Origin of the sequence: Citrobacter sp. RHBSTW-00029, from assembly GCF_014104295.1 — a bacterium.
GTDB lineage: Bacteria > Pseudomonadota > Gammaproteobacteria > Enterobacterales > Enterobacteriaceae > Citrobacter > Citrobacter youngae.
This window is the reverse complement of sequence record NZ_JABXRT010000001.1, coordinates 228,121-285,613: the sequence shown is the minus strand read 5'-3', so window position 1 is coordinate 285,613 and position 57,493 is coordinate 228,121. Positions and strand designations below refer to the sequence as shown.

Sequence of the window (57,493 nt, the reverse complement as noted above, 5' to 3'; positions counted from 1 at the left end):
GGCGTTGCTTCTCCCGCGCAGGTGCAACGAAAGCACTGGCGCAAATCCGCTGATATTCAGGCGCTCCACCTGAAATACCTCAATCTGAATAGAATCCGGATCGGTCATTTTATCCCAACCTTTTCCCACGCAGGTTGTTGCGCCACGCAAGGTTTCCAGCACCTTATCTTGAACACGAAATCCAACGGCATCGGCCTCCTTTGCCGGAATATCGTCCCAGACACCGTTGCTGTTGGCATCCCAGCGTGCAATGACACAGTCTCCCGCGGCTGATATCATCAGCCCTTCTCCGATACAGTTTCCCCGACAATAGCCAGCCCGCTGGAGATGCTTCGCCACGGTATAGATCCGCTGCCAGAGCTCATCTTCAAGCACTAGCTGACGAGTGTTCTGCAAAATTTCTCGCTGCAGCGCAGGTAAAAATCGCGCAGCGCTGAGGAGTAAAATGCTGCTTATCACCATAGCGATAAGCACCTCAAGCAGTGAAAAGCCACGTTCACTTACCGACATTGATCCGCCTCACCGCGTTCGCAAAGCCTGATTCGTCCCCAACCAGACACCACCACACGCCATTCACCTGAAGAATTCCTCAGGTAGATATGCCCGGCCCATGCGGTATTACGTAGGCCAAAAAAAGCCAGTGACGGTGTTATCTCTGCCATCTCGACATCAGCCCAGAGTGGCGTAAAAATCAACGGTGAAACCGGCTGACACGAAGTTTGTGACGTCGCTGAGCTTACCAGACACCATGTTCCTCCTTCGCGGAGCACGTTGATGACGTGATCACGATTACGCCAGTTAGCATCTTCGCGCAATTGCAGCAGGTAATCCCGCACCTGGCTGGCTGTTTGCCATAACCGCTGCTGTTGTTGCCAGCGCTGCCAACCGTACAACCCCGATGCGCCAAGCGCCGCGACAATCAGCATTGCAATCAGGGTTTCGAGAAGCGTGTAGCCTTGTTGTTTTTTCATGTCGCCAGTATGGCGTGAGAGAAATTAATAACGAGGAGGAAATTCAGCTTCTTCGGCAAGCTACGGAGAATATTTATCGCATTACATCACGTTGCAAAATTTCAGGAATCAACGCCGCAGAATAGAATGTAAGGCAAAAAAAAACCGACGCATAAGGCGCCGGTTGTGACAGGATTAGCCTCGATCAGATAGCGACCGGCGCTTTAATGCCTGGGTGCGGATCGTAACCCTCAATTTCGAAGTCGTCGAAACGATAGTCGAAAATTGAATCAGGTTTACGCTTGATAACCAGCTTCGGCAGCGCACGTGGCTCACGGCTAAGCTGCAGATGTGTTTGATCCATATGGTTGCTGTACAGGTGCGTGTCACCGCCTGTCCAGACAAAATCACCGACTTCAAGATCGCACTGCTGCGCCATCATGTGAACCAGCAAGGCGTAGCTGGCGATGTTGAACGGCAGACCGAGGAACACATCGCATGAACGCTGATACAGTTGGCAAGAGAGTTTGCCATCCGCCACGTAGAACTGGAAGAACGCATGACACGGTGCCAACGCCATCTTATCCAGTTCGCCTACGTTCCACGCGGAAACGATAATACGACGGGAATCCGGGTCGTTTTTCAACTGGTTCAGCACCGTCGTGATCTGGTCGATATGGCGGCCATCCGGTGTTGGCCATGCACGCCACTGTTTACCGTACACCGGACCTAAATTACCGTTCTCATCAGCCCATTCATCCCAGATTGAGACGTTGTTTTCATGCAGGTAGGCAACGTTGGTGTCGCCCTGCAAAAACCACAACAGCTCATGGATGATCGAGCGTAAATGGCAGCGTTTAGTCGTAACCAGCGGGAACCCTTCCTGCAGATTAAAACGCATCTGATGACCAAAAATGGAAAGCGTTCCGGTTCCGGTGCGGTCGTTTTTCTGTGTGCCTTCATCCAGCACTTTTTGCATCAGTTCTAAATACTGTTTCATGGTTCCTCAGGAAACGTGTTGCTGCGGGCTGCGACGGTACGCCCAAACCATCATAATAATACCTGCGACAATCATCGGGATAGACAGGATCTGCCCCATGCTGATGTACTGGACCCATGTGCCGGTAAACTGCGCATCCGGCTGGCGGAAGAATTCGACGATAATACGAAACGCGCCATAGCCAATCAGGAACAGACCGGAAACCGAGCCCATCGGACGAGGTTTGCGAATAAACAGGTTAAGAATGATAAACAGCACAACCCCTTCCAGCGCCATCTCATAAAGCTGTGAGGCATGGCGAGGCAAAGAGCCGTATGTGTCAAAAATAGACTGCCACTGCGGATTGGTTTGCAGCAATAAAATATCTTCAGTGCGGGAGCCAGGGAACAGCATGGCGTACTTAAAGTTAGGGTCAACGCGTCCCCACAGTTCACCGTTGATAAAGTTACCCAGGCGGCCTGCGCCCAAACCAAACGGAATCAGTGGAGCAATAAAATCAGAGACCTGGAAGAATGTACGCTTGGTGCGTTTGGCGAAGATAATCATCACCAGAATCACCCCGATAAGCCCGCCATGGAAGGACATGCCCCCATCCCAGACGCGGAACAGATACAGCGGGTTATCAAGGAACAGCGGGAAGTTATAGAACAGCACGTAGCCAATACGCCCGCCGAGGAAGACCCCGAGGAAGCCTGCATAAAGTAAGTTTTCTACTTCGTTTTTGGTCCAGCCACTGCCCGGGCGATTAGCCCGGCGCGTCGCCAGCCACATCGCGAAAATAAACCCCACCAGATACATCATGCCGTACCAGTGAAGCGCGACGGGTCCAATTGAGAAAATGACCGGATCGAAATCCGGAAAATGCAGATAGCTACTGGTCATCTGTCACCACAAGTTCTTGTTATTTCGCTGAAGTCAGACAGCAATTGATAAGCGCGCCTGCATAATGCAGGCGCTCCAAAGGTGCGAATGATAGCACAAGGGGATCGCAGCGGATGCCGGGAAGATGTAAAAGATCTGTATAGGTAATCTTTACCCCCCGTATTGCCTGATGGCGCTACGCTTATCAGGCCTATAATCCTCCGCGAATCAATCCTCCCATGCCACGGCGCTCCATAAAGGCCGCCACCTGATGGCGTACTTCCGTCGCCAGTTGCGCTTCCAGGCTGCGCTGCGCCAGCGTTTGCGCTTCGTCAAAATCGATATGGCGCAGCAGGTATTTCACACGTGCTACAGAACGCCCGTTCATTGACAAATGGCGAAAACCCAGGCCTATCAGAATGGCTACACACATCGGGTCGCCCGCCATTTCACCGCATAAGCGCAAATCGATACCGCTTCTTTCGGCTTCCTGCGCAATCATCGCCAGCGCGCGTAACATCCCCGGATGCAGACTGTCATAAATGCTGGCTACCCGTGTGTTGTTACGATCGACGGCCAGTATGTACTGGGTAAGATCGTTGGTTCCGACCGAGATAAAGTCAATCCGGTTTGTCAGATGCGGCAGCATGAACACCATCGACGGAACTTCCAGCATGATGCCAATGCGCGGTTTCGGGATCTCGTAGCCGATCATCTCTTCCACTTCGCGTCCGGCACGTTCAATCAAACGTCGCGCTTCGTCCACTTCATCAATGCTGGTTACCATCGGTAGCAAAATGCTGAGGTTGCCGGTTGCCGCGTTGGCACGCAGCATGGCGCGAACCTGGATCAAAAAGATCTCTGGCTGATCGAGCGTTATGCGGATCCCTCGCCAGCCAAGGCACGGGTTCTCTTCACTGATGGGCATGTAGGGCAGTTGTTTATCGGCACCGACATCCAGCGTACGTAGGGTCACCGGCTTGTCGTTAAACATTTGCAGCATGCCCTGATACTGCGCAACCTGTTCTTCTTCCGAAGGAAAACCGCTTTGCAGCATGAACGGGATTTCGGTGCGATACAGGCCAATACCGTCGATCCTGCTACCCAGCTTTTCTTCATGTTCCGGGCTGAGACCCGCATTGAGCATCACCTTCACGCGCTCGCCGCTTTTCAACTGTGCTGGCTGGTTGACGTCGTCTTCCGCCAGGCGGCTCAGCTCAATTTCTTCACTGATAAGACGCTGGTATTCCTGAATCAATACCGGTTCCGGATCAACCAGCAGTTCACCGCGATAACCGTCCACCACCAACGTGCGGCGGTGCAACACAGACGGCTGGATATCGGCCCCCATAACGGTAGGGATACCCAGCGCACGAACCATAATCGCCGCGTGAGAGTTGGCGGCACCATCCCTGACGACAACCCCTACCAACCGGTCCTGGGGAAGTTCCGCCAGCGTAGTGGCAGACAGCTCATCCGCCACCAGCACGAAACGTTCCGGCCAGGCATTCGGCCCCTGAACAGAGTCGTCAAGATGGAACAGCAGACGCTGCCCCAACGCGCGCAAATCCCCGGCGCGTTCTTTGAGATAGTTATCGCTTAGCGCGGCAAACTGTTCGGCAAACTTCTCGATGATCGTTTTAACCGCCCACTCGGCCACCGAGCCGTTATCCACTTCCGCGAACAACTCGCGGCGCAGACGGGTATCGGAGAGCAGGTGCGAATAGAGATCAAAAATTGCCGCCGTCTCTTTCTGTGCCCCGGCAGCAAAACGCTTACTGTAGCGGCGAAATTCATTTGCGGCTTCTTCCAGTGCGCCAGTCAGACGTTCACGCTCAAGCACTGGATCCAACGTTGAAGCCTGATACACCTGTTCCATCAGCGGTAACGTGGCATCCTGCCAGCCTTCAGCGATCGCCACGCCGGGGGCGGCAGGCAATGCGCGGATACGCGTTTGCCGGTATTGCCCAAATAGCGCGGTTAACTGCGACTGAGACAGAATAGCGGCCATTTGTGTGGCAAGCGTGACCAGAAAAGATTCTTCGCTTTCGTCGTACTGGCGCAACTCACGTTGCTGTACCACCAGGACGCCTAATAACTGGCGTCGCTGGATGATCGGTACGCCTAAGAACGCACGAAAGCGTTCTTCTTTCACCGAAGGAATATATTTAAAGCTGGGGTGTTTTTGCGCATCGGCAAGGTTGATAGGTTCCGCCAGCCTGCCAACCAGGCCAACGATCCCTTCATCAAACGCCAGTGCAACAGTGCGACCGCGTGGTTTTTTAAGTCCTCGGGTCGCCATCAGGTAATAACAGCGTCGGTCGTGATCGGCCAGGTAGACCGAGCAGACCTCTGTATCCATCGCAAGACAGATGTCAGTAACCAGAATATTCAACGCCTCATTGAGACGTGGGGCACTGGCCACCTTTTCGACTATTTCGCGCAGGCGGGTGAGCATAATTTGCGTAGCTTAACCTCTTTTACGTCTGTACGCAGGTGCGCTTTGCGGCTTAGGAGTGCTCTCCTGAAGCGCCATCACAACACTTGCGAATTCTTTCATCACCCTGCGATAGACATCGCGTTTAAATGACACCACCTGTCGAACCGGATACCAGTAACTCACCCAGCGCCAGCCGTCGAACTCAGGTGTACTGCTGGTTTGCATATTGATTTCAGCATCGCTACTGACCAACTGCAAAAGAAACCATTTTTGTTTCTGGCCGATACAAACCGGCTTTGTGTCCCAACGCACCAAACGTTTCGGTAACTTGTAACGCAACCAGTTACGAGTAGAAGCAAGGATCCGCACATCTTTACGACTCAGACCTACTTCTTCAAAGAGTTCCCGGTACATCGCCTGCTCTGCTGTCTCTCCTGCATTTATCCCGCCTTGCGGGAATTGCCAGGAGTGCTGACCAAATCGCCGGGCCCACATGACCTGCCCCTGGCGGTTACAAATTACTATCCCTACATTCGGGCGGTAGCCATCGTCATCAATCACCGGACTACCTCAACATAAACCTTATATACAAACGATTGTTTCACACTCCAGAGGGGCGGTAAACCACTCTGTTAAGGGCGCGATATTCTAATAACAATTGAATAACTCACAGCAAAGAGCCGAGTTATAAACAGAAGATATGCTACATAGGCGATTTTATTCACCTTTTCTGTGGATATAGTTGTGAAGAAGTACGGAATTACTATGGGAAAACCCGGAGCAGTCTGAATAAGACATCCGTCACACTCAAAAAATAGTCTTATATATTCATTAAGTTAAAAGCAACAACTGTAGCTAAACATGCAGAAATGTGATGCACGTCACGCATACGATCTTCGAGCTGATGAAAGATCGACCAGCGTTGGTTTTATCCACAGATTATGCCAATAAGTTAGGCACAATTTGTGTGAAAATTCGATTTTCGTCGCACGTCAAGGCTGTAAATTGAAACAGTAGTGGGGGTTTTTCACAGTTATCCCATCTTTCTGTGGATAACATGGTGTAAGATCCTGTTCATTGTCAGTGACCAGAATTGGAAAACCCGGTTTTCTGTTGCGCAACCCTTTACATCAAAATATAAAAACCACTATAAATCATGCAATTGGATAAAGCATGTGGAAAAAGATAAACTCTGTCCACACGGTATAAAATCATTGCTCATTTTTTAACCCAAGGGTAACCCTGATGCCAGAACTCCATCCATTGATTTCTCCGCCTGAATCCGAAGCCCAGTTGCTGCACCAGGCACGGCAACTTTCGGGCTACACGCTGGGAGAACTGTCGGCGATGGCAGGACTCGTCGCGCCAAAGGATCTGAAGCGGGACAAAGGCTGGATTGGCGTGCTGCTGGAAATTTGGCTTGGGGCCAGTGCGGGCAGTAAACCGGAGCAGGATTTTGCCGCGCTGGGTGTGGAGTTAAAAACGATCCCTGTAGATAGCCTTGGCAGACCGCTGGAAACGACCTTTGTCTGCGTGGCACCGTTAACCGGTAATACCGGCGTGACCTGGGAAACCAGCCATGTTCGACACAAGCTTAAACGCGTGTTGTGGATACCCGTAGAAGGTGAACGCAGCATCCCTGTGGCTGAACGGCGCGTTGGCTCTCCGTTGCTGTGGAGTCCGAATGAAGAGGAAGATCGACAACTGCGTCTGGACTGGGAAGAGTTGATGGACATGATAGTGCTAGGCCACGTCGAACGCATCACCGCTCGCCATGGGGAAGTGCTGCAACTGCGTCCTAAAGCCGCTAACGCCCGGGCGCTGACCGAGGCCATTGGCGCCCATGGCGAACCGATCCTGACTCTGCCCCGCGGGTTTTACCTGAAAAAGAACTTCACTCGCGCATTGCTGGAACGGCATTTTCTATTCCAGGCTCAATAACACACCCTGACCTTTCGCCCGTCGCGTTACGCGCCTATAATTACCGCTTCTTTTTTTTGGCAGGACTTTGTTTGATGTTATTTGCATGGATAACCGATCCTAACGCCTGGCTGGCGCTCGGTACGCTGACGCTGCTGGAGATCGTTCTCGGGATCGACAATATTATTTTCCTTTCTCTGGTTGTAGCAAAACTCCCAACAGCACAACGCAATCATGCCCGACGAATCGGGCTGGCGGCAGCGATGGTGATGCGTCTGGCGCTGCTGGCATCCATCGCCTGGGTAACGCGGCTCACTAACCCGTTATTCGAACTGTTTGGCGAGGCGATTTCAGCGCGCGATCTGATCCTTCTGCTCGGCGGATTGTTCCTGATCTGGAAAGCGAGTAAAGAGATCCACGAATCCATTGAGGGCGAAGAGGAAGGGCTGAAAACCCGCGTCTCTTCTTTCCTGGGCGCGATTGTGCAGATCATGCTGTTGGATATTATCTTCAGTCTGGACTCAGTAATCACCGCAGTAGGCTTGTCCGATCATCTGTTTATTATGATGGCAGCCGTCGTGATTGCCGTGGGCGTAATGATGTTTGCAGCCCGCCCAATCGGTGAGTTTGTTGATCGTCACCCTTCGGTAAAAATGCTGGCACTCTCTTTCCTGATACTGGTTGGCTTCACGCTAATCCTGGAAAGCTTCGATGTCCATGTTCCGAAAGGATACATTTACTTCGCTATGTTCTTCTCTATCGCTGTAGAGACCCTGAACCTGTGGCGCAATAAAAAAAATCCACTCTGACTGACACTATCGCTCCCCCCATGGGGAGCGAATACTCCCCGCGCACCTTCCTTCTCTCACAGATTAAGATTTTACTGCTTTCGCCCTGCACAACTTCGCGTTATTACTAAACTAGTGTCAGACGCAGGCCATGTGAGGATAAGCAGATGAAAAAATGGGCAGTTTTAATTTCCGCCGTCGGGCTGGCTTTTGCCGTTTCCGGATGCAGCAGTGATTATGTGATGGCAACAAAAGATGGTCGAATGATCCTGACCGATGGTAAACCAGAAATTGACGATGATACCGGTCTGGTGAGTTACCACGATCAGCAAGGCAATGCGATGCAAATTAACCGCGACGAAGTCTCTCAAATCATTGAGCGTTGATGGTTAAGGTCAGCAACGCGCTGGCCTTAACAATTTTGCTTCCCTTTTTCCCTTCCCTCAGCCATTTTTATAATCCTTATGTCGTGATTATAAAAAGGAAACGGCTATGCAATATCACCGTATACCCCACAGCTCGCTGGAAGTCAGTACACTGGGGCTGGGCACAATGACGTTTGGTGAACAAAACAGCGAAGCCGACGCACATGCACAGCTCGACTATGCCGTTGCACAAGGCATAAATTTAATCGACGTTGCCGAGATGTATCCGGTACCGCCTCGTCCAGAAACCCAGGGACTCACCGAAACTTACGTGGGCAACTGGCTCGCCAAACACGGCAGCCGCGAAAAGCTAATCGTGGCGTCGAAGGTCAGTGGACCATCACGTAACAACGACAGCGGCATTCGACCGAATCAGGCGCTGGATCGTAAAAACATCCGTGAGGCACTGCACGACAGTCTGAAAAGACTGCAGACCGATTATCTCGATCTCTATCAGGTCCACTGGCCGCAGCGTCCGACCAACTGCTTTGGTAAGCTGGGATATAGCTGGACGGACTCCGCGCCGGTCGTTTCCCTACTGGATACGCTGGACGCGCTGGCAGAGTTTCAGCGTGCAGGTAAGATTCGTTACATCGGTGTTTCCAACGAAACCGCGTTTGGCGTAATGCGTTATCTGCACCTGGCAGACAAACATGACCTGCCACGTATCGCCACTATCCAGAACCCGTACAGCCTGCTAAACCGCAGCTTTGAAGTTGGACTGGCCGAAGTGAGCCAGTATGAAGGCGTTGAGCTACTGGCCTACTCGTGCCTTGGTTTTGGCACCTTAACCGGTAAATACCTGAACGGTGCGAAACCTGCCGGCGCACGCAATACGCTGTTTAGCCGTTTTACGCGCTACAGCAGCGAACAAACGCAAAAAGCGGTAGCTGCCTATGTGGATATCGCCAAACGCCATAACCTCGATCCTGCGCAAATGGCGCTGGCATTCGTGCGTCGTCAGCCGTTTGTCGCCAGCACACTGCTGGGCGCCACGACGATGGAGCAGCTAAAAACCAACGTTGAAAGCCTGTATCTGGAATTGAGCGAGGAAGTGCTGGCAGAGATTGAAGCGGTGCATCAGGTGTATACCTATCCTGCACCTTAACAGTTAGCGCCTGATGGCGCTGCGCTTATCAGGCCTACAGACAGCGTTCCCTGTAGGCCTGGTTGCAACAGCATATAACAGACTAATGGCGGCGCTGCCAAATCCACAGCGCCGTAATCGCCAGGGCAAACAACGCACCAAATCCAACGCCAATGGCTACCGCAGGAATACCCACCAACACCGCCAGTGAGTAGATACCGAGCATCAGCAACATCGCGCTGTTTTCACCCAGGTTTTGCACCGCAATAGCGTTGCCCGCACCCACGCTTTTTTTGCCCCGCTCCTGCAGTAACGCATTCAGCGGCACCACAAAGAACCCACCACACACGCCGATAAGCAGCAGCAACGCGTAGGCCGGAAGCAGCGAATGTTGAAGAGAGAAAATCAGCACCACGACGCCGATCAGTATCCCTGCAGGCATACAGCGCGACACGGTTTCCAGCGTCACCAGTTTCGCAGCCGCCCCCGCGCCGACAACAATCCCGATAGCCACCATAGCGTTGAGATAGGTCGGTGTGGCGTTATCGGTAATGCCGAGCGCAACCGGCACCCACAGCACCAGAAGAAAACGCAGCGTGACGCCCGCGCCCCAAAACAGGCTGGTTCCTACCAACGAGAAACGTGTTTCACCGTTGCGCCACAGCGAGGAGGCGGCACAGAAAAAACTACGCGTCATTTTGCCCAGATGCCAGGACTGACCAGGGCGAGCCGCGGCCAGTTTCGGGATATACAGGTTAGCCACCACTGCGCCAGCATAGGCCAGCGCACAGGCGGAAAGCGCAGCAATCACATGCCAGTCGGCCAGCACACCGCCGGCAACAGAACCCAGCAAGATAGCGGCAATGGTTGACGCCTCCATCAGGCCATTCGCTTTCACCAGTTTGTCGCCGGTCGTCAACTCACCCAGGATGCCATACTTGGCCGGAGAATACGCCGCAGCGCCAATACCCACCAGCGTATACCCGAGAAATGGGTTAACGCCGAAACAGATACTCGCCGCGCCCAGCAGCTTGAGACCGTTGGCGAACATCATCACTCTGCCTTTGGCAAAGCTATCCGCCACCTGTCCAACAAACGGCGCAAACAAAATGTAAGCGCCCACAAACACCATTTGCAGGATTGGCTGGCTCCAGTCCGGGTAGAACTGCGCCTTGAGCAAAGCCAGGGTAGCAAACAACAACGCGTTATCGCCAAACGCTGACAAAAACTGCGCGGCGATAACGGACATCATCCCTTTTGACCAGATTGACGTGCTAGTGTGTACTGACTCACGCATGTTGTTTTTCCGGTTCATCGACCCAGTTTTTCAGTGTCACAAAATCTGGCTTACCGCTGCCGAGCAGAGGGAGTTGTTTCAGGTGGCGGATATCACGCGGTACGGCAAGCTCTGGAATGCCGTGGATGCGCGCATACTGGAGTAATCTGTCACGGGTCAGCTCGCTGTCGGTAGTAAACAGCACCAGCGCTTCCCCTTTATTGGCATCGCTCTTGATAGCCGTGGCATGCATTTTGTCAGCAGATACTGCCAGCGCCAGCTGTTCAACCATCTCCAGTGACACCATCTCACCGGCAATTTTGGCAAAGCGCTTGGCACGCCCTTGAATCTGTACAAAGCCATTTTCATCAAAGCGTACAACATCACCGGTGTCGTACCAGCCGTGTTCTATCTGACCCTGCGCATTTTCTGCGGTTGGGACTTCCAGTACACCTGGCTTTTCGACGCGCAGATAGCCGCTCATAATATTAGGGCCTTTCAGCTGTAAACGCCCACCATCTTCAATACCAGGAACCGCCAACAGTCGGGCATCCATACCAGGCAGAATGCGCCCTACCGTTCCCGATTTCGCCGCCATCGGTACGTTAATCGACACCACCGGCGCACACTCCGTCACGCCATAGCCTTCAAGAACGCGCAGGCCAAATTTCTCCTGCCACAACTGTTTCGTGCTGTCTTGCAGCTTTTCGGCTCCGGCAACAACATAGCGCAGACGGTGGAAATCGTACGGATGAGCAAACCGCGCATAATTGCCGAGGAACGTTGAGGTACCAAACAGTACGGTGCAGTTACGGTCATATACCAGCTCAGGAACGATGCGGTAATGCAGCGGACTAGGGTACAAAAACACTTCAGCACCGGTCAGCAACGGCGTGAATAACCCTACCGTCAGGCCAAAAGAGTGAAATAGCGGCAATGCTGACATAAAGCGATCGTCGGCAGTGAAATCGGCAATCGTCTTAATCTGCTCGACGTTCGCCAGAATGCTCTTATGGCTGTGTACGACACCTTTCGGGTGGCCTTCTGATCCTGAGGTAAAGAGGATCACCGCAGCTTCTTCCGGCTGCTGCTTCACCTGTGCCAGATGCGGCGCCAACAGATGAGAAAAAATCCACAGCTTATCGCCAAAGGTCACATCGGCCTTCAGATCTTCCAGATACACCCAGCGCACCTGGGTGAGCTGTTCCGGTAGGTGCCAGAGTTTGCCTTTATCGAGAAATTGTCGGGAAGTGAAGATCGTTTTGATTTCAGAGGCTGTAATGGCGCTGGTTAATCCCTTCACGCCCGCCGTATAGTTCATCATCGCCGGGATGCGTCGACGCGCAATGGCGCCAAAAATGACCGCCGCGCTGATCCCCGCATTTGGCAGCATCAGGCCGATTTTTTCACCTTCCGCGCTATATTTCTCCAGAATACGAGCCACAAAGAGTGTCTTCGTCAGCAGTTTGCGGTAGCTGTCCGGCGTAAAGTTAACATCTTCAATGCAGTTTTTGCCTGCGCCAAACCGGTATTTTGCCGCCAGCAGAGACTCGTATAACGTTTCACGCGGGCGGACGGCCATACGCGCTTCCATCATAATCTGGTGCAGCATTTCACCGGCGATTTTGCGGCGATCGCGAGCACGCGGCGCTTCCGGCATCGGCATTTGGGTCGGCGGCAGGATATGCAATTGAATACGCGGAAAAAATCGCTGTTTAACCAGACCTTTCAGGCGGCTAAAATGGGTCAGTTCCGCGCCTTCAATACGCACAGGCACCACCGTCGCCTTTGATTTTGCGGCAACGAACCCGGCACCGTCGTAGATTTTCATCAGTGAACCGGTGGTCGAAATACGTCCTTCCGGGAAAATAACCACCGGGCGCCCCTGCTCGACCAGGCGTACCAGATGTTTAATCGACATCGGTTTGGTTGGGTCTAGCGGTACGAAATCAATCAGTGGAGTGAGCCAGCGCATATACCATTGCTGGCTGATCGAGGTGTAAACGGCAAAAACGGGGCGAATCGGTAAAAAGAGCGCCAGCAGGATACCATCGATAAATGAGACATGGTTGGGCGTGATTAAGACGCGTTCTCCCCGTAGCGCGCTGACATCGCCCGTGACGCGAACACGAAACAGCACGCGAAACAGATTACGAAAAAAGCCAAATAGCATCTCAACTCCCTGTGCCATTAATTATATAAACATCAATGGTGGGAGAGTATACAAGTTGGGGAGTGGACGCGACAGGAAAGGGGTAAATTGAATCCGAAAAAAAACCTGCGCATCCGCGCAGGTTGGTGCAAGAGACAGGTACGAAGTGCGTACCGAATAATCTCACCAATCAATACCTCTGGGATCTTGATTGTGGTCGTCAGCAGCCAGATACGCCAGTGCGAAAACGCAAAGGAATGAACCCAAATGCAACGAGTTGTGTAAATTATCGGTTACTGTTACAGATAAGCTGAAGGTAAAAAAAAACCTGCGCATCTGCGCAGGCTGGTGTAATTCTAGTGATCAACCCGAAAGTTGATTTCACCTATCAATACCTCTGGGATCTCAACTCTAGCAATCTGCTCAGTTCCCTCACCAGCGAACAATCGCAACAGCACATCGCAAAGTGTAAGCAAAAATTAGCATTTTCTATTTTCTGTCTTACTTCGCTCGTGTGCGCTCACATTTGCGACGTTCTGACGGGCAATCTGCTTGAACAGCCAGCCATTTTCCGTAACACTGACGGAATGTAAGCGTTTACCCACAACAGGTACTATCATGGCGACCATAAAGGATGTAGCCCGACTAGCAGGTGTATCAGTCGCCACCGTTTCTCGAGTGATTAATGATTCCCCTAAAGCCAGCGAAGCATCGCGCCTGGCTGTAACGAGTGCAATGGAATCACTCAGCTACCACCCCAACGCCAATGCGCGTGCGCTGGCACAACAATCCACAGAGACCATCGGTCTGGTAGTTGGTGATGTGTCCGATCCATTCTTTGGGGCAATGGTTAAAGCTGTCGAGCAGGTGGCCTATAACACCGGTAATTTTTTGCTGATTGGCAACGGCTACCATAACGAACAGAAGGAACGACAGGCGATTGAACAGCTCATTCGCCACCGCTGCGCAGCCCTTGTTGTCCACGCAAAAATCATCCCGGATGCTGAGCTGGCATCACTAATGAAGCAAATCCCCGGCATGGTATTAATTAACCGAATTCTGCCAGGATTCGAACAACGCTGCGTTGCCCTTGATGACCGTTTCGGCGCATGGCTCGCGACCCGACACCTCATTCAACAGGGCCATACACGCATTGGCTATCTGTGCTCCAATCACACAATTTCAGATGCGGAAGATCGTCTGCAAGGCTATTACGACGCGCTGACAGAGAGCAATATACCGGTCAGCGATCGCCTGGTAACGTTTGGTGAACCGGATGAAAGCGGCGGTGAACAGGCTATGACCGAGTTACTTGGCCGTGGCAAAAACTTCACTGCGGTAGCCTGCTACAACGACTCAATGGCGGCTGGTGCCATGGGCGTATTAAATGATAACGGCATTGATGTACCGGGAGAAATCTCGCTGATTGGTTTTGATGATGTGCTGGTTTCCCGCTACGTGCGCCCGCGTCTGACCACGGTGCGCTATCCGATCGTGACGATGGCAACCCAGGCCGCCGAACTGGCGCTGGCGCTGGCCGAAAAACGCCCGGTCCCGGAAATCACTCACGTCTTTAACCCAACGCTGGTACGTCGGCATTCCGTTTCGGCGCTGACTGAGCCGGGAAATTCTTTGTCAAACGATTAATCAGGATTGCGTCATGACAACGATGTTAGACGTTTCACGACATGCTGGCGTATCGAAAGCGACCGTTTCACGCGTACTTAATGGTACGGGGCAGGTTAAAGAAAGCACGCGCCAGAAAGTCTTCAACGCCATGCAGGCATTAGATTATCGGCCTAATTTTTTAGCGCGCTCACTGGCAAACCGCACCAGCAACAGCATTGGTTTAGTGGTATCTACATTTGATGGATTCTACTTTGGTCGCCTGCTGCAACAGGCATCGCGCCAGACGGAGTCTCACGGTAAACAGCTGATTGTCACCGACGGCCATGACACACCAGAGCGTGAGCAGGAAGCCGTTCAAATGCTGGCCGACCGACAGTGCGACGCCATTATTCTCTACACCCGCTACATGAGCGAAAAGGCGATTATGTCGCTGATGAGCCGCATTGATATGCCATTGCTGGTCATTAACCGCGACGTCAGCCAGGCCCGCGACCGCGCGATTTTCTTTGAACAGGAAGACGCGGCGTTTCAGGCCGTCGATTACCTCATCTCGCAAGGACATCGTGATATTGCCTGCATCACCGTACCCGGCCATACGCCAACCGGTAAATCTCGGTTAATGGGGTATCGTAAGGCGCTGGAAAAAAACGGTATTCCCTGGGAACCTGCCAAGGTCAAATACGGTGATTCAACGATGACCAGAGGCTATGAAGCCTGTCGTGAACTGTTGGATGAAGGAGTGATATTCAGCGCGCTGTTCGCCTGTAACGATGACATGGCGTTAGGTGCATCGAAAGCATTACATCAGGCAGGACTAAAGATCCCCGAGGATGTTTCGTTGTTTGGTTTTGATGATGCGCCCAGCGCGAAATGGCTGGAGCCGGGGCTGTCTACCGTTTATCTGCCGATTGATACCATGATAACCACGGCAATCGACCAGGCTATCCGGCTGGCCAACGGCGAGAGCGTTGAGCCAATCCCACCGTTTACCGGCAAACTGGTACTACGTGACTCAGTAACGCTCGGGCCGTACTTTAAGTAATTAAATGCCGGATAGCGGCACAAGCACCTTATCCGGCCAACAGACCCCACAGTTAATTTCGTAGGCCGGATAAGCGTAGCGCCATCCGGCATTTCACAACGCTGTAATCAGATTAATTCCAGCGCTAACAGCTCATCAATGGTCTGGCGACGGCGAATCAGCCGCGCCACGCCGTTATCGAACAAAACCTCCGGCAGCAGAGGACGGCTATTGTAGTTTGACGACATTGACGCGCCGTACGCCCCGGTATCATGCAAGACCAAATAATCACCCGGCACCACCGCAGGCAACAGACGGGTTTCCACATTTCCGCCCTCCTGCTGGGTAAACACGTCGCCAGATTCGCACAGCGGCCCGGCCACCACGGTTTCCCGCTGCGGGATGTGTTCCAGAGAGCGACCATTTCCAGCCAGCGCGGAGATATGGTGATAGCTGCCGTACATCGCCGGGCGCATCAGATCGTTGAAGCCCGCATCGATCAGCACAAAGTGACGGCTGCCCATCTCTTTTACGCTGCGTACCTGTGCTACCAGCACGCCGGCTTCCGCGACCAGAAAACGACCCGGCTCTATCTCAAGCGCGACCGGGTGCCCAAGGTGTTTAGCAATCTGCTCACGCGCAGCGTTCCACAATCCAAAGTAGTGATCGGTATCGATCGCCTCTTCACCTTCGCGATACGGGATTGATAAACCGCCGCCCGCAGAGATCGCCTCCAGATCCTGATCAAATTCAACCACCTGGCGCACCATCGCACCGCACACCTGCTCAAGATGCGCGTAGTCCACACCGGAGCCAATATGCATATGAATCCCTACCAGCTTCAGCTTGTAGCGCTGAATCACCTCCAGCGCCGCGGGAAGATCGCTATACCAGATCCCGTGCTTGCTGTTTTCGCCGCCGGTATTGGTTTTCTGACTGTGTCCATGCCCAAAGCCAGGGTTTACGCGTAGCCACACGCGATGGCCCGGCGAGACCTGACCCAGTTGTTCCAGCATATCCACCGACCCGGCATTTACCGGAATGCGCAATTCACGCACCCGCGCAAGCGTCGCTTCATCAATCATATCGGCGGTAAAGACGATTTCATCTTTCCCCGGTACAAAACCTGCCGCTAGCGCACGTTCAATTTCGCCAAGCGAGACGGAATCAACCTTCACGCCCTGCTCGCGCATCAGGCGCAAAATATGAATATTCGAACATGCCTTCTGGGCAAAACGCACCACGTCAAACTGACTCAGTTTGGCTATCTGCGCGCGGATAATCTGCGCATCGTAAACCCATACCGGACAACCGAATTCGGCGGGCAGACGCAGCAGGTTATCTGCGGTCAGGTCAGTATCAGTGCTGTTGAGTGGACGTGGCATGGCGTGCTCCGGTATTGGCTTTTTTATGATTACGCCACAGCCCGAAGAGAATAAAAAATATCGTTTTATCGCTAGTCTATGCAAAAATGATATGGAATGTTTATTTGAGGATCGCCGATGCCTGCCGTTAACTTGCGCCACATTGAAATTTTTCACGCCATTATGACAGCAGGCAACCTGACGGAAGCCGCACGGATGCTGCACACGTCGCAGCCTACCGTCAGTCGCGAGCTGGCAAGATTTGAAAAAGTTCTGGGGTTAACACTGTTCGAACGTACGCGAGGCCGGCTGCATCCCACAGTGCAGGGGCTACGCCTGTTTGAAGAGGTGCAACGTTCGTGGTATGGCCTGGACAGAATTGTGAGCGCCGCAGAGAGCCTGCGTGAATTTCGTCAGGGTGAGCTGTCGATTGTCTGCCTGCCAGTGTTCTCACAGTCCTTTTTACCGCCGCTGCTGCAGCCATTTCTCGAGCGCTATCCGCAGGTCAATATTCAGATAGTGCCGCAGGAGTCGCCGCTGCTGGAAGAGTGGCTGTCGGCACAGCGCCACGATCTCGGGTTAACTGAGACCCTGCATACCCCCGCCGGGACTAAACGCACTGAATTACTGTCGCTGGATGAAGTTTGCGTGCTGCCACAGGGACATCCGCTGACCGGGAAAGCAGTATTAACACCGCAAGATTTTCAGGGGGAAAACTATATCAGCCTGTCGCGCACCGACAGTTATCGCCAGTTGCTGGATACCCTGTTTAATGATCATCAGGTCAAGCGCCGAATGGTCATAGAAACGCACAGTGCCGCATCAATTTGTGCGATGGTACGTGCCGGCGTGGGGATCTCGGTAGTGAACCCGCTGACCGCCCTGGATTACGCAGGCAGCGGGATTGTAATCCGGCGTTTTAGTGTTTCGGTGCCTTTTACCGTCAGCCTGATCCATCCACTGCATCGCCCGGCATCCGCGCTGGTTGATGCTTTTACAGCACATCTACAGGCCCATCTCCACCGGCTTACTGACCCGCTGGAGGCTATTTTGCAATCTCAGGTGAAAGCATAAACGTCACGGCATCCTGCGCATGGATCGCCGCGGTATCGAAGACCGGCAACGGGCTCATTTCAGTGGGAACCAGCAGGCCAATTTCGGTGCAGCCAAAGATCACCCCTTGTGCCCCCTGACGAGCCAGTCGCTCAATCACGCTCAGGTAATAATCGCGGGAAATTTCGCTAAATTCACCAAGGCACAGTTCCTCGAAAATAATCTGGTTTATTTTCTGTCGGTCGTCAGCGTCAGGGATTAGCGTGCTAATGCCAAATTCCATCTGTAAACGCCCACGATAGAAATCCTGTTCCATGGTGTAACGCGTGCCCAACAGCGCGACGTTACTCATCTTCTGTTGTTGTATGGCCCGACCTGTTGCATCGGCAATGTGCAAAAACGGGACATCGCAGGCCGTTTCAATGGCCTCGGCCACTTTATGCATAGTGTTGGTACACAGCACAATTCCCTCAGCTCCCGCTTGCTGTAACCCCACCGCTGCCTGCGCCAGGATCTCCCCTGCCCGCTGCCAGTCACCGTTCGACTGACACGCTTCAATCTCATGGAAATCGACGCTGTGCAGCAGAATTTTCGCAGAATGCAGACCGCCCAGATTCTGCTTAACCCCTTCATTAATCAGACGATAATAAGGAATAGTAGATTCCCAGCTCATTCCGCCTAACAGACCGATCGTTTTCATCATTTACCCTTATTCGTGGTTGTCCTCCCAGTGAACCAAAGATGTGATCAACTTTCCACATCTGCCGGCGCACATTTCCTTTTTTTATTTTCTGATATAAATTTAATGAAATAATGTTTCATTATATTGCAAGGATATCGAATGTTTATTTTTCATAAAGAAACCACGCTTGAAGATCTGGGTAACGGCGTTACCCGGCGTATTCTGGCTCACGATGGCAAAATGATGGCCGTGGAAGTCAATTTCGAGCAGGGCGCAGTTGGCCCGATGCACAGCCATCCGCATGAACAACTCACGTACGTTTTATCGGGCGAGTTTGAATTTACGATTGGGGAAGAAAAGCATGTCGTCAGTGCAGGAGACACCCTGTACAAGCAACCCAATATTATGCACGGCTGCGTCTGTTTACAGCCGGGAACATTACTCGATACCTTCACCCCGGTGCGCGAAGATTTTCTGCACGAGTAATTTCGCTGTTCTCAAGCCGTGCTACTGAACGGTTTGAGAACACGCTAAAATGCGTACTCAGTTCACTAAAAATGAATGCGTTACAAGGTGGGGCATTTTCCTTCGATACCAGTTCGCATAAGCGTTAATCACCCAATGCGCCTCGCCATGTGGGCGATTACAGTCACGTTATCTTAATTAACGGTGACGGATCGCCATGACAAAAATGACAACAGCCACTCCACATGACGCAGTCTTCAAACAGTTCTTGTACCATCCCGATACCGCAAGAGATTTTCTGGATATCTATCTTCCATCAACCTTGCGGGAGCTATGTGATCTGCAAACGCTAAAACTGGAATCAGGCAGTTTTATTGAGGATAGCCTGCGAGCCAGCTACTCCGACGTGCTGTGGTCATTAAAAACAAACGAAGGCGATGGGTATATCTATGTTGTTATCGAGCATCAGAGTTCGCCAGACGCTCACATGGCATTTCGGCTGATGCGCTATGCCATGGCTGCAATGCAACGCCATTTGGATGCTGGCCATAAAACATTACCTTTGGTGATACCGATGCTGTTTTATCATGGCGCTCTCAGCCCCTACCCCTTTTCACTCTGCTGGCTGGATGAGTTTGACGATCCCGCATTGGCACGACAGCTTTACTCAGCAACATTTCCGCTGGTGGATATCACAGTAATACCCGATGACGAAATTATGCAACATCGCCGTATAGCACTGCTGGAATTGATGCAAAAACATATCCGCAAGCGTGATTTAATGGGATTAGTGGAACAACTAGTCTCGTTGCTGGCTACGGGATACGCTAATGACAGCCAGCTCAAAACGCTATTTAATTACATGATGCAGTTTGGAAATACGCCTCACGTTGATAAATTTATCCGTGAGGTTGCCCATCGGGTACCACAGCAAAAGGAACGTCTGATGACTATCGCGGAAGTATTGCAACAGGAAGCCAAACAACAAGAGGCATTACGCATTGCCCAGATGATGTTAGCGAATGGTATTAGTCATGAAATTATACTAAAGATAACCGGGCTGTCTGCTAAGGATCTCCTCGCCAGGCAGGCGGCTCCACATTGAAATAGGTAGCAATGGGAGCCCGATAATCAATTGATCTATCGGGCTTCCTGCTCACTTACACCCCAATATCTCTTAACTTCTCGCCAACCATCAGCTTACGTTCGATATGCTCAAGCGTAACGTTTTTGGTTTCAGGAATAAGCCAGAAGGTAATACCAATAAATACGACGTTCAGTGCGGTATAAAGCCAGAACGTACCGGCTGCGCCAATGCTGTCGAGCAGCGTCAGGAACGTTGCACCAATGATCATGTTCGACACCCAGTTGGTGGTGGTGGAGCAGGTAATACCAAAATCACGGCATTTCAGCGGCTGAATTTCCGAACACAGGATCCACACCACCGGCGCGGCGCTCATCGCATAGCCTGCAATACACATCATCGTCATGCCAACTGACAGCCAGGATAGTCCACTGGAAGCCGTGCCGTTATCAAACTGCATCAGGCAATATCCGAGCACCAGCGTCCCGATGGCCATTACGCTGAACCCAATTTTCAGCGCCGGTTTACGTCCTGCTTTGTCGACTGTGAAGACGGCAATAAAGGTAGCGAACATAAACGTTAAGCCAACCACCAGCGTGGCAATCATCTGCTGCTCTGTGGTGGTAAAACCCGCCATTTTGAAAATGCGCGGCGCGTAATACATGATGATGTTCATCCCGGTGAACTGCTGCATCGCCTGCAACAACATCCCAAGGAAAACCGCGCGGCGCACGTTACGGTTAATTTTAAACAGCGCCCAACCACCCTGCTTCAGCTTCAGGCTTTCACGGATTTCGTTCAGCTCATCGCGGGCCTTTTCTGACGTATCGCGCAGCATGCGCAATACTTCTTCGGCTTCAATGTGGCGACCTTTTTCCGCCAGCCAGCGCGGGCTGTTGGGCAGGAACACAACCAGGATAATCAGTAACACCGCCGGAAGCGCCAGCACGCCCAGCATAGCGCGCCAGTTACCGCTGTAGCTAAACGCCGTATCAGATAAAAAGGCCAGTACGATCCCCAGCGTTACCATCAGTTGATACATGCTGATCATCTTGCCGCGCACGTTCTCACTGGCCATTTCGGAGAGATAGAGCGGCGCGGTGTAAGAGGCGATACCTACGGCAACGCCCAGTACCACGCGGGCAAAAATGAGCATTTCTACGCTGGAGGCAAACGCCGAGCCCAGAGATCCGACGACGAAAAGGATCGCCCCCGCCATCAGACTGTATTTACGTCCCAGGCGGAATGACAGCCAACCGTTAAACAGCGCACCAATTGCCGCGCCCAGCATCATACTGCTTACCACCCACTCCTGCAGGCGGCTGGTCAACACAAAGTGATCGGTGATGAAAGGCAACGCCCCGGCAATCACGCCGATATCCAGGCCGAATAACAACCCTGCGACAGCCGCAGAAATAGAGACAAACAAGTTCATACGTCGCGTATCGCGCTGCGTACGCGGTGTTAAAGCAGCTTCATGATTAATTGAGACCATTTTTTCCTGCCAGATACAGAGTAAGCCATGTCGATGAAAGTAAGGGATCCCTTGCAGGAAGCGTCAGGCGGGAAACGGCAAAAACATGGATAAAATTGCTGCACCACATCGTTATGTGATGGATATTCCAATTTTAAAATTTATCGCTAATTACTCAATTAAATTTAATGCACTGATATTAAAGAGTATTAATTATTGCCAACCCATACATATATAATTATGTATGGATTAATTTATAAACAGAATATGGACTAAAATAACTTAACACCAAAAAAAACCCTGCCATTGGCAGGGTTTGTTGATGCTGGACGGTAAATTAACGCGCCAGCCACCCACCGTCGACCGCAACGGTATAACCGTTAATGTAGTCAGATGCGCTGGACGCCAGGAACACTACTGGCCCCATCAGATCGCTTGGCAGACCCCAACGGCCCGCCGGGATACGATCGAGAATTTCGGCGCTACGCTGCTCATCAGCACGCAGTTGCTGCGTGTTATTGGTCGCCATATAACCCGGCGCGATCGCGTTGACGTTGATGTTATGTTTTGCCCACTCGTTGGCCATCAGACGGGTGACGCCCATTACGCCGCTTTTAGACGCGGTGTAAGACGGCACTCGGATGCCGCCCTGGAAGGAGAGCATAGAGGCGATGTTGATAATTTTGCCGCCATTACCCTGCGCGATAAAGTGCTTCGCCGCCGCCTGAGACATGAAGAACACGCTCTTAATGTTCAGGTTCATCACGTCGTCCCAGTCTTTTTCGCTGAAGTCGATAGCATCGTCACGACGGATAAGACCGGCGTTGTTGACCAGAATGTCGATATGACCGAATTCTGCGACCGCACGCTCCAGCAGTGCCGGAATACCATCAATCTGACGCAGATCGGCGGTCAGGCTTAAAAAACGGCGGCCCAGTGCGGTAACACGTTCGATGGTTTCAGTCGGCTCAACAATGTTGATACCCACGATATCGCAGCCCGCTTCCGCCAGGCCCAGCGCCATACCCTGACCCAGACCGGTGTCACAACCCGTCACAACGGCGACTTTACCTTCAAGAGAGAATGCATTCAAAATCATTATAAATCCTTAAATTTTTATAATGCCCGCCACAGGCAGGCAAGGCTGTCGCCCGCAACTAGCGCAGATCTTTGACTGCAACATGGTCCATATCATCAAAGACCTGGTTTTCGCCGACCATGCCCCAAATGAACGTATACGCTTTTGTGCCGACGCCGGAGTGAATTGACCAGCTCGGAGAAATCACCGCCTGCTCGTTGTGCATCACTATATGACGCGTTTCCTGAGGCTGTCCCATCATGTGGAAGACACAGGTGTCCTCTTCCATATTGAAGTAGAAATAGACTTCCATACGGCGTTCATGGGTATGGCACGGCATGGTGTTCCACAGGTTGCCCGGCGCCAGTTCGGTCAGGCCCATGCTCAGTTGGCAGGTTTCCAGTACGTCCGGCACAAAATACTTGTTGATGGTACGGCGGTTACTCGTGAGATCATCACCCAACGTCACTGGCGCAACGTCGGCTGGGGTCACTTTTTTGGTTGGATAAGTCATGTGTGCCGGCGCGCAGTTATAATAGAACTTGGCGGGTTTTGCAGGGTCAATGCTTGCAAAAACAACTTCTTTTGCCCCTTTACCGACATACAGCGCATCGCGATGACCAATTTCATAGCACTGACCGTCAACGGTAATCGTGCCCGGTCCACCGATGTTGATCACGCCTAACTCACGACGCTCCAGGAAGTAGGTTACGCCCAGCTGTTTGCCAACTTCACCACCCACAGAGACGGTTTTGCCTACAGGCATAATGCCGCCAACAATGATGCGGTCGATGTGGCTGTAGACCATGGTGTATTCATCTGCGACAAACACTTCTTCTACCAAAAACTCATTACGCAGCGCCTGGGTATCCAGGGTTTTCGCATGCGCACTATGGATGCTTTGTCTTACGTCCACATTTACCTCCAGTGATAAATTGACCGTGAATTCTTGAGCGATAGCAAAACGCCGTTCCGTTTTACCTAATGCGTTCATGATATCCCTCCCGGGACGGGTTTTCAATTATAACTAAAACGATGTTTCACTTTTTCCGCATCTTATTATCAAAAGTGTAAGTGCGATCACGCCAGCGCGTATAAATAGCGAAATAGGTTTAAATAAAATCATTGAATAACAATAAGATAAATTTATTCATTCACTAGAGGTGGGGATAAAAAATGGAAAATTCAGCCGAGTTTATAGGCCGATAAGACACCTTTTCTAACAAAGTGCGCAGTTAATCACATGAAATGAAACAATGTTTTGATAAGTTGACTGTGTTTAGAGTGTATGTTTCTGTAACTGGCCTTGCCCTCCTGCTGGAGGGCTTTTTTACAGGTGCAGGGAAAACACTTAGAAAGGCGTTTAAGACGGTAAATGTAAGATCGTTAATCTCGTTCGATAGCGAGTGCCACCCCCTGGCCGCCGCCGATACATAACGTTGCCAGCCCTTTATGCGCCCGACGCTTCACCATTTCATGTACCAGTGAAACCAGAATCCGGCAGCCTGATGCGCCAATCGGATGACCGAGCGCAATGGCTCCGCCGTTCACATTCACCCGACGCTCGTCCCATTCCAGCATTTTCCCAACGGATAATGCCTGCGCGGCGAATGCTTCATTGGCTTCAATCAAATCGACATCCGCCAGTTGCCAGCCGACGCGCTCAAGGCAGCGGCGCGTCGCGTATACCGGAGCTATCCCCATGAGCGCAGGATCGACACCGACGCTGGCAAAGGCGCGAATGCGCGCCAGTATGGGTAAATTCAGCGCCTGCGCTTTGGCTTCGCTCATCATCATCACCGCGGCAGCGCCATCATTGATAGATGACGCGTTGCCCGCCGTGACCGAACCGAGTCTGTCGAAGGTAGGATCCAGACGCGCCAGCCCTTCGGCGCTGGCATCGGTGCGCGGCTGCTCGTCGGTATCCACCACAAAGGATTGCCCGTTACGCTGGGTCACTACCGGCACGATCTCATCTTTAAAGCGCCCGGCATCAATTGCCATCCGCGCTTTGTGCTGCGAATGAAGCGCGTAGGCGTCCTGTAATTCGCGGCTGATACCATATTCCCGTGCCAGGTTTTCCGCGGTAACGCCCATGTGATAATCGTTGAAGGCATCCCACAGCCCGTCATGCACCAGGCTGTCGACCAGTTGGCTGTTCCCCAGCTGTGCGCCGGTGCGGCTATCGGTAAGGACATGCGGGGCACGGCTCATATTCTCTTGCCCGCCCGCAATCACAATGTCGGCTTCGCCGCACTGGATAGCCTGGGTCGCCAGATGCAGCGCTTTCAGGCCCGAACCACAGACATCGTTAATGGTGATGGCGGAAACGGTATTGGGTAGCCCACCATTGATGGCAGACTGACGCGCCGGATTCTGCCCGGCACCTGCGGTAAGCACCTGACCGAGGATCACTTCATCCACGGCGTGAACGTCCACGCCCGTGCGTTCCAGTAACGCCCTGACTACCATGCTGCCTAATTCAACGGCAGAGTGGCGCGCCAGCGTCCCCTGGAAGCAGCCAATCGGTGTCCGTAACGCCCCGACTATCACAACCTCTTTCATCACCACCTCAGCGCAAAATAACACCGCAATAGTAGATGATTGTTAAAAAGAGTTATCAAGGTTGTTTAAAAACGGTGATTTTTATCACAAAGGAAATTCGTATCATTTATTGGTCATCTGAACGCCACTCTGCTGTAAATGGTCGCGCAGCCAACTTCCCGCCACGCCTGGCGGGGATTTCTTATTCCACAACAGATCGATAGAGATAGCCTTTGGCCAACCGGGCAGCGTCAATGGAACCAGCGGCTTTTCTGCGGCAAATTCTTCTACCAGCGCGCAAGGCAGCGCGCACCAGCCGAATCCCTGAACCGCCATACTCAGCAGCAACAAATAGTTGGGAGCAGACCACACAGGGCCGCGCGCCACGTTGGTACGGCTTTCCAGATAGGTGTTCAGACGCAGCTCGCGCCAGGTATGCAGCTGTTCCCACTGCAGTTTTTCCTGCGCCGCCAGCGGATGCGAAGCCGCAACATATAATCCCATCCAGGTTTGCATCGGCAGGCGCGTGACGCCCATGTCGGTCGGGTAATCCTCCCGCGCTTCGATCAACCCCACCTGAGCACGTCCTTTTTGCAGCAGATCGATCACGTCCTCGTCTTCACCAATCAGACATTCAAACTCGGTATGGGGAAACTTACGGTCAAACTGCACCATCAGTTCTTCCAGCACATCCGGATGCAGCGTATCTGACAACACGAAGGTCAAACGCGCTTCCGTTTCACCCGACAGCGAAATCGCCGCTTCGTCCAGACGATCGCTCGCTGACAGAATGGCCTGCACATAACCCAGCACCCGCTTACCTTCTTCGGTCAGCGTTGGCTGGCGTGATGAACGGTCAAACAGCGCAAAACCAAGGTCGGCTTCCAGATGCGCAATGGCCGTACTGATGGTGGACTGGCTTTTGCGCAGCCGCCGGGCCGCAGCAGAAAATGAGCCGCAGGAAACGGTCTCTACAAATGCCGTTAACGCTTCAGGAGAGTAACGCATGAACTATCTACTTTATCGATGGATACTATCTTTTAGATATCACATAAAACGATAAAATTGCCACCATTCCGTTATTCGGGCATCAAAGAAGGTTTTAGGTTATGCAACACGATACAGTCCAACGTCGCTCGTTAATGGAGCGCATTTTTCATGCCGTCTGCTTTGAAGGCATTGCCACCGCTGTTCTCGCACCAACCACCGCATGGTTGATGCAGCGCTCGGTACTGGAAATGGGCGGGCTGACCATTCTGCTGGCAACGACAGCAATGATCTGGAATATCATATATAACGCCCTGTTTGACCGCTTATGGCCGTCACATCTGGTGAAACGTACGGCTAAAGTACGCGCATTCCACGCGTTAGGTTTTGAGAGTGGTTTTATTGTGATCGGGGTGAGCATCGTGGCGTATGTGCTGAACGTCAGCCTGTTTCAGGCATTCACGCTGGAAATAGGTTTCTTCCTGTTCTTCCTGCCGTACACCATGTTCTATAACTGGGCATATGACACGTTACGCGAGCGTGTTATGAAGCGTCGCCAGCAGCGCGTTACTGCCTGATAATTCAAACAATAGCCGGAATTTTCTCAATTCCGGCTATTCATCCATTCACCAGCCCACTTGTTCACACCTCCCCCAGCCCCTCTCATTTGTGGTAAATTGCGCTTCTTTTTGTTTATTTTATAGTTGATACGTTCAAATAATGTCGAAATTTTGGTCAAAAGAAGAGACTCTCTGGAGCTTCGCACTATATGGGACTGCCGTCGGCGCAGGAACCCTCTTCCTTCCCATACAGCTGGGTTCTGCAGGCGCGGTGGTACTGTTTATCACCGCACTCGTCGCCTGGCCTTTAACCTACTGGCCGCACAAGGCGCTGTGCCAGTTTATTCTGTCGTCAAAAACCTCTGCAGGTGAAGGGATCACCGGCGCGGTCACCCACTACTATGGCAAGAAGATAGGCAGCCTGATCACGACGCTTTATTTTATTGCCTTCTTTGTGGTGGTGCTGATCTACGCCGTGGCGATAACCAATTCACTCACCGAACAGTTGGCAAAACATATCGAGATTGATCTACGCATACGCATGCTGGTAAGTCTCGGCGTGGTACTGGTGCTGAATTTAATTTTTCTGATGGGTCGCCAGGCCACCATCCGGGTGATGGGCTTTCTGGTGTTCCCGCTCATCGCGTATTTTTTATTCCTTTCGCTCTACCTGACCGGAAGCTGGCAGCCAACGCTACTCACCGGCCAGATGTCTGTCGATCAGCACACGCTTCATCAGGTTTGGATATCTATTCCCGTGATGGTTTTCGCTTTTAGCCATACGCCAATTATCTCCACGTTCGCCATTGATCGACGTGAGAAATATGGCGAGCAGGCCATGGGTAAATGCAAAAAAATCATGAAGGTAGCCTACGTCATCATCTGCCTGAGCGTGCTGTTTTTCGTTTTCAGCTGTTTGCTTTCGATTCCGACAAACTATATCGAGGATGCAAAAAATGAAGGCGTGACCATTCTGTCAGCACTATCGATGATGCCAAACGCGCCGGCCTGGCTGTCAATCTCCGGGATTATTGTTGCCGTCGTGGCGATGTCAAAATCGTTCCTCGGCACCTACTTTGGCGTGATTGAAGGGGCAACGGAGGTAGTAAAAACATCGTTGCATCAGGTGGGTGTGAAGAAAAGCCGGGCCTTTAACCGCGCCCTGTCCATTATGTTGGTCTCGGCTATCACGTTTATCATCTGCTGCATTAATCCTAATGCTATTTCAATGATTTACGCGATCAGTGGGCCGCTGATTGCCATGATTCTGTTTATCATGCCGACGTTATCGACCTATCTGATCCCGGCGCTGAAGCCGTACCGTTCAGTGGGGAACCTGATAACGTTGATTGTCGGTCTGCTGTGTGTATCCGTGATGTTTTTTGGCTAAATGACGTTATCAACGGCTCATTCATCAGTGCGTGAATGAGCCGTTAAACTAACTTATTTGATGTACGAATCCAGCACTTTCAGGATCACATCCAAATCCTCTTCACGCTTTATTTCATCGCCCTGATGCACAATGTGCTCGGTCAGATGACCTTTAATCACTTCACGCATTAATCCGTTTACCGCACCGCGGATCGCCGCAATTTGCTGCAACACAGCCGCGCATTCATGCGGTTCATCCAGCATGGTTTTCAACGCCGCTACCTGCCCCTGAATCTTACTGGTTCGGGCTTTCAGCTTCTGTTTGTCGCGGATCGTATGTGACATAACTTTACCTTTTTAACGTCTGGCTGTAGCGACAATACCATCGACATTCTACTGGGGGGTAGTATTTGATACTGGGGGGGAGTAGAATCCGGTGAAACAAAACAACTAAGAATCATTCTCATGGGTGAGTTTTCGACGCTTCTTCAGCAAGGCAACGCCTGGTTTTTCATTCCCAGCGCGATCTTATTGGGCGTGTTACACGGTCTGGAACCGGGGCATTCCAAGACAATGATGGCGGCCTTTATTATCGCCATAAAGGGGACTATCAAGCAGGCGGTGATGCTGGGGCTGGCGGCTACCCTGTCGCATACCGCTGTGGTGTGGTTGATTGCGCTCGGCGGGATGTATATCAGCAAAGCGTTTACAGCCCAGGCCGTGGAGCCCTGGCTGCAGTTTGTCTCGGCGATAATTATTCTCGGGACCGCATTCTGGATGTTCTGGCGGACCTGGCAGGGAGAGCAGAACTGGCTGGCCCAGACGCATCACGACCACGATCACGGGCATCACCACCACCATGATCATGACGATCATCACCACCACCATCATGACCACGATGACGATCATCACCATCACCATGACCACGATCATAACCATGCCGCGTTAGCAGGACTGAGCGAAAGTTCGAAAGAGTATCAGGACGCGCACGAACGCGCACATGCCACCGATATTCAGCGCCGCTTTGCGGGCAAAGAGGTCACCAACGGCCAAATTTTATTGTTTGGCCTGACCGGCGGGTTAATCCCGTGTCCTGCGGCCATTACGGTACTGCTGATTTGTATCCAGCTCAAAGCCTTTACGCTGGGGGCAACGATGGTGCTGTGCTTTAGCCTCGGGCTGGCGATAACGCTGGTAACGGTGGGCGTGGGCGCGGCAATCAGCGTGCAGCAGGCGGCCAAACGCTGGAGCGGATTTAACACGCTGGCACGCAAAGCGCCCTATTTTTCCAGCGTGCTCATCGCGATGGTCGGCGTATATATGGGGATTCACGGCTATATGGGGATCGTCGGTTAATATATGGGAGCGCAGCAGCGATAGCCGCTGCGCGTAGAACCAGGCTAGCTTGCGACATTCCCCCACACCAGTTGCCCTTTATGGAAGGTCGCAGTGCGTGGGGAGATTCGCGCGACCGCTTCCGCCGAGCAGGAGGCATCCACCAGCACAAAGCTGGCTTCATCCTGCGCTTTCGGCCAGACGCGCTCACCTTTATCGTTAAGCGGCAGCACATCACCGGTAGCGAGAAACAGCGCCCGCGACAGGTTGAGTTCATTCGGGCGAATATAGAGCTGCGCGTACAGATTCGCCTTCTCCAGCATGTCTCCCAGGCCGTACGGCGACCAGTGGTCAATCACGCTGTCGGTGCCGGTAATCACTTCCACGCCTTTGTCGCGCAGCTGTTTTAGCGGCATGTGCATCGTGCCAATCGGCACCGTCGAGGCAATGGTAATTTGCTGCGCCGCCATGCGGGCTGCCAGTTCATCCACCTGCTGCTCGTTCAGCGTAGACAGCGCAAATGCATGGCTGATGGTCAGTTTTCCCTTCAACTGCGGGGTTTTCTCAACCGTTTCCACCATGTAATTCACCGCCGCCACGCCCGCCGGACTGGTTTCATGCAGATGGATATCCACGCCTTTGTTGTAATCGAGCGCAATCTGGAACATGGTATCGAGTGATTTTTCCATCGCGCCGTCGACGCTGGTTGGGTCCAGACCGCCGACATACTGCGCTCCCGCCTGCATCGCTTCACGCATTAACGGTTCAGATTTTGATAACAGCAGGCCATGCTGCGGAAACGCCACGATTTCGCAGGCAAAACCCGGCTGGCGACGCGCCAGCACCTCCTGCAGGTTCTCCAGGTTTTTCAGTCCGGAAACCGGTTCGATATTGCAATGACTGCGGGCAATCGAGGTGCCTTTTGATTGCAGCAGATCGATAAGCTTTTCCGCCCGCTCCTGGGTATAAGGCTGGAGTTCAGGCAGCAGCTTTTGCTCCAGGCGGATCATATCCTGAATGGTGGTGCCCGCCGGACGGTTCAGCGAACGCCAGGGACCGCCGTAAAAGGTTTTATCCAGATGGATATGCATGTCGCGCATGGCGGGCAGCATCAGCTTTCCACCCGCATCGTAGTGCGGCAGCGCCGCATCCGGATGCTGCTTATTCTCGCGCAGCGCAACAATTTTCCCGTCCTGGATTTCAACGGTTTGCAGCGCGGTACGGGTATGTACCACCACCGAGTTTTCGTAATCAAACCCCGCTTCCAGCAGGACGTTATCCAGGTAATAGTGCTTATCGTTAATCGTCATTGTGCTCTTCGACCCGCAGGTGTTCCCGACAGGATTAGCAGCATACGCGACCGGGGCGACTGCGCCAAACAGCGCGGCAGCAGTGACCATTTTTCCGCTCTGGCTTAAAAATTCACGGCGGCTGTTACTTTCCTTCATTCGCATCTCCTCTCAGGAATGGACAATATGGGTGCCCGTTTCACCGCGCAGTGCGGCGGGCAGGCATTCCGGCGTGGTGATGATTACCCGCTTACCGCCACGCGCAAGGAACGTCAGGCTGGCAACGATTTTGGGTAACATACTGCCCGGCGGGAAGTGACCTTCCTGCATGTAGCGGGTCATTGTCGCAATATCCACCGTATCCAGCGCCTGCTGGTTGGGTTTGCCGAAGTGAATACACACTTTCTCTACGCCGGTGGTGATCACCAGAATGTCGGCGCGGATCTCCTGCGCCAACAACGCCGTGGAGAGATCTTTATCAATCACCGCATCCACGCTGTGATAATCCCCGTGCTCGCTACGCACCACCGGGATCCCGCCGCCGCCTGCGCCAATCACCACAAAACCTTGCTGAGTCAGCGTTTTGATCGCCTCTGCTTCAACAATACGTTTGGGTTCAGGGGAAGCCACAACCCGTCGGTAGCCGCGCCCCGAATCATCGACAAAGCGCCAGCCCGGATTGACCCGCAGCAGCTCATCGCGCTGCGCTTCGCTAAAGAACGCCCCGATAGGCTTGGTCGGATTAGCGAAGCCCGGATCGTTTTTGTCGACCTCCACCTGCGTGACCACCGTAACTGCCTTCTGCTCACCGCGCCGCGCCAGACGGTTATTCAGCGCCTGTTGGATCAGATAACCGATACCGCCCTGAGTATCGGCAACGCAGTTTGCCAGCGGGGTAAGCGGCAAACCTTCGCGTTCGTGCGCGATTTCAGCACGCCGGAGATCCAGCCCCACCTGCGGCCCGTTACCGTGTGTCAGCACAATGTTGTAGTCCGATGCCAACATCTCCAGCACCGTGTCCGCCACCGCCTTCACCGCTTCAGCCTGGTGCTCAATCGACTGGCTGGCGTTATCTTTGATAATGCTGTTGCCGCCAATGGCAACGACCACAAGTTCTTTCATCGTATTTTCTTCCGCTTGCAGGCGATTCAGGTTGTTTTCGTCGGTTCCTGCTCAGGCGCAGTAGCCGCTTCACGACTGTCGAGAATATGTTTGACGACAAACATGCCGCTCATCATCAGGTAGGCCACAACAAACATCATCGAGCTGCCCTCAGCAAAGCCAACTGCCGGGGAGTGGATCACGCCAAACAGCGACAGCAGTGCCCCAAAGGCTGCGGCAATCGCCCCGCCTAACGGCTTATTCATAATGGCGAAGATAGCGACACAGCCCCACAGCATGCTGGCCAGCGGCGCGCCGCTTCCCAGATGCACCAGTCCGTCGTAATAGACGCCTTTGCTGTGCAGCAGGTCACTGCCCAGTTTCCCCGCGGATGTTCCGGCGGCGCCCATCACGCTGTTAACGATGGTCAATGCCCAGTTAGCGATCCACGGGAACAGGCAGATGAAGATGACAGGAACCTCGACTTTGGGCGTTTCTCGCACCACCTGGTTGGCGGTCACCACACCGATAAACACCAGAATCGGCACTATCGCAGTCATCGGAATAATGGCGAGCATAAACGCGCCCAGCCCAAACAGCGGTACCAGGAACATGGTGATGCCTGAAGCGAGGGTATAGCCGATGCTGGCGCCCATCGCTTTCCAGCCCGCATGCCCAACATACACGGTCACCGGGAACGGATTGCCCAGCATGCAGCCGAGCATGGAGGCAAAGCCATTCGCCATCATCACCTTACGGGTGTTGTACTCATCCCCCGCCGCGTGCGCACTTTCAATGTTCTCAAGGTCGAAAATGTAGTTCGCCAGACCCAGAGGAACCGCAGAAGCCAGATACGGCAGCGCGTGCGGCAAACCTTGCAGGAAGCTGTCGACATGAATTTCCGGCGGGTTGAAGCCAAAGGAAGACATCGACGCTTTAATGGCTTCCGGGCTTTGTAAACCGGAGATCCACGCCAGGGCCGTACCGGCAATCAGCAGCAGCAAACCGGTAGGAATACGGGCAAAAATCGGCTTCTTACCGAACCAGTTGATGAAGATCAGCAACAGGACGATGAAAGAGACGGTCGGCGCTTCGAATGCCTGCAGCATCGGGTTCATCGCCAGCAGCAACAGTCCCAGGCCGGACAGACAAGAAAGCAGTACCGTACGTGGGATCATCTTGCGGATGGTTTCGCCCAGGAAGGAGCCGCCGACCAGGATTAACGCTTCTACAAAGCACCATACCAGCGCTATCTGGATAGCAAAGTTGGCATCTTTGGTTTGCTGATAAACCGGCATCAGTACCAGGAAGGTGACGGTAAAGATTGACGGTGCGCTCGGTCCGGACGGCAGCGCCGTCACGTCTTTACGCCCGGTGTGCTTTGCCATCTGCAGGCCAAACCAGGCGTAGCAGACGCTGGCCACCAGCACCGCCAGACCAAAGGCAGGCGCAATGCGACCATAGACAATTTCGGTAGGGATCCCGACGACAAAAATGAGCAGCCCCATCATTGTCAGCAGGTTAGTCAGGTTGTTGGTCATCAGCCCAAAGTAAGCTGCCCAGTCACCACGTTTCCATTCTAGTTTTATGCTGTTCATGGAATATCCTTAACAGGTTAAGCATCGTTTGCGATCGCGAAGATCGCCCAGCCCTGCAGGTAAGCAACGTTTTTCGCTTCGCTACTGTGGGGCTAACCGCGTCAGCCCCGATTGTTGTTATTGGCAGTAGCGGTCGCGCCAGTTGAGGATCGCCTTTTCAAAACAGGCGAACGGCGGGTGGACTATTCCGGCACCGATCATGCCGATCCCCGCGTCTTTGTGCGCAATTGCGGTGTTGATCACCGGCAGAATGCCGGTGCTGCCCACGCGCGTAATATCGATAGCGGTCGGTACGCCCATAAAACCAAGCAGCGGAATGGTGACGTTGGGGTTTTCGCCGAGAGTGATTTCACGCATCTGGCGCGAGAAATCAACGGCCTCTTCGACCGTACCGCCCACCAGTGCCACGATGGCCGGCGCCGTCGCCATAGCGAAACCGCCAATGCCGTAGGTTTCGGTGATCGCGCTATCGCCAATATCACGTCCGGAATCTTCCGGCTTGTAGCCCGCAAACATCGGGCCAATCACCTGCTGCGCCGGACCGGTAAACCACTGACCCGGTAAGCCGCTGATGCGCAGACCGAACTCAACACCGTTTCGCGCCATCGTCGTCACCACGGTGCTGTATTCAATACCGTGGGCGGCGTCCATTGCGGCTTTACACATCGCCATCCAGGTCGGTCCGGAGAAGTAATCGCTGCTGAGGACGAACTCGAACACCTCACGCTGCTGCTCAACCGGATAGCCGGTCTGAATAATCCACGGCGTCAGCGCCTGAATCAGCAGCGCCGTCCCGGCGTTGTTACGGTTATGGCACTCATCGCCCATGTGTAGCGCCTGCGCCAACATCAGGCGCAGATCGATTTCGCCCGCCAGCTTCATGGCGTCGCGCAGCATCGGTCCCAGCACATCACGCATCCAGTTCAGACGATCGATAACGCTCTGATCGTTCGCGCCCATACGCAGGATCTTCGCCATCTGCTCGCTCATATTGGTATATGCGCGGTTGCCGTAGGTTTTGTTCTCAACGATGTGCATAAACATGGATGCTGACGTCACACCCGCCATCGAGCCAACGCAGTCATGCTCGTGGCACGGAGAGAAGATAATTTCGCCCGAGGCGGCCAGTTCGGCGGCTTCATCCAGATCTTTCGCCAGGCCTTCAAACACCAGCGCCCCTGTGACCGCGCCCTTCATTGCGCCGCACATTTTTTCCCAGCGGATTGGCGGCCCGGCGTGCAGGATGGTGTTACGGGTCATCCCCGGCACGACATTGATTGCCTGGTCATAACCAATCAGCACCGGATGCGACTGGATAATACGTTCCAGCGCCTGCTGGTTAGCTGCAGCGATTTTGTCTGCCAGCGGCGAATCGGCAATCTCGTCCAGTGCCGCAACCACCTGCATGTTGCCCTGGCCCGGCGGCGTCCAGTCGAGCTGGGTCACGGGAACGTTCTGCTTTTTCAGGTCATCGCTGAACATCGCGATACCGACATTAATCACATTCAGCGGCTGGTTAAACAGTGTCTGGCTCATCAGGCTTCCTCCCCTTTACAGATAAATTCACGCGCCAGCAATCCGGTGTTGGTGCTACTGCTCGCCCAGATGACGCCAGCATCGGTCAGCATCTGGCACTGTTTTTCCAGTGACGGCGTATCAAGATCGGTTCCCAGCACATAGCCGAGGATCTCAAGCGGACGACCGTCTGAGGCGGCGATCGCTTTGGCTTCAACGATCGCGTCGAGCATCACGCCAACCGGATCTTCATGCGATCCAAAACCAAGGACGAAGTCCATCACGATCACGCCGACTTCAGGATCGCGCGCTTCCTGCAACAGACGACTAATGCGGTTGGTGGGATCGATCATCGGGTGCGGTTTGCCGTTGGTAAAATCGTCATCACCGAAATCGAGGAAGGTATGCGCCACGCTGCGATTGAGATCTTGCAGGCGGAACGCCGGATCCGGATGAATGTTGCTGTAAACTTCGGCATGTTTTTCCATGGCAGCAAACATCGCCTCATCGCACAACGTGCCACCGCAGAACAAGCCACGGATGTACTTTTGTTGCGGGGTCAGACGGGCGCGAACCTCTTCAATCAGCGGCCAGTTGAGCGGATGCAGATCCAGGCTCTCTTTTTTCACGCCGGTCAGCAGCACCGCTTTCAACGCCGCCTCTTTAGTACCGCGGGCAAACTGCAGGCCTTTTTCATCCGCAGGCGCGGCTTCACGTCCGAGGAAACACACCACCACGGGCTTATGACAGGCGCGCGCACGTTCCAGCACCTTGCGCGCCACCGCTGGCGCAGGAGGTTTGGAGATAAGCGCGATGATCTCAGTTTGCGGATCGGCCTCCAGCATGCCAATCGCGTCAAGCATCATCAGGCCGCCAATCTTCTCACTCAGATCGCGTCCACCGGTGCCAATCAGCTGGGAAATTCCGCCGCCAAACTCGTGAATGCGTACGCTCAGCTCCTGGCTACCGGTACCGGACGCACCAATAATTCCGATGTTGCCGCGACGCACCGCGTTGCCAAAACACAACGCCGCGCCGTTAATAATGGCGGTTCCGCAATCAGGCCCCATCATCAACAGCCCTTTTTCATGCGCCAGCTGCTTGAGCGCCAGCTCGTCGTCGAGGGACACGTTGTCCGAGAACAGCATCACGTTGAGGTTGTTTTGCAGCGCCTGACGTGCCTCGCGCGCGGCAAACAGACCGTTAACCGAGATCACCGCCAGGTTGCTGTCAGGAACATGTTTCTTCGCGCTGGCGAGCGTAGCGTAGCGCGCTTCATGCTGGCCGCCCTGCTCTTTATGCGTGAACAGATCCTCAATCGCCACCAGCGTCTGCTCGTTCGCCGCTTCGCTGGCGCCTTTAATGACAATCATCAGATCGCCACTTTTCGCCTCTTCCAGTTCAGGCGTGAGCAGGCCGAGATTCTTCAGCACGCCCTTATTCATTTCTGTCGCCATAGCCACGAACGCCTGCTCCACACCATCGAGCTTATTTGCGCGTGTTGAAATAGACATCAGTGAGACCGAATCAAAGTACGTATTCTTTTTAACAACTATCCTGATCGACATAATTCCCTCCGGACCTGTGGCTCAGGGCGCAGGCATCTGCCATGCCGTACAGCATGTCGCAGCCAGAACTTGAGCCGATATTTTTAATATCAGTTATATATTGCGTAGAAACGGGTTGTTGCTCAGTAATAAATTGGTTCAGCAGCCGTCCAACGCTTTCCCGATAACGCTGATGAAAAGCTTCCTCTAATGTTATTTTGCTGAGTAGCGTCGTATTATTTCCGGCACATTGTAAAGCTGCTAAAAAATCTTCACGATATTTTCCCAGCGGGTGTCCTGGAATAAATAAGATGGTACTTAGACCAACTAAATAATCATCCGATGATGGCGTCAGCCCAATCCCCAGACCAATTAAATGGCTGACCGCTGTAGAGATATTTTCTCCAGTACGCAACGCCGTCAGTAATGTCTGGCGACGCTGTAGTAGTTCACGGGTGATTTCCTGAAAAAACGGATTGTCACCCTGATACAAAAATAATGTGTCGTCGCTTCTTAGCTGTTGGCGGATAACCTCTTCCCAATGCTGCCAGCCGACTGCGGCAAGACTTGCTGCATCAGATGTCCACCGTGGTATTCGCCACAGCAGGCAACCGGCGGTTTCTATCCATTTATCATTGCCAACAACTATTCCCGACCCGCTAAAATTGACCAGCTCACCGGGGTGAAACAGGTCTTCACAATGCGTCAGCGCCAGCCGACAGCTGTTAGGCGCGTTATCACAATCTTCACTCAATAACGTCAGCAGCCGCTGCTGTTCAGGTATCAACAGGTTTACCGCGTGGGAAAAAACCTGTTCAACCCGCCCCGTTCCCCGGAAAGCGAGAAACGCGCCGTCGGCGGTTAGCGCCCGAACGCATCGCCGTGATGGCGTGGCGATAGCGGCGCTCCTCTGTCAGGCTCCGGCGGCAATCAGCAGCTCGGCAATTTCGTGGTAACCTTTCTCCCGCGCCAGTTCCAGCGGGGTTTTACCGTATTTATCCGTCATGTGCGGGTTCGCGCCATGGTCGAGCAGCAGCTTGACGATCTCCTGCTGCTTCGCGCCGCCGTCGTTAAGTACGATAGCTTCCAGCAGCGGCGTCCAGCCAACGAAATTGGTGTGGTTGACATTAATATCGGTACGCAGCAGCAGCTCACGCACGATCTCGACATGGCCTTTTTCGCTGGCAGGCGTAATGCCGACACCGCCAAAACGACTCAGACGCTCAAGATCCGGGTTAGCCGGTAATACCAAACGCAGTAGCGTTAAGTCATTTGTCAGGCAGCTAATCAGGAATGGATTAAAGCAGGTTTGATCTTGCTTATTAATATCAGCACCGGCGGCAATCAATAAAGAAACACAATCGTAATGCTTATTCAGGCTGGCAATAATTATGGCAGTACGGCCCTGACGGTTGGTGGCATTAATATCCACATTTTTTTCCAGACAGGATTTTAATCCTTCGACGTTACCCTGTTCTGCCGCCAGCAGAAATTCAGTAATAAGTTCTTTCTCTGACATAATCACTCTCCTGCGGTTTTTTAGACTCTTCATATTTCCGATAACCTGAGAATAGCAACAGAGTTTAGAGAATAACATCCGCTTAAATTTCATTCATCGTAAGCGTGTCGATTGTTGAATCAAATTTAATAATGAGAGTAAAACGTGCTGTAGTGCAATCTTTCCTTTATGACGGAAGCCGTTTTAGCGATGAATCAGAGCCTGGGGAAATCAAGCGTTATGCAGCACGGATAGCGGGTCACAACTAAAATACAGAAGTGTGATTGCCTTCAAATCAAATGTAACCCTAGTGTTAAATTCTGTTCAAAACTGATTGCTCTCGATAAGGATTACAAATACATTCAACAATCATCGTATCGTAGACATCGCAGCATGGTCTGAGGGGAGAACGGATGAATTCAATTTTTACCGAGGAAAACCTGCTGGCCTTTACGATGGCAGCGCGCTACAGCAGTTTCAGCAAGGCCGCTGAGGAGCTTGGCTTAACAACGTCGGCCATCAGCTACACCATCAAACGTATGGAGATGGGGCTCGATGTGGTGCTGTTTACTCGCAGTACCCGCAGCATTGAGCTCACCGAGTCCGGTCGCTACTTCTTTCGCAAAGCAACCGACCTGCTGAATGACTTCCACGCCATCAAGCGCAGCATCGATACTATCGCCCAGGGAATTGAAGCGAGGGTACGCATTTGCATTAACCAGCTGTTGTATACCCCACAGCATACTGCACGGCTGTTACAGGTACTCAAAAAGCAGTTTCCGACCTGCCAGATAACCGTCACCACCGAGGTGTATAACGGCGTCTGGGATTCGATCATCAACAACCTCGCCAACATCGCTATCGGCGCGCCCGATACGTTACTGGACGGCGGCGGCATTGATTACACTGAGATTGGCGCGATCCGCTGGTCGTTTGCGATTGCCCCGGATCATCCGCTCGCCTTTATGCCAGAACCTATTTCTGAGAGCCAGTTGCGCCTGTACCCGAACATCATGGTGGAAGACACCGCGCACACCATTAACAAGAAGGTCGGCTGGCTGTTACACGGACAGGAGTCGATTCTGGTTCCTGATTTTAATACCAAGTGTCAGTGCCAGATTCTGGGTGAAGGCATCGGCTTTTTACCGGACTATATGGTACGCGAAGCGATGGAAAAGTCGCTGCTGGTCACGCGGCAGATCCACAACCCGCGTCAGGATTCACGCATGCTGTTGGCAACCCAGCACGCAGCAACCGGTCGCGTAACGCAGTGGATTAAAAAAGAGTTTGGCCCACAAGGGGTACTGACGGGGATTTATCAGGATCTGCTGCATCGGCAGTGATGCGCCGGATAGCGGGGATGCGTTCCAGCGCTCGTGTGATAATCAGGCGCGAATATCGTCGTACTCGCGAGTTTTATCGAACTCATGTTTGGCAAACGGACACAGCGGGATCACTTTGCGGTTTTCAGCGCGCATTTTCTCCACCACCTTCGCTACCAGCAGCTTACCCACGCCCTGACCTTTCAGACTGGCGTCGACATCGGTATGCTCAATGATGCTCAGATGCTCGCCCGTCGGCACAAAAACAATCTCGGCGACCTGCTTGCCTTCAGCATCGTTCACATAAAATTTGTTGTGGCCTGCAAGAATTTCCATGGTTCCCTCACTCATTTCTGGCGATATTTCAGCGCACCGCTCGGACAAGTATCAATAACCCTGATAACCGTCGCAACATCGACTTCATCCGGGATGATCCACGGTTTACGCTTCAGGTTAAAAAGCTTTGCGCTTCCTCGTACGCAATTACCCGAATGTTGGCACATCCCCGTGTTGAAATAGACATCAATCTTCTCGCCGGTATAGGCCCGGTAACCTGCATCCAGTAGTTCCTTATCCACGACATTGCCTCACATTTTTTTATTGTCTGGGTCTAATCATAGACCGATGCGAGGCTGAAGGAAGCCGCTGAAAGCAGAAATATCACTCAGACCGTCTCTGCCACGACGGCTGCTGCTCTGGTGGCAAATACTCCAGCATCGCAGGCGTCGGTGGCGGCAGACGGTTATCGGCGATATCCCTGTCCACATCGATATGACTTATCTCACCACTTTCATGATGGTGAACCGTCAGCACCCTCGCCTTGTTCAGCTCGGTCACCAGCTCGCGGGTAATGCGTAAACTTTCCGCCAGCTCATGCTCTTCCAGACCCGGTCTGCGACTGCGGCGTTCCACCCGGAAACGAAACTGGTTGTACTTAGCCCAACCAATCAGCACCAGACCATTGACCAGGGCAATAAGAATGTAAAACGTCACCGTATCCAGGGTCGTGAAAAAGGGGCGAACCCCTATATGCGGTGAATGCGCCAGTGCGACGATCAACCCTTTATAAATCAGGTATAAGAACCCAATCCAGGCAATAAGCGTCAACACGACGTCGATCACCCGCGGCAGCAGACGCCGTTCGGTAAAAATCAGCGGTTGGTTCATGATTCAATCCTCCCGATACCGCGATCAGGACTGACCCAGCGTGCCCTGCCGCGTTTGCGTTTGAGCATCACTTTGGGGAACGCCACCAGCGTGGTGAACAGACTCAGCATCCAGTACACCACCGGGAACCAGATGATCCAGAACAATGAGGCCCCAATCCCTTTTTCATAGCGCCGTTCAATCATCAGGCTCACCGCGAACTGCAACAGGCAGACCACGCCGAGGATAAGTCCAGTGAAGGCTGGCGGGAACAGATGCTGAACATACAGCGTGTCTGGCATCGGGAATAGCAGCCCTAACAGGAACAGCACGATACTAACCGCATACGCAAATGCCCAAGCGGTAGAGAAACAGAACTCAAGGAACAGCGGCCACATACGGCGGAATTCCCACGACCACAGGCGGCGCATGTTAACGATAAACACCTCCGCACCACCTTGCGCCCAGCGCAGGCGCTGTTTCCACAGTCCTTTCAATGTTTCAGGCATCAGGATCCAGCACAGCGCGCGCGGCTCAAAGAATACCGACCAGTGGCGTAATTGCAGCTTCCAGCTGATGTCGATATCTTCGGTGATCATGTCCGGGCTCCAGTAGCCAACTTCAGCCAACGCCCGGCGACGAAACGCGGCAACGACACCTGAAACGGTAAATATCTGCCCGTAGACTCGCTGGGTACGCTTGATTAAGCCGATAATCGACGAGAACTCACCGACCTGTACGCGGCCAATTAACGTCGAGCGGGTACGAATACGCGGGTTACCGGTCACCGCACCAACGCGCGGGAACTGGATAAGCGGAGCCACGATATAGGCGACGGCATCACGATCCAGTAACGCATCCCCATCAATGCACACCAGGTAATCGCTGCGCGCTGCAGCTGCGCCGGTCTTAAGAGCCAGGGCTTTCCCCTGGTTTTCCGCTAAGTGAATCACTCGCAGGCTTGGGTACTCTGTTGCCAGCTGTTCCAGAACATCGTGCGTGTCATCCGTCGAACCATCATTGATGGCAATAACTTCAATATTCTTATATCGCTGGGCCAGTGCGGCCTCGATCGTTTCGCGCGCGTTGATCCCTTCGTTAAAACACGGGATCAAAATCGAGACCAGCGGATTTCCCTCCAAAGTAGGCGGCGGCGTTTCATCTCCCCATTTCCAGTGACGCTCACGGTAAAACCAGAAATAGACCCCGCCGCTTATCCACAATGCAGACATGAACAAGGGCCAGAAGAAGACAAAGTTCAACATTACTTCACCCGTGAAGACGACAGCCACGCCAAACGGCAGGCTGAACATCAGGCAAAGTATCAGGAAAGCAATTATGCGATCGGTCATTTTTGCGGGTACCAGTATGAGGAGAACGTCGAACGAATCTCTGACATCTCAGGTTTATCGCTGATGAAATCATCCGGGTAATAGCCGTAGTTGCCTGCGCCGCTTAACTTAAGCTGACGCATCCATTCTGCGAGCTGTTTACCGCTGATTTCGGCCTGTTCCCCGGATTTACGCCAGTCGCGTGCCTGCAGTTCAAACACGGTTTTATCCAGCGCGCCGGGCGTCTGTGCGACAGCATTCACCAGTCGATCAAGCCAGGCGTTAGCATCATTGGCCGGGATCTGCTCCATAAATGGCATCGCCATGGGTGCCGTCCAGTCATAGGTATTCAGGAAATCATTCAGGTTTTGCGCAAACCAGGCTTCACTTTCAGGCTCCAGTACCGGCATGGCGTAAATATTGCGCGCAGTTTGCACCTGTGGACCGCGAATATTACGCACAGACTGAGTCAGCTGTTTGGTGAAGTCGATCAGCATCTTACTTTTCAGGCGCGTCCAGCGCTCAAACGCCTGAGGGTTATTACGGATTTGCTCGATGCTTCCCGGAAGTCCTGCGGCACGGTAGGCGGCTAACGCCTCCGGCGACGCATCTTCAAAATCCGTCAGGAAGGCATCGTCATGGAACAAGATGCCTTTGAAGCTGGCGTGCTTCGCCAGGTCTTCGTAGATCTCGGTAATGCGCTGACGCGCTTCACTGCTCCAGGGTGAAAGACGGACATAGTTCTCGCGGTTGATCGCAGTACGTCCGGTTTTCGGATCCCATGCCGTTACACGCGGAATTGAGGCATCCAGATCGAAAGCCAGCACCGGCATCCAGGCGTACACGGTAACCCCTGCACGGGTTTGTAACTGCCAGGAGATATAGTTAAACAGATCGGCGCGCATCGGCAGCCAGCGGTTAGGGAAATAGACCTCGCGAATGTTCCCGTCGCCTTTAGGGTCGGCATACGCCTGCAGGAAGACATGAGAGATACGCATGTCGTAGACACGCTGGATCAGCTTATCGATGTTGCGCTTCTGCTGGGCGGGGTCTTTGTCATAGACGTAATCCAGATCGACATGCATCACGCGCATCGTCTGCGGTTCACGCACCTGAGCAACCTGACTGGCAAAACGCTTGAGCGATGGGTTATCAGAAATCAGTACACGCGGGATATCATCAAGGAATGCCGCATTCGCCAGCCCTTCATTAAGCGTAAACGCCATCTTATAACCTTGCTCTTTGGCCAGGTTTAAGGTCGTACCGCTGGCGGCACCGTAAGGCCATACCCACGCACGTGGCGATTTCCCCGTTACCGCTTTAATTTTATTGGTGATCAAAGAGATATCGGTATTAATACGGCGATAGTATTGCTCGTCCGTTTCGTAAGTGCCGGTTTTCTTATCGTAGAGACGGTTTGCCACTGCAGGTTCTTTACTTCCCTGCGGGTTCGCCTCAGCACCGAAATGCGAGTTCCAGGTATGCGCGCCGATTTCCACCAACGGCGATTTGCCCATTTCCTCGACCATCTTCCAGGTGGCGAATTTGTCGCGCGCCGTCATCAGGCCACCAAAATCGACTTTTTTGTCCGCAGGGGCATCCACCCAGCTTCCAACCGGTGCCCAAAGGGCTGGCCAGTTGTAAGCTTTCAGCAGCGGCCAGACGCGGGTATAGAAACTGCTATACCCGTCATCAAAGGTGAGCAGAACCGCTTTTTCCGGCAGCACGATTTTACCGTCATGAGCATCCAGAATTTGCTGAACGCTGATCGGGTTATAGCCATTATCACGGAGCCAGGCTATTTGATCGCTCAGCGCGCTGGTACGCACAGAGAGGTAGCGCTGATCGGCTGCATCATCCTCTACATCGTGATAACCCAGAACCAAAAAACTATTTTTCGGCCACGGGTGATCGGCCGTCAGCGGCGTTCTCTCATCAGGAGGAACGTAGCGAGGCGTCGTATTGTGCGCACTGCTGCACGCGGTAATCATCAACCAGCCAGCGATGAGTGCGCTAAGCCATAGGCATCTTTTCAGCATGAACAATCCTTAAAACCTGACATTCAAATCGAAAGCGAGGGAGATATTCCGCTCACGTTTACCGTCGTAGGGGCGTTTATCCCACACCAGCATCACCCCGCCATCTACGACGTTGTTCCATTTAAGCCGTTGACCGTAACCCAACTGGACGATAGCCCCTGCGTCTTCACCTTGTTGCCAGTAGCCGCCCACACCAGCCACTCCCTGCTGTGTCCACACGGTGTCATAGTGTCGGTAAAGCACCTGCTCCGCGGTCAAGCCGGGAACTACGGAGAAATCACTTTTGGGGTTGTAATACGGCACATTCTCTTTGGTGTTGGTGCTACCGCCGATACCCGGGGTAAAGTCCAGTGTGAAGCGCGGTGTCGTCCACATACGCTCTTTTCCGCTAAGCCCGTATTCGAGACGATCGTTACCATCCGAGAAATGTGAGGCCGCAAACGACAATTGATACTCTCGCCGTTCGTTTTGGTACCAGCGGACATACATGTCGCCGCCGTTTGCATATACGCCGCTACGCAGCGCACGCAGTGGCGTATTGCGGGAAAGACGCTCTGCTGACCCACCCACACGCCAGTTATCATTGAAGTCATGCCAGGCTGAAAGACGGCCCCCCATTTTCTGCCCGTCGCCATAATTACGGCCAGACAGTTCCATTTCGGCCCAGTAATCACGTGAAGTCCATTCAGCACCAGCCGCCAAATCGCGGCTGATGCCCTTTCCTTCTTCAAACTCGCCGGTGGCAAAGTTGAAACCGGTAAACAGTCGCCAGTTGTCATTAATCGGCGGGCTGTAAATCGCTGTATTGATGTTGAAGTCATTCTTACCGCTGACCGGACTATCGGAGGAGATCCCCTGCGTACCGCTGATACGCACTTCCGACATTTTGTGCACATCACGGATCCGTGCCAGGCGCAGCGTCGCTTCGTCATCCGGGCTACGGGCGATGACATCATCGGTCAGCTCATCGGCCTGTTTCCACTCCTGAAGATCCAGCGCCACATAGGCCTGCTGACGCTCCAGCTCCAGGTTGCTGGGCTCGATCACTTCCGCAAGCTTTAACTCTTTTTCCGCCGCATGTGGCAATCCACGGGCTTCCAAAACGGAAGCATAGGTTATGCGCAACCCCTGGTTACCGGACCCCGTTCGTGCCAGATGTTCTGAGAGTTTTTCTGCCTCAGGCAGTTCATTGGCAGCAAGATGATATTGCGTCAGCAGCGTCTGCCCGAGCAGCCAGTTATCGTTAGGCTGTGGCGTTGGCGAGCCGTAGATACGACGCAGATACGGGCTCTCTTTGATCAAGTCATCAACTTGTTTTTTAGCGGCATCAAAGTTTTCATTATCAATATGCGCATAGAACAGATCCTGTTGATCTTCAGGACTGAGCGGCGTAACAGGGATAGGTCCGTTCGGATAATAGATGCTCGCCAGCATTGCTTCGGTCTTTTCCGGCTGACGTTCGCTGAGCCACGCCGAAGCCACCCAACGTTTGGCATAGTTGGGCACTTCACCGTCCGCGGAAAGGGATTCGTACTCCTGAATCACGTCGGCAGTGCGCTTACGCACCAGCAGGGCCCCCATGCGGTCAATCCTCGCCCGACGCACATCCCCCTGAGCTGCAGGTTCATCTTTCCAGGCTGCCAGCAACTGGTCATAGCGGGCAAGCGCTTTATCCGCCACGATAAAACGCTCATCTTCATTTCGTGCAGAGGTATAAGAAGCGCGCACCTTTTCGGCTGCAGCATCAAGCGCCAGACGCCGCTTAACGGGGTCAGATGTCGGAACCACTTCCGTCAGTCCCAACGCCGGTTCAGCAACACGGTTGGCTGACAGCGCTGACAACAGCGTGGATTTCGCATTTTTGTTACCCGGATCAACTTCATCCGCCTGGCTGGCGACTAACAGCGCATCCCAGTTTTTACCCTGTGAATGATACACATAGGCAAGCAGTGCATCAGAGTCAGCCCCCGGATGCGCGCGTGCCCATTTATTCGCTTCAGTCAGGGCCTGCTGATTGTAACGTGCATCCGCCAGCGTCATGATCCAGCCAGTACGCACATCGGCGTTCTCAGGCTCTTCCTGTACAACGCTCTCCCAGAGCGCTAATGATTCATTCCAGCTCTTCTGATTGCGATACGCACGTGCAGCGGCCACTTTGCCGCGTGCGGGCACTTCCATCTGCCCACGATACCTTTGCCAGATATCAATGGTTGCTTTATCGTTGTTATCAACCCAACTGGATACTTGCAGCCAGTCAGCCACCTGATTTGGCGTTAACGCACTTTTCTTTCCCTGCTCCTCAAGGTAGCGCAATAACGGTGTGCTATTACCACCTCGCGCTTCAATAATCAACGCATCGTAATCTGATACTGCTGCAGAGGCTTGCATTGGGAAAAGAACGCTTGCCGTAAATAAACAGGTTACTGACTTGAAGCGTTTAATAAAGTTGGCATGTCGACGCATACTGAACATATCTGCCCTTATATCTTACATCATAGTAAAAATAAGCGTTTTCAATAAGTTATAGTCATTCCATGACGGTTGCCGACCATGTAAAGTGCACTGCCGCTTATTTCGTAATATGGCTAAAAATCATTTAATTCTTTCGTCTTATTGACTCCCTATGACTCGTCCACTCGTCGTTGAGAGGCTGGCGAAAGCTCAGGAATTTTATCACTCAGTGTGGGGTCTTACTATGTTATAAGAAAACTCTTAGGCAAAAAAAGTATTTTAAACCAAATTATCCTAATACTCTTGGGATCGAATACTGGATTTAGATTAAGTTTCCGTGACGAAACCACGTAACGATGATAACTATTATCAGCAAATATAGAAACACCAGGTAACTGTTTGCCTGATAAGCATTTTGAAAATTGACAGGAAAAACCTGATAATTAACAGTAACTGATAACACTATAAATAACATCAGTTAATTTTAAACGGCTAAGTTTCAGGGTTAAATCGGCAACATAACACCAGGCAAAAAGAATTAGATAAAGATATAACAAAATGAAATTAAAGGGCTTTATGAGCAGTATGTTTATCACCTACCAAAAATGGCATTGTGGAATACCTCAATGAACTACCACAGGCAATTGTTAATTCCACTACGCCCAAGTGTATTTATCATTCCGTAAAACTGTACTTATCTGTTTGTTAAATTATTGGCGATATCAACGACAATCAATTTTACCCTTACAAAATACAAGCCTAATACTATTGAATGATGTCCATTGAGCCATAAGCTTTTACGCTTACCCTTTCCGCATTCTTTCAGGTAATCTGGCAAAAGATGCCAACGGGAACTGGTCAATGAAAATCGTTAACGCAGAAGAAAAGCACATCCCCGCTATCCATACTATCTACGCACATCATGTTCTTCACGGGACGGCCAGCTTTGAGACTAACCCGCCAGATTCTCGCGAAATGCTTGTTCGCCTGACTAAGATCCGCGAGCTGGGGTTGCCGTGGGTTGTGGCCCTGCAGGACGAAAAAGTCATCGGCTACTGTTATCTCACTCGCTACCGTGAACGCTATGCCTACCGTTATACGCTCGAAGACTCGATTTATATTGATCCGACAGCACAACGTCAGGGCGCGGGCAAAGCGCTACTACACCATGTCATTACATGGGCAGAAACACACGGCTACCGACAGATGATTGCCATCGTCGGCGACAGCAATAATCAGGGATCGCTGAAAGTCCACCAGCAGGTCGGATTTATGGAGGTCGGCACGCTAAAGAATATTGGCTTCAAGCATGGTCGCTGGCTCGATACCGTATTGCTACAACGTAATCTGGGTGAAGGTAACAGCACACTGCCGCCCGACGCTGGCATGATGCTCTGAGGGAAAACGGAGGAGCCCCCCTTAATACTTATTTTAGTCGTTTGCCTGCTTTATCTACCTGCTACTCGCCATCTTCCTTTACGAAAATGCCTTTTTGCGCACAACAACACGATACCCAGAGGGGTTTCATCAGATAGATTTCTGTGGTGCAGGACTGGCAAGATGGAATGATAAGGTAGATGATTGCTACGCTTGAACATGTCAGTATAAACGATTAGAAAATAAAGCTAACCGACTAATTTTATTAGCTAAGCCACATTAAGGAATATGGGATGTTAAATGCCATTCTGGAAGGTAAAGCGGGAAGAATAACGCTAAATGAAGGGATGCGACAAAGCTGGCGAACTGTTTTTCAGTCCTATGAAGATCTACTCACAGCTGCAATCTGGAGCCGGGTTAACTATTTATCACCTGCTGCAATGAGTCATTTCTTTTCTGCATTGACCGGGAAATCCAGGGATGATTGGGGAGCTTATGAAGCTATCGCTTTCTGGCCAAAATTCGCTTTTCCCGATTCCATTGATGAAAAAATGCAGCCATACACATCTGGTCTGGAACAATTTTCTGAACCGGATGTGGTCATCACTTTCGAACATGCGGCACTGATTGTCGAGGTAAAACCACCTGCTGGAGGGATGCAATATCAACAGCAATGGCGAAAAGAACTTTTGTAGTGGCACAGTAAATTTGGCCACCTGATTAAAGGTGATATTCTCACCACAACATAAAACAGGTGACTTAATGAACAAGAAAACTAAACGTACTTTCACCCCTGAGTTCAGGCTGGAATGTGCACAGCTGATTGTTGATAAAGGCTACTCATATCGACAAGCCAGTGAAGCAATGAATGTTGGTTCTACCACGCTTGAGTCCTGGGTACGCCAGCTCAGACGAGAGCGCCAGGGGATTACGCCCACTGCCACGCCCATTACTCCAGACCAGCAACGTATCCGCGAGCTGGAAAAGCAGGTTCGCCGTCTGGAGGAACAAAATACGATATTAAAAAAGGCTACTGCGCTCTTGATGTCCGACTCGCTGAACGGTTCACGATAGTTGCCAGACTGAGTGACAGCCACACGGTTGTCAGCCTGTGCTCCGCGCTGGAAATACACCGCAGCAGTTACCGGTACTGGCGAAAACGACGCGATATGGTTAATCCGGTACACGTCAGGTTGTGCAGCGAAATACGTCGGGCGTGGAACCAGAGTCGGGGCTCTGCGGGGGCACGCACTCTGGCTGACATGCTGACCCAAAACGGCGTCGCGATGAGCCGTTACCGTGCCGGACGTCTGATGAAATATCTGAACCTGAGCAGTTATCAGCCCGGAAAACATCAGTACAAAAATGCCCGTCAGGAGCATACCTGCCTGCCGAATCTGCTCGAGCGTCAGTTCGCTGTGCCCGAACCAGACCGGGTGTGGTGCGGAGACATTACGTATCTCTGGGCAGGAAATCGCTGGTGCTATCTGGCGGTCGTCATGGATCTTTTTGCCCGCAGGGTTGTCGGCTGGAGTCTGTCAGTACATGCCGATACCGCACTGATAAGCAGTGCCCTGCGGATGGCCTATGAAACGCGTGGTCAACCGCGTGATGTCATGTTCCATAGCGACCAGGGAAGCCAATATACAGGTCTGAAATATCAGCAACTTCTCTGGCGTTACAGAATAAAACAAAGCGTCAGTCGACGGGGAAACTGCTGGGATAACAGTCCAATGGAACGCTTCTTCCGCAGTCTGAAAACAGAATGGGTGCCAGCACATGGTTATGCAGGCAAGGACGAGGCCCGGCAGCAAATTAATGATTACATACTGAACTACTACAACAGCGTCAGACCTCACCATTATAACGGTGGACTGACGCCGGAAGAGTCTGAGAACAGATACCATTTTTACTGTAAAACTGTGGCCAGTATTACTTGACCACTACATTTATACTTATTTACACGATGATGACGCCAAACCTGTTGTCCATTTTTTAGCTCTGGGCAACTTGCCCGCCGCCGCAAAAACCTGGTTTCACGAATTAGCGACAGAGTTTCCCCAGGTTGAATTTCATGGACTGGAATGGCGTAGACTCAGAGAAATTTTCCAGCATTCAGAATGGAATGCCCCTCAGGATAAGCGCATCGTTGCTGATTGCCTGAAAGCCCTTGCTCTGTACGGCATCCGCGAACCACTTCTTCCATGGCACAGATTTAGTCAATTTCTGACAGAGAATCCCCTCTCCGGCGATTTATCACTTATTAAGGAACAATAATGACACATGATCCCTTTGCTCAGGTTCGTCAGGCTCACCGCATCTGCGGGGCGTATTACCAGCAAATTCTGCCAATGATCAATGAGGTTGCGCAGAAAATAGAAACCTCTTTTCTCCTCTGGGATACATGGAGTTTCAATAAACCTCCTCGTCGCGGCGTGAATCCACTGGAGAGTTGGAAATGGGACTACCTGCCAATGATGGATGTATCATTCGTCTTTGGCAAACAAAAGCAGCCTTCTTTACCGATGTTGATGACCGACTATGTGATTGATTTTAAATTGGTTACTGACAGCGAATTAGAATATCACCAGCGCACATCACAGTACCCAAAAGATGAAGAACCACTGGCAACCCAACTGAAAACACCCGCCGACAAATCCCAAAGTTATCTGAATATTTATCTCTTCTCAGCAGCAAACAATGACACACCGTATTCCTCTCCAGAAGAGATGTGGGACAGCTATGAGGGCTATCCTGATACCCATTCCAAAGTACAATTTTCTGACAATAACCAAATTCGCGGTATCGGATTTTCAGTGCCGCTGATAGATATCGCGAACGACAATGGAGTGAATCTACTGGTGGAAAAAATTTTGGAACATAGAGAATATCTCATGCAAGGATAACCTGTTATCGCAGGATAACTTAATTTTTATAAGTGTTATCAGAGATTGAGCGGGTAATATTAAATCCAATATATCCTTATAATTCCAAAGTGATGCAGGGGGATTATTCAATAGAGAATAGTCCCCCTGCATCTCCCTATCGTTCTATAAATGGGACACTGCTTCCCACTTTTCAATCTGGACGGGTTATAACACATGAATTATAAATGCATCTGTTTTTTATCTCTGAGGTTACACCATGAACAAGAACATATTGATCGCAATATGCGCATTAGGTTTTGTGAATATTGCACATGCCGAAGTATATAAATTGGATAGTACGCATACGAATGCGACATTTAATATCGACCATTTTCAGACATCAACCAACCATGGTGGCTTTTACTCCATCAGCGGAGAAGTGAAATATCTTCCAGAGAAACAGCAAGGTGAAATGCAGGTAACCATTCCTGTTAAGTCTCTAAATACCGGTCTGGAAGCATTTGATAAACATATCCGTAGCAGCGATATACTCGATGCAGAAAAACATCCGAATATTGTATTCAAATCAACAAAATGGAACTTCTCTGAGGGCAAACCCGCCTCTATTGAAGGGATGTTGACGATGAAGGGTGTTACTAAACCTGTCACGTTAACGACGACCAAATTCGGCTGCTATATGAGTCCGGTTTTCAACGTTCAGGTCTGCGGTGGCGATTTCTCTGCAAAAATTGATCGTACCCAATGGGGTGTTGATTATCTCGTCAACATAGGAATGAGCAAAACAGTTGATATTAGTATTCAGGCTGAAGCAATACGCCAATAACAAGGAAGTAAGAGTGAAAGTGAATAAAACAGTTCTGGCCATAGCCTCTATGGCTATGATGATTTCATCGGGTATGGCGCAAGCCGAAGCATATAAAGCCAGCACCGAAGAGCACCCCATTAAAATGGTCAACATTGACGCTCTTGAAGATCAAGTAAAAGCCAGAATGGAAAAGGGAGCATTTGGTTATATTCGTGGAGGCGCGGAAGATGAAAATAATCTGCGCAGCAATACCGAGAGCTTTGATAAGAAATTTATCGTTCCTCGAGTATTGCAAGGTATTGAATTAAAAAATATCAATCTTTCAACCAGCTTGCTGGGCATTCCGCTAAAAACACCCATAATCCAGGCGCCAATGGCAGCCCAGGGTCTGGCGCACGAAGCCGGTGAACTTGCCACAGCCCGAGGAATGGCCCTGGTAGGTTCAATTTTCTCTTTAAGCACCTACGGAAATAAAACCATTGAAGACGTTTCCAGGGCATCAGAGGGAAATCCGTTTTTCTTCCAGCTCTATATGAGTAAAAACAATAAGTTTAACGAATTTATACTGAGTGAAGCAGTTAAGCATGGTGCAAAAGCGATCATTCTGACAGTCGATTCACCTGTTGGTGGATATCGTGAAGACGATATAAAAAATAATTTCCAGTTCCCTCTCTGCTTTGCAAATCTTGAGATGTTTGCGAAGCAGAGTGATGACGGTTCAAAAACAGGCAAAGGTTCTGGTATCAGCGAAATTTACGCACAAGCCAAACAAGCCTTCACACCGGAAGATATTAAATACGTTCACCAAATCTCCGGTTTGCCGGTCATTGTGAAAGGAATTCAATCGCCGGAAGATGCAGAAATTGCTATTAAGGCCGGAGCTGCAGCTATCTGGGTTTCTAACCACGGGGGAAGGCAACTCGATAGTGGGCCATCCTCATTTGATGTATTGCCCTCTATCGCAAAAGTGGTAAATAAACGCGTACCCATCATTTTTGATAGTGGTGTACGTCGTGGCTCGCATGTATTTAAAGCTATCGCTAGTGGCGCTGATATCGTGGCTATTGGGCGTCCTGTCCTGTACGGTCTAAACCTTGGCGGGGCTCAGGGTGTTGCTTCTGTTGTCGAGCAACTCAACAAAGAATTAGTCATCAATATGATGCTCGGTGGAACCAAAGATATCGAGCAGGTGAAAAAAACCAAATTGTTGACCTTACGTGATCTGGAAGAATAAGAGCATACTTTGGGTTAACGGTGTGGAATATTAACCCCTCTACTCCACTCACCAGAGACATTATTAAAAAATAGATAATAATGCTGAATACCGGCCACTATGGCCGGTATTTTATTTATTCACCATGGAGGAAAAATACCTTAATAGCCAAAGTGCAAGCCGACCCCGTAAAGCGCATATCCCATAGTGAAATCACTCAGTCGCCCTGAGGGAGTACAATTGAGTTCAATAGACTAATAGAATGCTATAACTGCTGATTTATCAAGAGAAAATTGAGTTTGGTAGACTTCAGTAGACTTGAGTTTGGAGCGGGCGAAGGGATTAGAACAAGCCAATCAATAACTTGAAAAACATAGAGTTTTCAAGTTATATCTTAACTTATACCCCCAAAGATACCCCCAAAGCACAGAGGCTTTGAATTCAAGTAATTACCTTTGTCGATAAATCAGCAGGAAGCGAGATGATAGCAAATGGCAGGCATACTCGAAAGCAGCGACACCGTTAGTATCAGACTAATTACGATTTAATAAACCCAGATCCCGGCGGGCCCTCATGATATCAATAATCGTGAGATATGGCGTTTGTTCTTGCCAGCTAAACCCTCTGCGATCGATACGAACCAGTTCGTACTTTTCCACTAGAAAGTTAATGGCATCAGCCAGCGTGATACCGGCATCGATATGTTCCTGTATAACACGTTCCTCACTGAATGGTGTGTCGTTGAGGGTGAGACCATAGTGCTGTTCCAGCAGACGTGTCAGTAACATTTGCCAGACATCCACGGGTGACAGGCAGGGCTTCGCCGCCCGCTGAGTTGTTGCAGGTTGAGATTTCATGTTTGCTCTCGTGGAAGTTATTAGCGCTGAGTGGGATAAATGGCGATATATACGTAGCCGCAACTGCCAAGGGTATCGGCTTCGCAGGTGAAACCGTTGCGGTACAGAGTGACGCAGTGGGTGTGGCGAGGATTCAGTTCACCGGTAGTCAGCATGGACTCCATCTGGCGGATAAAGTACGGAAATGCCACATCCAGCTTCCGGCATTCTGCGTCACTGAACTGGCCGGTGATGCTGGCCCGGTCAGCTAAATAATGCAGCCGGTTCCCCTCCTGTACCAGACGGGCTCCCAGGCGTGGCGTAATATCCCGCTGCAGGCCCCATGTGATGTTGCTCATTGATAACCTCCGTTATTGTCAGTTCAGGGTAATACTCATCAGGCAGGCATACGGCCCGTTGCGGTCCTGGCGACGTTCGGCGTATACCGCCAGGACACCTGAGATATCCGGCACGTCCCTGCCGGTGTAATGGCAGACGCTACCGTGCCACTGATATTTTCCACTGCAGTATCGAAAAATGCGTGAGGCCGGATGCTGGCGGTATATCGTCATTGCCCGGCGTTTACTGATAATTTTCATGTCATACCTCACAGCAGACCGTGTTCAGCGAACGAATAAATTTGCCTGCCGCCGACAATCAGGTGGTCAGGGACACGGATATCCACCAGCTGAAGTACCTGCACCAGCCGCTGCGTGAGGGTTTTGTCGGCTAGGCTGGGCGTCGTCTCGCCGGAAGGATGGTTATGCGCCAGTATCACCGCCGCCGCATTGAAGTGCAGTGCACGTTTGACTACTTCCCGGGGATGCACCTCGGTGCGGTTAATCGTGCCGGTAAAGAGCGTCTCATGGGCAATCAGTTGATTCTGGTTGTCCAGATACAATACCCGGAACTCTTCCCGCTCAAGCGCGGCCATATGCAGTCGCAGCCACTCCCGGACGGCGTGAGTGGAGGTGAAGGCCACCCCGGGCTCATGCAGATGCCGGTCAAGAATCCTCAGCGCCCGCTGAATGAGATGCCGGTCCTGTGGCGTCATCTCGCCGGGTAAAAAGGAAAGCTGTTTCATTCGTTGTTCCTCCGGTCAGTCAATGATGCGCAGAATGGCGTGGGCTTCTGGATGCTGCAGGGCGTAGTCCCGCAGGCGGTAATAGTGCTCGGTCATTGCGTCACACTCTGTACGGCAGGCATGGTGGCTGTATTCAATCAGGCAGACCGCGATACCGGCAGCGTCTGCACTCATATCTGCACCATTGCCGTTCATGCTGTTGAACAGATGCCATTTATCGTCACTGTCAGCATCAGGGGCCATAAACGCGCCGCCATTGCTGAGGGTGTAAAAGGACCAGATACCACCGCTGTAATCCGCACAGAAGCGGCCCATCCAGGCGAAAATATGCGGTTCCAGCGTTGTCCATTGTGGAATGGTGCCAAAGTGCTGCGGCCAGAAGCAGATACGCTGTTCGTCAGGTAGCTGCGTTACGGTCAGTTCAAATTCGGATTCGTTAGCAGATGCGAGGTTGTTTTGTGTCGCTGTAGTCATGGGTATATCTCCATTAATAAAAAATGCCAGCGACGATGGCTGGCGCATGGGGTAATAAAGTGGGTTCAGGAAGGTTAAATATTGGTGGTAAATGATTCGGGGTCAGCGGGTGAAAATGTCAGTGCGGATACCTGACCTGCGGATATAACGGTTAAGCCCTTCACCGGCATCCGGTTCAAAGTTCCATGCCCGCCAGACCATCCGGCCTTCGGCGTCGCGAACCACCAGGCGGAAGTGACTACCCTGGTCGTCTTCAATGCCGATGTTGCGATACCGGCGGGTAACTGCTTCGGCCTGCTGTCGGGTAAAAGGTCCCGGTGGCAGCATGTGAGATTCAGGCATTCGATGTACCTTAAAAACAAAAGCCCCTGACGCAGATGCGTCAGGGGCTGTGGGAGTTTGCATGTGTAGGGGGATTGTCAGTAACCGGTTTGCACCTTATACAGCCGTAAGGTTTTGCTACCCCGGACAATCTTCACATACAGGGCATTATCTTTCGTGCCGCGCACAAACCCGGCCTGCACATCGCCCTTGCAGTCACCACCGTCGTAAGGAATGTTGACACCGGTCTGGTGCACTAGGTCGATAACCCCGAAGCTTAAGTCTTCACAGGCCGGGCCCGGCAGGTCCTGAATCAGGGCAAATTTATGGTCGTCGCTGACACCGGTCAGTGAGCACATGGAGGTGTTGATGTCGTTTCCCTTGCACCAGTACTCCTGGCCGGGATTGTCTTTATCCATCAGACTTGCCGGAAGCTGTGCGGCACCGGCACTGAATGCGGCAAGTGACAGAATGAGGGCGGGTACAGCAGAGGTCATTATTTTCAGCATGGTTTTCTTCCTGAATTAATCCAGCCCGCTGTCGGGCAAAATGAAGGAGGTTGATATCGGGTGTTATCAGAAGCGCCGGTAGCGAAACAGCTCTTTGCCCTGGTAAAGTGCCACCAGGTCGTCATATTCCGGCTTTTTCTGGTTGGGCTTAAAAGTCACTACCGTGCCCGGACGGCACAGGTCTTTTACGGTGAGACCGAATTTCTTGTCCGGAGTAATGGTGAATCCCTTCGACACATCGTTGCGCATGATAGTTATCCAGCCCCACAGGCCGCCTTCGCAGTCTTTAAAAGGTGCGGAACGCACCGTGACCATACCGCCCTTACGGTCAGCGAACATGGCTTCACACTTCCCCATGACCTGACGATGGGCATCACACCAGAAAATATTCCCGCTGTTGTCATTGACGACCGCAGGCAGCGTCCGGTTGTAAGGCTGCGCCTGAACGCCTGTACAGAGCAGCAGGCTGCCGGTAATGCTCAGTATCTTAAGCAGTGTTTTCATTATGTTATTCCTCAAAGGGGTAGATATCCGCAGGTGATGGCTCAGGCCATCACCGTCAGAATTAACATCACCAGCCATACCCAGAAGTAAGCCGGTTTCTGACCGAGGGTTTTCGCCCGCCGCCACAGATAGAACGGTACCAGCCAGGCCAGTTTGCCGAACGTGGTGGTATCCACTCCGGCCTTACGCAGACGGCGTTCATCGAGATATCCCAGAGCGATATTGAGCAACAGCGTGATAAACCAGTACTGCCCACCCGAGACGGCCTCATACGCTTCCTCAAACGCCATCCCGTTCAGCCCTGCCGTCCAAAGCTCGAGCGCATAACCAATAAAGGGAGCAAATGCCAGCGTCCACACCACACCGCCCGGAATACGGTGCCCCGGCAGTGCGGGCGGGATGGTGCTTTGCTGCAGTACTGCTGCAAGCGGGGTGGCGGAGACCGGTTGCCATTCCGTCATGCCCTGCCGCCATACCAGCGTAGTTGCCGTCAGTTCACCGCGCACAATCAGGCCGGTGATGTCGTCTTCAGTCACATTGTCATGACGTATGCCATTTTTCTCGTAATGCCAGGTCATTGTTTTTCCTTCTTAACAGAGGTTATTAAATCAGTGTGTTGTCCGGCTTCTCCTCAGAGGGACCGGGAGACAGGACTTCGCGGATACAGCTGAAGTGCGGAAGGGCCCGGATAAAGCCCGCCTGGGTGGTTAAATGGCTGAGACGTTTTCGCGGGGTAAAAGTGGTGTTCAGAACTGTCACCGCATGGATAGTCGCCAGAGGATGCACGGTGATATGCCCGTTAAGTTCACCAGTGAGATACCAGCAGCCGTCGAGTGATATCAGGCGGTACGGGGCCAGCCCGTCACAGCGCTCACCCTCGGCCAGCAGCAGCAGCACCCGCTGACAGGCGGTTATGGCACTGACGAGGCGGTAAAACACCAGCGAGCTGGCCGGTGACACTGACTGTGGGGGTTGCCACACCAGGCAGGGCATCCCTCCTGCGGTGAGCAGCATGCCCGCCAGACGCCGGTCCAGCCCCGGAAAAATATCGGCCAGTCCTGCCCGGTGAGCAAAGGTCAGCGCATCCAACTCGCCCTGT

Annotated in this window: 58 protein-coding genes (2 of these 58 running past the window's edge); 19 read left to right on the top strand and 39 right to left on the bottom strand. The window is 52.2% G+C overall.

What is annotated here, in order from left to right:
• From HV041_RS01450 to rppH, 6 genes are all read right to left on the bottom strand, one after another.
• Positions 1-510, bottom strand: partial view of a prepilin peptidase-dependent protein gene (locus HV041_RS01450; protein ID WP_121585005.1) — the 5' portion only. The gene continues 54 nt to the left of window position 1, outside the view; the window shows 510 of its 564 coding nt (coding positions 1-510); it begins with the start codon at positions 508-510; the stop codon falls past the left edge of the window.
• Positions 501-971, bottom strand: a complete 471-nt coding sequence (locus HV041_RS01445) for a prepilin peptidase-dependent protein (RefSeq protein ID WP_121585006.1) — start codon at positions 969-971, stop codon at positions 501-503. The genes HV041_RS01450 and HV041_RS01445 overlap by 10 nt, the downstream gene beginning before the upstream one ends.
• Positions 972-1,155: 184 nt before the next feature.
• Positions 1,156-1,950 carry a thymidylate synthase gene (gene thyA, locus HV041_RS01440; RefSeq protein ID WP_005123418.1) on the bottom strand — a complete coding sequence of 265 codons (795 nt, stop codon included), beginning with the start codon at positions 1,948-1,950 and terminating at the stop codon, positions 1,156-1,158.
• 6 nt (positions 1,951-1,956) lie between these two features.
• Entirely contained in the window at positions 1,957-2,832 is an 876-nt protein-coding gene (lgt, locus tag HV041_RS01435; RefSeq protein WP_048213109.1) for a prolipoprotein diacylglyceryl transferase, read from the bottom strand.
• Positions 2,833-3,022: 190 nt separating this feature from the next.
• The gene (gene ptsP / locus HV041_RS01430; RefSeq protein WP_121585007.1) at positions 3,023-5,269 is read right to left on the bottom strand and encodes a phosphoenolpyruvate--protein phosphotransferase; all 2,247 of its coding nucleotides are present in this window, start codon (positions 5,267-5,269) and stop codon (positions 3,023-3,025) included.
• A gap of 12 nt (positions 5,270-5,281) precedes the next feature.
• On the bottom strand, positions 5,282-5,812 hold the full coding sequence (gene rppH / locus HV041_RS01425; protein WP_003825602.1) for an RNA pyrophosphohydrolase: 531 nt from the start codon (positions 5,810-5,812) through the stop codon (positions 5,282-5,284).
• 684 nt (positions 5,813-6,496) lie between these two features.
• Between rppH and mutH the strand changes: the two genes are divergently transcribed.
• The 4 genes from mutH (at position 6,497) to HV041_RS01405 (ending at position 9,492) form a co-directional block, all read left to right on the top strand.
• On the top strand, positions 6,497-7,192 hold the full coding sequence (mutH, locus tag HV041_RS01420; protein WP_048213111.1) for a DNA mismatch repair endonuclease MutH: 696 nt from the start codon (positions 6,497-6,499) through the stop codon (positions 7,190-7,192).
• A gap of 74 nt (positions 7,193-7,266) precedes the next feature.
• On the top strand, positions 7,267-7,980 hold the full coding sequence (locus tag HV041_RS01415; protein ID WP_040232169.1) for a TerC family protein: 714 nt from the start codon (positions 7,267-7,269) through the stop codon (positions 7,978-7,980).
• A 146-nt stretch (positions 7,981-8,126) separates the two neighbouring features.
• Positions 8,127-8,345 carry a lipoprotein YgdR gene (ygdR, locus tag HV041_RS01410; protein ID WP_005123410.1) on the top strand — a complete coding sequence of 73 codons (219 nt, stop codon included), beginning with the start codon at positions 8,127-8,129 and terminating at the stop codon, positions 8,343-8,345.
• Positions 8,346-8,451: 106 nt separating this feature from the next.
• The gene (locus tag HV041_RS01405; protein ID WP_048213112.1) at positions 8,452-9,492 is read left to right on the top strand and encodes an NADP(H)-dependent aldo-keto reductase; all 1,041 of its coding nucleotides are present in this window, start codon (positions 8,452-8,454) and stop codon (positions 9,490-9,492) included.
• A gap of 82 nt (positions 9,493-9,574) precedes the next feature.
• On the opposite strand, the gene lplT is transcribed toward HV041_RS01405, so the two are convergent.
• Positions 9,575-10,768 carry a lysophospholipid transporter LplT gene (gene lplT, locus HV041_RS01400; RefSeq protein WP_101741603.1) on the bottom strand — a complete coding sequence of 398 codons (1,194 nt, stop codon included), beginning with the start codon at positions 10,766-10,768 and terminating at the stop codon, positions 9,575-9,577.
• Positions 10,761-12,920, bottom strand: coding sequence for a bifunctional acyl-ACP--phospholipid O-acyltransferase/long-chain-fatty-acid--ACP ligase (aas, locus tag HV041_RS01395; RefSeq protein ID WP_121585008.1), 2,160 nt, complete (start codon positions 12,918-12,920; stop codon positions 10,761-10,763). The genes lplT and aas overlap by 8 nt, the downstream gene beginning before the upstream one ends.
• A gap of 597 nt (positions 12,921-13,517) precedes the next feature.
• On the opposite strand from aas, the gene galR reads away from it, so the two are divergent.
• Both galR and HV041_RS01385 read left to right on the top strand, forming a co-directional pair.
• Positions 13,518-14,546 (top strand): HTH-type transcriptional regulator GalR, encoded by a 1,029-nt coding sequence (gene galR, locus HV041_RS01390; protein ID WP_121585009.1) that lies wholly within the window; start codon positions 13,518-13,520, stop codon positions 14,544-14,546.
• Positions 14,547-14,559: 13 nt separating this feature from the next.
• Positions 14,560-15,570: a LacI family DNA-binding transcriptional regulator gene (locus HV041_RS01385; protein WP_121585010.1), complete on the top strand. Its 1,011-nt coding sequence runs from the start codon at positions 14,560-14,562 to the stop codon at positions 15,568-15,570.
• Between the two features lie 107 nt (positions 15,571-15,677).
• On the opposite strand, the gene lysA is transcribed toward HV041_RS01385, so the two are convergent.
• Complete coding sequence (lysA, locus tag HV041_RS01380; RefSeq protein WP_121585011.1) at positions 15,678-16,934, bottom strand: diaminopimelate decarboxylase; 1,257 nt, start codon at positions 16,932-16,934, stop codon at positions 15,678-15,680.
• Between the two features lie 117 nt (positions 16,935-17,051).
• Between lysA and HV041_RS01375 the strand changes: the two genes are divergently transcribed.
• On the top strand, positions 17,052-17,987 hold the full coding sequence (locus tag HV041_RS01375; RefSeq protein WP_048213118.1) for a LysR family transcriptional regulator: 936 nt from the start codon (positions 17,052-17,054) through the stop codon (positions 17,985-17,987).
• On the opposite strand, the gene HV041_RS01370 is transcribed toward HV041_RS01375, so the two are convergent.
• The gene (locus HV041_RS01370; RefSeq protein WP_115642931.1) at positions 17,959-18,666 is read right to left on the bottom strand and encodes an aspartate/glutamate racemase; all 708 of its coding nucleotides are present in this window, start codon (positions 18,664-18,666) and stop codon (positions 17,959-17,961) included. The two genes, HV041_RS01375 and HV041_RS01370, sit on opposite strands and share 29 nt — an antisense overlap.
• A 141-nt stretch (positions 18,667-18,807) precedes the next feature.
• On the opposite strand from HV041_RS01370, the gene HV041_RS01365 reads away from it, so the two are divergent.
• Positions 18,808-19,134: a cupin domain-containing protein gene (locus HV041_RS01365; protein ID WP_121585012.1), complete on the top strand. Its 327-nt coding sequence runs from the start codon at positions 18,808-18,810 to the stop codon at positions 19,132-19,134.
• Positions 19,135-19,330: 196 nt separating this feature from the next.
• Entirely contained in the window at positions 19,331-20,218 is an 888-nt protein-coding gene (locus HV041_RS01360; protein ID WP_048213121.1) for an Rpn family recombination-promoting nuclease/putative transposase, read from the top strand.
• Positions 20,219-20,273: 55 nt separating this feature from the next.
• Here HV041_RS01360 and araE read toward each other — a convergent pair whose 3' ends face one another.
• The 5 genes from araE to HV041_RS01335 all read right to left on the bottom strand — a co-directional run bounded on the left by araE (position 20,274) and on the right by HV041_RS01335 (position 26,301).
• Entirely contained in the window at positions 20,274-21,692 is a 1,419-nt protein-coding gene (gene araE, locus HV041_RS01355) for an arabinose-proton symporter AraE (RefSeq protein WP_121585013.1), read from the bottom strand.
• Positions 21,693-22,008: 316 nt separating this feature from the next.
• Positions 22,009-22,770: a 2-dehydro-3-deoxy-D-gluconate 5-dehydrogenase KduD gene (gene kduD / locus HV041_RS01350; RefSeq protein ID WP_003033923.1), complete on the bottom strand. Its 762-nt coding sequence runs from the start codon at positions 22,768-22,770 to the stop codon at positions 22,009-22,011.
• Between the two features lie 58 nt (positions 22,771-22,828).
• Complete coding sequence (gene kduI, locus HV041_RS01345) at positions 22,829-23,665, bottom strand: 5-dehydro-4-deoxy-D-glucuronate isomerase (protein ID WP_005123391.1); 837 nt, start codon at positions 23,663-23,665, stop codon at positions 22,829-22,831.
• A 470-nt stretch (positions 23,666-24,135) separates the two neighbouring features.
• Positions 24,136-25,314 (bottom strand): acetyl-CoA C-acetyltransferase, encoded by a 1,179-nt coding sequence (locus HV041_RS01340; RefSeq protein ID WP_005123390.1) that lies wholly within the window; start codon positions 25,312-25,314, stop codon positions 24,136-24,138.
• A 102-nt stretch (positions 25,315-25,416) separates the two neighbouring features.
• Complete coding sequence (locus tag HV041_RS01335) at positions 25,417-26,301, bottom strand: LysR family transcriptional regulator (RefSeq protein ID WP_048213122.1); 885 nt, start codon at positions 26,299-26,301, stop codon at positions 25,417-25,419.
• Between the two features lie 101 nt (positions 26,302-26,402).
• On the opposite strand from HV041_RS01335, the gene HV041_RS01330 reads away from it, so the two are divergent.
• Both HV041_RS01330 and HV041_RS01325 read left to right on the top strand, forming a co-directional pair.
• Positions 26,403-26,858: a multidrug/biocide efflux PACE transporter gene (locus HV041_RS01330; protein WP_048213123.1), complete on the top strand. Its 456-nt coding sequence runs from the start codon at positions 26,403-26,405 to the stop codon at positions 26,856-26,858.
• Between the two features lie 142 nt (positions 26,859-27,000).
• On the top strand, positions 27,001-28,230 hold the full coding sequence (locus tag HV041_RS01325) for an amino acid permease (protein ID WP_115601522.1): 1,230 nt from the start codon (positions 27,001-27,003) through the stop codon (positions 28,228-28,230).
• 53 nt (positions 28,231-28,283) lie between these two features.
• Here HV041_RS01325 and rcnR read toward each other — a convergent pair whose 3' ends face one another.
• Complete coding sequence (gene rcnR, locus HV041_RS01320; RefSeq protein WP_003033900.1) at positions 28,284-28,556, bottom strand: Ni(II)/Co(II)-binding transcriptional repressor RcnR; 273 nt, start codon at positions 28,554-28,556, stop codon at positions 28,284-28,286.
• 120 nt (positions 28,557-28,676) lie between these two features.
• Between rcnR and HV041_RS01315 the strand changes: the two genes are divergently transcribed.
• A complete protein-coding gene (locus tag HV041_RS01315) occupies positions 28,677-29,567 on the top strand; it encodes a nickel/cobalt efflux protein RcnA (RefSeq protein WP_165712624.1) in 891 nt (296 codons plus the stop codon).
• A 44-nt stretch (positions 29,568-29,611) separates the two neighbouring features.
• Here HV041_RS01315 and HV041_RS01310 read toward each other — a convergent pair whose 3' ends face one another.
• The 7 genes from HV041_RS01310 to HV041_RS01280 form a co-directional block, all read right to left on the bottom strand.
• Entirely contained in the window at positions 29,612-30,994 is a 1,383-nt protein-coding gene (locus HV041_RS01310; RefSeq protein WP_121585015.1) for an amidohydrolase family protein, read from the bottom strand.
• A 12-nt stretch (positions 30,995-31,006) separates the two neighbouring features.
• Positions 31,007-31,957, bottom strand: a complete 951-nt coding sequence (locus tag HV041_RS01305) for a carbamate kinase family protein (RefSeq protein ID WP_121585016.1) — start codon at positions 31,955-31,957, stop codon at positions 31,007-31,009.
• A 26-nt stretch (positions 31,958-31,983) separates the two neighbouring features.
• Positions 31,984-33,534 (bottom strand): xanthine permease, encoded by a 1,551-nt coding sequence (locus HV041_RS01300; RefSeq protein WP_165712627.1) that lies wholly within the window; start codon positions 33,532-33,534, stop codon positions 31,984-31,986.
• A 117-nt stretch (positions 33,535-33,651) separates the two neighbouring features.
• Positions 33,652-35,070 (bottom strand): DUF1116 domain-containing protein, encoded by a 1,419-nt coding sequence (locus HV041_RS01295; RefSeq protein WP_003033887.1) that lies wholly within the window; start codon positions 35,068-35,070, stop codon positions 33,652-33,654.
• Positions 35,070-36,617 carry an acyl-CoA synthetase FdrA gene (fdrA, locus tag HV041_RS01290; RefSeq protein ID WP_165712630.1) on the bottom strand — a complete coding sequence of 516 codons (1,548 nt, stop codon included), beginning with the start codon at positions 36,615-36,617 and terminating at the stop codon, positions 35,070-35,072. The genes HV041_RS01295 and fdrA overlap by 1 nt, the downstream gene beginning before the upstream one ends.
• On the bottom strand, positions 36,595-37,383 hold the full coding sequence (locus HV041_RS01285) for a DUF2877 domain-containing protein (RefSeq protein WP_121585018.1): 789 nt from the start codon (positions 37,381-37,383) through the stop codon (positions 36,595-36,597). Before HV041_RS01285 ends, fdrA begins: the two co-directional genes overlap by 23 nt.
• A gap of 126 nt (positions 37,384-37,509) precedes the next feature.
• Positions 37,510-38,115: an ankyrin repeat domain-containing protein gene (locus tag HV041_RS01280; protein ID WP_101741593.1), complete on the bottom strand. Its 606-nt coding sequence runs from the start codon at positions 38,113-38,115 to the stop codon at positions 37,510-37,512.
• Positions 38,116-38,507: 392 nt separating this feature from the next.
• Here HV041_RS01280 and HV041_RS01275 point away from each other — a divergent pair, with 392 nt between their 5' ends.
• Positions 38,508-39,437, top strand: a complete 930-nt coding sequence (locus HV041_RS01275; RefSeq protein ID WP_005123372.1) for a LysR substrate-binding domain-containing protein — start codon at positions 38,508-38,510, stop codon at positions 39,435-39,437.
• Positions 39,438-39,479: 42 nt separating this feature from the next.
• Here the strand turns inward: HV041_RS01275 and HV041_RS01270 are convergent, their stop codons facing one another.
• From HV041_RS01270 to pgaA, 6 genes are all read right to left on the bottom strand, one after another.
• The gene (locus HV041_RS01270; RefSeq protein ID WP_121585501.1) at positions 39,480-39,752 is read right to left on the bottom strand and encodes a GNAT family N-acetyltransferase; all 273 of its coding nucleotides are present in this window, start codon (positions 39,750-39,752) and stop codon (positions 39,480-39,482) included.
• 11 nt (positions 39,753-39,763) lie between these two features.
• Positions 39,764-39,994, bottom strand: coding sequence for a 4Fe-4S mono-cluster protein YjdI (yjdI, locus tag HV041_RS01265; RefSeq protein ID WP_005123368.1), 231 nt, complete (start codon positions 39,992-39,994; stop codon positions 39,764-39,766).
• Between the two features lie 82 nt (positions 39,995-40,076).
• Positions 40,077-40,583: a poly-beta-1,6-N-acetyl-D-glucosamine biosynthesis protein PgaD gene (pgaD, locus tag HV041_RS01260; RefSeq protein ID WP_048213134.1), complete on the bottom strand. Its 507-nt coding sequence runs from the start codon at positions 40,581-40,583 to the stop codon at positions 40,077-40,079.
• Entirely contained in the window at positions 40,580-41,914 is a 1,335-nt protein-coding gene (pgaC, locus tag HV041_RS01255; protein ID WP_040232145.1) for a poly-beta-1,6-N-acetyl-D-glucosamine synthase, read from the bottom strand. The genes pgaD and pgaC overlap by 4 nt, the downstream gene beginning before the upstream one ends.
• Complete coding sequence (gene pgaB, locus HV041_RS01250) at positions 41,911-43,932, bottom strand: poly-beta-1,6-N-acetyl-D-glucosamine N-deacetylase PgaB (RefSeq protein WP_048213135.1); 2,022 nt, start codon at positions 43,930-43,932, stop codon at positions 41,911-41,913. Before pgaB ends, pgaC begins: the two co-directional genes overlap by 4 nt.
• Before the next feature lie 9 nt (positions 43,933-43,941).
• Positions 43,942-46,404: a poly-beta-1,6 N-acetyl-D-glucosamine export porin PgaA gene (gene pgaA, locus HV041_RS01245; RefSeq protein WP_048213136.1), complete on the bottom strand. Its 2,463-nt coding sequence runs from the start codon at positions 46,402-46,404 to the stop codon at positions 43,942-43,944.
• An 840-nt stretch (positions 46,405-47,244) separates the two neighbouring features.
• On the opposite strand from pgaA, the gene HV041_RS01240 reads away from it, so the two are divergent.
• The 6 genes from HV041_RS01240 (at position 47,245) to HV041_RS01215 (ending at position 52,687) form a co-directional block, all read left to right on the top strand.
• Entirely contained in the window at positions 47,245-47,781 is a 537-nt protein-coding gene (locus HV041_RS01240; RefSeq protein WP_086523439.1) for a GNAT family N-acetyltransferase, read from the top strand.
• Positions 47,782-48,053: 272 nt separating this feature from the next.
• Positions 48,054-48,455, top strand: coding sequence for a hypothetical protein (locus tag HV041_RS01235; RefSeq protein WP_249424098.1), 402 nt, complete (start codon positions 48,054-48,056; stop codon positions 48,453-48,455).
• 31 nt (positions 48,456-48,486) lie between these two features.
• Positions 48,487-49,700 (top strand): IS3 family transposase gene (locus HV041_RS01230; protein WP_148735742.1). Its coding sequence is split into 2 segments (ribosomal slippage): positions 48,487-48,781 and positions 48,781-49,700, totalling 1,215 coding nucleotides; the frame shifts between segments, so codons are not numbered across the junction.
• Between the two features lie 336 nt (positions 49,701-50,036).
• Complete coding sequence (locus HV041_RS01225) at positions 50,037-50,666, top strand: hypothetical protein (RefSeq protein ID WP_048213139.1); 630 nt, start codon at positions 50,037-50,039, stop codon at positions 50,664-50,666.
• A 238-nt stretch (positions 50,667-50,904) separates the two neighbouring features.
• Positions 50,905-51,471 (top strand): YceI family protein, encoded by a 567-nt coding sequence (locus HV041_RS01220; RefSeq protein WP_121585019.1) that lies wholly within the window; start codon positions 50,905-50,907, stop codon positions 51,469-51,471.
• Positions 51,472-51,520: 49 nt separating this feature from the next.
• Complete coding sequence (locus tag HV041_RS01215; protein WP_121585502.1) at positions 51,521-52,687, top strand: lactate oxidase; 1,167 nt, start codon at positions 51,521-51,523, stop codon at positions 52,685-52,687.
• Positions 52,688-53,199: 512 nt separating this feature from the next.
• On the opposite strand, the gene HV041_RS01210 is transcribed toward HV041_RS01215, so the two are convergent.
• From HV041_RS01210 to HV041_RS01165, 10 genes are all read right to left on the bottom strand, one after another.
• Positions 53,200-53,523, bottom strand: coding sequence for a TA system toxin CbtA family protein (locus HV041_RS01210; protein WP_048997879.1), 324 nt, complete (start codon positions 53,521-53,523; stop codon positions 53,200-53,202).
• 20 nt (positions 53,524-53,543) lie between these two features.
• Positions 53,544-53,861 (bottom strand): type IV toxin-antitoxin system YeeU family antitoxin, encoded by a 318-nt coding sequence (locus HV041_RS01205; RefSeq protein ID WP_048997880.1) that lies wholly within the window; start codon positions 53,859-53,861, stop codon positions 53,544-53,546.
• 18 nt (positions 53,862-53,879) lie between these two features.
• Positions 53,880-54,101 (bottom strand): DUF987 domain-containing protein, encoded by a 222-nt coding sequence (locus tag HV041_RS01200; protein ID WP_048997881.1) that lies wholly within the window; start codon positions 54,099-54,101, stop codon positions 53,880-53,882.
• 8 nt (positions 54,102-54,109) lie between these two features.
• Positions 54,110-54,586 (bottom strand): RadC family protein, encoded by a 477-nt coding sequence (locus tag HV041_RS01195; protein ID WP_049016517.1) that lies wholly within the window; start codon positions 54,584-54,586, stop codon positions 54,110-54,112.
• A 15-nt stretch (positions 54,587-54,601) separates the two neighbouring features.
• A complete protein-coding gene (locus HV041_RS01190; protein WP_049002979.1) occupies positions 54,602-55,060 on the bottom strand; it encodes an antirestriction protein in 459 nt (152 codons plus the stop codon).
• A gap of 102 nt (positions 55,061-55,162) precedes the next feature.
• Positions 55,163-55,402, bottom strand: coding sequence for a DUF905 domain-containing protein (locus HV041_RS01185; RefSeq protein WP_048998188.1), 240 nt, complete (start codon positions 55,400-55,402; stop codon positions 55,163-55,165).
• A gap of 77 nt (positions 55,403-55,479) precedes the next feature.
• Positions 55,480-55,890, bottom strand: a complete 411-nt coding sequence (locus tag HV041_RS01180) for a hypothetical protein (protein ID WP_049002978.1) — start codon at positions 55,888-55,890, stop codon at positions 55,480-55,482.
• 66 nt (positions 55,891-55,956) lie between these two features.
• On the bottom strand, positions 55,957-56,394 hold the full coding sequence (locus HV041_RS01175; protein WP_049002977.1) for a hypothetical protein: 438 nt from the start codon (positions 56,392-56,394) through the stop codon (positions 55,957-55,959).
• Positions 56,395-56,435: 41 nt separating this feature from the next.
• Positions 56,436-56,972, bottom strand: a complete 537-nt coding sequence (locus HV041_RS01170) for a DUF4339 domain-containing protein (RefSeq protein ID WP_049002976.1) — start codon at positions 56,970-56,972, stop codon at positions 56,436-56,438.
• A gap of 25 nt (positions 56,973-56,997) precedes the next feature.
• Positions 56,998-57,493: the 3' portion of a DeoR family transcriptional regulator gene (locus HV041_RS01165; RefSeq protein WP_049002974.1), read on the bottom strand. It continues 218 nt past the right edge of the window; only the last 496 of its 714 coding nucleotides appear in the window; the start codon falls outside the window, past its right edge; the stop codon is at positions 56,998-57,000.

Excerpts from the sequence above, each read along its gene's own strand:
- galR (WP_121585009.1), top strand. The coding sequence starts at position 13,518 with ATGGCGACCATAAAGGATGTAGCCCGACTAGCAGGTGTATCAGTCGCC.
- HV041_RS01200 (WP_048997881.1), bottom strand. The coding sequence starts at position 54,101 with ATGAAAATTATCAGTAAACGCCGGGCAATGACGATATACCGCCAGCAT.
- araE (WP_121585013.1), bottom strand. The coding sequence starts at position 21,692 with ATGGTCTCAATTAATCATGAAGCTGCTTTAACACCGCGTACGCAGCGC.
- HV041_RS01240 (WP_086523439.1), top strand. The coding sequence starts at position 47,245 with ATGAAAATCGTTAACGCAGAAGAAAAGCACATCCCCGCTATCCATACT.
- HV041_RS01185 (WP_048998188.1), bottom strand. The coding sequence starts at position 55,402 with ATGCCTGAATCTCACATGCTGCCACCGGGACCTTTTACCCGACAGCAG.
- HV041_RS01385 (WP_121585010.1), top strand. The coding sequence starts at position 14,560 with ATGACAACGATGTTAGACGTTTCACGACATGCTGGCGTATCGAAAGCG.
- HV041_RS01445 (WP_121585006.1), bottom strand. The coding sequence starts at position 971 with ATGAAAAAACAACAAGGCTACACGCTTCTCGAAACCCTGATTGCAATG.
- fdrA (WP_165712630.1), bottom strand. The coding sequence starts at position 36,617 with ATGTCGATCAGGATAGTTGTTAAAAAGAATACGTACTTTGATTCGGTC.
- HV041_RS01305 (WP_121585016.1), bottom strand. The coding sequence starts at position 31,957 with ATGAAAGAACTTGTGGTCGTTGCCATTGGCGGCAACAGCATTATCAAA.
- HV041_RS01300 (WP_165712627.1), bottom strand. The coding sequence starts at position 33,534 with ATGAACAGCATAAAACTAGAATGGAAACGTGGTGACTGGGCAGCTTAC.
- HV041_RS01315 (WP_165712624.1), top strand. The coding sequence starts at position 28,677 with ATGGGTGAGTTTTCGACGCTTCTTCAGCAAGGCAACGCCTGGTTTTTC.
- ygdR (WP_005123410.1), top strand. The coding sequence starts at position 8,127 with ATGAAAAAATGGGCAGTTTTAATTTCCGCCGTCGGGCTGGCTTTTGCC.
- HV041_RS01170 (WP_049002976.1), bottom strand. The coding sequence starts at position 56,972 with ATGACCTGGCATTACGAGAAAAATGGCATACGTCATGACAATGTGACT.
- thyA (WP_005123418.1), bottom strand. The coding sequence starts at position 1,950 with ATGAAACAGTATTTAGAACTGATGCAAAAAGTGCTGGATGAAGGCACA.
- HV041_RS01180 (WP_049002978.1), bottom strand. The coding sequence starts at position 55,890 with ATGCTGAAAATAATGACCTCTGCTGTACCCGCCCTCATTCTGTCACTT.
- HV041_RS01405 (WP_048213112.1), top strand. The coding sequence starts at position 8,452 with ATGCAATATCACCGTATACCCCACAGCTCGCTGGAAGTCAGTACACTG.
- HV041_RS01295 (WP_003033887.1), bottom strand. The coding sequence starts at position 35,070 with ATGAGCCAGACACTGTTTAACCAGCCGCTGAATGTGATTAATGTCGGT.
- HV041_RS01370 (WP_115642931.1), bottom strand. The coding sequence starts at position 18,666 with ATGAAAACGATCGGTCTGTTAGGCGGAATGAGCTGGGAATCTACTATT.
- HV041_RS01235 (WP_249424098.1), top strand. The coding sequence starts at position 48,054 with ATGTTAAATGCCATTCTGGAAGGTAAAGCGGGAAGAATAACGCTAAAT.
- HV041_RS01335 (WP_048213122.1), bottom strand. The coding sequence starts at position 26,301 with ATGCGTTACTCTCCTGAAGCGTTAACGGCATTTGTAGAGACCGTTTCC.
- HV041_RS01360 (WP_048213121.1), top strand. The coding sequence starts at position 19,331 with ATGACAAAAATGACAACAGCCACTCCACATGACGCAGTCTTCAAACAG.
- mutH (WP_048213111.1), top strand. The coding sequence starts at position 6,497 with ATGCCAGAACTCCATCCATTGATTTCTCCGCCTGAATCCGAAGCCCAG.
- HV041_RS01190 (WP_049002979.1), bottom strand. The coding sequence starts at position 55,060 with ATGACTACAGCGACACAAAACAACCTCGCATCTGCTAACGAATCCGAA.
- HV041_RS01270 (WP_121585501.1), bottom strand. The coding sequence starts at position 39,752 with ATGGAAATTCTTGCAGGCCACAACAAATTTTATGTGAACGATGCTGAA.
- HV041_RS01415 (WP_040232169.1), top strand. The coding sequence starts at position 7,267 with ATGTTATTTGCATGGATAACCGATCCTAACGCCTGGCTGGCGCTCGGT.
- HV041_RS01280 (WP_101741593.1), bottom strand. The coding sequence starts at position 38,115 with ATGTCAGAGAAAGAACTTATTACTGAATTTCTGCTGGCGGCAGAACAG.
- pgaA (WP_048213136.1), bottom strand. The coding sequence starts at position 46,404 with ATGTTCAGTATGCGTCGACATGCCAACTTTATTAAACGCTTCAAGTCA.
- HV041_RS01325 (WP_115601522.1), top strand. The coding sequence starts at position 27,001 with ATGTCGAAATTTTGGTCAAAAGAAGAGACTCTCTGGAGCTTCGCACTA.
- kduD (WP_003033923.1), bottom strand. The coding sequence starts at position 22,770 with ATGATTTTGAATGCATTCTCTCTTGAAGGTAAAGTCGCCGTTGTGACG.
- HV041_RS01175 (WP_049002977.1), bottom strand. The coding sequence starts at position 56,394 with ATGAAAACACTGCTTAAGATACTGAGCATTACCGGCAGCCTGCTGCTC.
- rcnR (WP_003033900.1), bottom strand. The coding sequence starts at position 28,556 with ATGTCACATACGATCCGCGACAAACAGAAGCTGAAAGCCCGAACCAGT.
- HV041_RS01205 (WP_048997880.1), bottom strand. The coding sequence starts at position 53,861 with ATGAGCAACATCACATGGGGCCTGCAGCGGGATATTACGCCACGCCTG.
- HV041_RS01275 (WP_005123372.1), top strand. The coding sequence starts at position 38,508 with ATGAATTCAATTTTTACCGAGGAAAACCTGCTGGCCTTTACGATGGCA.
- lysA (WP_121585011.1), bottom strand. The coding sequence starts at position 16,934 with ATGCCACGTCCACTCAACAGCACTGATACTGACCTGACCGCAGATAAC.
- HV041_RS01330 (WP_048213123.1), top strand. The coding sequence starts at position 26,403 with ATGCAACACGATACAGTCCAACGTCGCTCGTTAATGGAGCGCATTTTT.
- HV041_RS01365 (WP_121585012.1), top strand. The coding sequence starts at position 18,808 with ATGTTTATTTTTCATAAAGAAACCACGCTTGAAGATCTGGGTAACGGC.
- HV041_RS01210 (WP_048997879.1), bottom strand. The coding sequence starts at position 53,523 with ATGAAATCTCAACCTGCAACAACTCAGCGGGCGGCGAAGCCCTGCCTG.
- lplT (WP_101741603.1), bottom strand. The coding sequence starts at position 10,768 with ATGCGTGAGTCAGTACACACTAGCACGTCAATCTGGTCAAAAGGGATG.
- lgt (WP_048213109.1), bottom strand. The coding sequence starts at position 2,832 with ATGACCAGTAGCTATCTGCATTTTCCGGATTTCGATCCGGTCATTTTC.
- HV041_RS01215 (WP_121585502.1), top strand. The coding sequence starts at position 51,521 with ATGGCTATGATGATTTCATCGGGTATGGCGCAAGCCGAAGCATATAAA.
- HV041_RS01375 (WP_048213118.1), top strand. The coding sequence starts at position 17,052 with ATGCCTGCCGTTAACTTGCGCCACATTGAAATTTTTCACGCCATTATG.
- HV041_RS01220 (WP_121585019.1), top strand. The coding sequence starts at position 50,905 with ATGAACAAGAACATATTGATCGCAATATGCGCATTAGGTTTTGTGAAT.
- HV041_RS01340 (WP_005123390.1), bottom strand. The coding sequence starts at position 25,314 with ATGAAAGAGGTTGTGATAGTCGGGGCGTTACGGACACCGATTGGCTGC.
- HV041_RS01195 (WP_049016517.1), bottom strand. The coding sequence starts at position 54,586 with ATGAAACAGCTTTCCTTTTTACCCGGCGAGATGACGCCACAGGACCGG.
- aas (WP_121585008.1), bottom strand. The coding sequence starts at position 12,920 with ATGCTATTTGGCTTTTTTCGTAATCTGTTTCGCGTGCTGTTTCGTGTT.
- pgaD (WP_048213134.1), bottom strand. The coding sequence starts at position 40,583 with ATGAACCAACCGCTGATTTTTACCGAACGGCGTCTGCTGCCGCGGGTG.
- HV041_RS01310 (WP_121585015.1), bottom strand. The coding sequence starts at position 30,994 with ATGAAGGAAAGTAACAGCCGCCGTGAATTTTTAAGCCAGAGCGGAAAA.
- pgaC (WP_040232145.1), bottom strand. The coding sequence starts at position 41,914 with ATGACCGATCGCATAATTGCTTTCCTGATACTTTGCCTGATGTTCAGC.
- ptsP (WP_121585007.1), bottom strand. The coding sequence starts at position 5,269 with ATGCTCACCCGCCTGCGCGAAATAGTCGAAAAGGTGGCCAGTGCCCCA.
- HV041_RS01225 (WP_048213139.1), top strand. The coding sequence starts at position 50,037 with ATGACACATGATCCCTTTGCTCAGGTTCGTCAGGCTCACCGCATCTGC.
- pgaB (WP_048213135.1), bottom strand. The coding sequence starts at position 43,932 with ATGCTGAAAAGATGCCTATGGCTTAGCGCACTCATCGCTGGCTGGTTG.